This is a genomic window from Kitasatospora sp. NPDC048722 (genome assembly GCF_040650235.1).
GTDB lineage: Bacteria > Actinomycetota > Actinomycetes > Streptomycetales > Streptomycetaceae > Kitasatospora.
Genome location: NZ_JBEZGX010000048.1, coordinates 1 through 53,002 on the forward strand (window position 1 = coordinate 1; position 53,002 = coordinate 53,002).

The following is a 53,002-nucleotide window of genomic DNA, read 5'->3' on the forward strand; positions in this document are numbered from 1 at the left end:
GCCGGCGGCGACCCCGCCCGTGGAGACCGGCCGGACCCGCGGCGGCGGCTGCCGGCGCCGACGGGGGCGCCGGCAGCCGCTGCGGCTCCAGGAGCCCCGGGCGGCGCCGGGACCGGACGCGGGCGCGAAGCGGTCCGGTGCCCGTCAGAGTGCGTGCATCGAGGCGTAGGGCGGGATGATCCGCTCCTGCCGCGAGCCGAAGTCGACCAGGACCGCGGCATCCGGCCCGTCCTCCACGTCTATGACGCGGCCGAGACCGTACTTGTCGTGGGTGACGCGGTCACCCATGGCGAACCGCTTGGGTGGTGCGGTGGGCCGGGCTTTGAAGGGGCTGGTGGGCAAGGGGCGTCGGACTGCCGGTGGTTTTCTCATCGTGGTCAGTATGCTCCGAAAATCGGTGGGACGGGTCTTCCCGGAGAGTCCGAATCGGTGCCGTGCGCGCCGTGGCCGACACGCTCCCTGCCGGGCCCAAAATCAGGACCGGGCCGGACGGCGGCACGGACGGCTCCAACTGTACTGCGATGCGGGTCCGTTGCCGCCCGGGTCGGGACGGGGAAGTCGCGCCCGGGCGGGGCGGCCGAAAAATTCGCGTGGAATGTTCGCCGGGGAGGGCCGGGGCCTGCTACAGTCGAAGAAGTTGCAGTAGTGGTTCCCATGAACTTTGTGTGCGCCTGCTGATTGTCGCAGGCGCATTTTTCGTTTTTCCGGCTTTCGGAGGGTTCTCATCACGGCGACTCGAAAGTCCGTATCGTGCGGACTTCTGATGGTCTCTTGAAGGGGATTTCTCATGGCCACCGGTACCGTGAAGTGGTTCAACTCGGAAAAGGGCTTCGGCTTCATCGAGCAGGACGGCGGCGGCGCTGACGTCTTCGCCCACTACTCGAACATCAACGCCAACGGCTTCCGCGAGCTGCTCGAGGGCCAGAAGGTCGAGTTCGACGTCACGCAGGGCCAGAAGGGCCCGCAGGCGGAGAACATTCGCCCGCTGTAATTCCGGCCGGGCGTTCGTCCGGTAGTGAGGGCCCGTACCGCGCAGTGCGCGGTACGGGCCCTCCGCCATTCGCGCACCGGACGCTCGGTGCCGAGGGTCGTGCCGTCGGGCACCCGGGCAGGCGAGAGAGGCGCCGGGGTCAGTGTGCGGCGTCCGGCGTCGGGACGAGGTGGGTGCTGAACCAGCGGGCGGCCAGGTCTGCGGCTTGTTCGAGTGCCCCGGGTTCCTCGAACAGGTGGGTGGCGCCGGGGACGACGGCGAGCTGGTTCTCGCAGTTCAGCCGGGCCCGGGCCTGCTGGTTGAGGTCGAGGACCACGTGGTCGTCGCCGCCGACGATGAGCAGGGTGGGGGCGGTGACGGCCGTCAGGCGAGGGCCTGCGAGGTCGGGCCGTCCACCGCGGGAGACGACCGCCCGGACCGTCGAGTCCGGCTCCGCGGCCGCCCACAGTGCGGCGGCGGCTCCGGTGCTGGCCCCGAAGTAGCCGACCGCGAGCCCACCGGTGTCGTGCCGACCGCGCAGCCACCGTGTGGCACCGGTCAGGCGGCGGGCGAGCAGGGCGGTGTCGAAGACGTTCGCCCGGTCGAGCGCCTCCTCCTCGGTCAGCAGGTCGAAGAGCAGGGTGGCCAGGCCGGCCCGGTTCAGCTCGGCCGCGACGAACCGGTTGCGCGGGCTGTGCCGGCTGCTGCCGCTGCCGTGGGCGAACACCACGATCCCCGTCGCACCGTCGGGTACGGTCAGCTGCCCGACGAGCCGTACCGGCCCGGCGTCCACGACGACTTCCGGATCGTCGGCCCGAGCTGAGGCGGAGCGTGCGGGTCCGCGCGAAGCGGGGGCGGACGGCTCGCCGCCGCTCACCCGGGCGGCGGCTTCGTCCAGGCAGGCGACCACCTCGGCGTCGGTGGTCTGGGTGAAGTCCTCGTAGAACTGGCCGATCCCGTAGAAGTCCCCGGGTGTCGACAGCGCCACCAGCTCGTCCGCCGCGTCCGCCAGCCTGCGGGTCCAGTCCGACGGGGCGACGGGGACGGCGAGCACGACCCGGGCCGCGCCCTGGTTCCTGGCGATCAGGCATGCCGCGAGGGCGGTTGAACCGGTGGCGACCCCGTCGTCCACCACGACCGCGGTACGGCCGGCGAGCTCGGAGCGGGGCCGGTCACCCCGGTACCGCCGTGCCCTGCGGTCCAGCTCGACCCGTTCACGTGCCTCGACTGCGGCCAGTTCCTGCTCGGAGGTCCGCGTCGCCCGCATCACCGCCTCGTTGACGATGCGCACCCCGCCCTCGCCGATCGCGCCCATGCCCAGCTCCGGCTGGAAGGGCACGCCGAGCTTGCGCACCACGATCACGTCCAGCGGCGCGCGCAGCGCCTTCGCGACCTCGGCCGCCACCGGTACGCCACCTCGGGGAAGTCCGAGGACGACCACGTCCCCGCCCCCCAGGTGCCCGACCCGCTCGGCGAGGCGCCGCCCCGCGTCCGCACGATCGACGAAGTACATGACCGGCCCTCCTTCGGATCCGGGATCGCGGCCGAACCCGCGCTCGGCGCGGGGATCGCCGGCTCACTTCACACGATCCCCCTACTCCCGGGCGCGCGCGAACGACCGCGCGCCGTCGCCGTCCGTGGGCTCCGGTCCGGGTGCCCGTACCGGGACGAACGTGCTGCGGCGGCAGACGCGGGGGAGCATGAAAGGAGGCGGGCGGGCGGGAGATCGCACGCCGCCGGAGCGTCCGGATCTGCGGAGCCGGGCCGCCCGCACAGTCGAGGCGCGCGCATTGGAGGTCCCCGTGAGCAGCACTAACGCCCCGGGTCCTGCGGGACCGGTCGTCGTCGGCACGGATGGCTCGGAGCCCGCCCGCCGGGCGGTGCTCTTCGCTCTGCGGGAGGCGCAGGTGCGCGGCGTCGGCGTACGGGCCGTTCACGCCTACGGCTCCGGCCGGGCCGACCCGTCCGACCTGGGAACGCCCTCCTGGCCCCGCACGAGTGGCGCACTGCCGACCCACCTGCACGACGTCGTCGCCCGCGAGGTGACGGACACCGTCGAGGAACTGCGCCGACAGGTCGGCGAGCCGTTCGTCGAGGTGGAGGTCCACTGCGAGCGAGGCCGCCCCGCCAAGGTCCTGCTGGAGGCGAGCCAGGACGCGGGCCTGATCGTGGTCGGCACCCGTGGTGCCGGCGTCTGGGGCCGCCTCGCCCTCGGCTCCACCAGCACCGAGGTCGTCCACCACGCCCACGTTCCCGTCGTCGTCGTGCCGCCCGCCTGAACCGGGCGCGTGAGAGGCGGGCGGGCCACCCGGCCCGACCCCCGCCGGGGGCGAGAGCAATCGTCCGACGACGGGACGGCCACCGGGGTCGGACACGTCCGTCCGCCCGGAAACCCAGCCTCGGAGCCCCCTCTGTGCTCACCCCCAGTCGACCGTCAGCCGTCCGGCCCGCCGGCCCACCCCGGTACCGAGTTCGGCGCAGGCGGAGGTGAACCGCTCGCGGATCCACTCCCGCTCCTCGCCGCAGGCGAGGCGGGTGTGGCAGAAGTCCAGGAACAGCGGCACCGCCTCCAGCCGCACCGGTGCCAGGTGGGCACGGTCCGGGCCGTCCAGGGTCACCAGGAAGAGCAGGCCGAGGTCGTTGCGCAGCGCCGGGTGAACGGCGTAGTCGTCGATGAAGTCGCCCAGGTCGTAGAGGGTGCGGTCGGCGACGCCGTGGAACACGTGGGCGGAGTGTCCTGCGACGAGCGTCGCCCCGGCGGCCAGGAGTCGCGGGGCCGCCGTGCGCACGTGCGGCGGCGGGCGGGAGGTCATGTTGGGGCCCCAGTGCGGGGTGACCAACACCGCGTCGGCCTCCCGCGCGGCGCGGGCCACCAGCGCGGTGAGCCAGTCGGGTACACCTGTGCGGAGGTCGGCCCAGGCGACTCCGGGACGTCGGGCTCCGGCCGCGTAGTCCTTCGGATGGTCGGTGACGCCGAGGACCGCCAATCGAGTCCCGTGGGCCTCCAGCACGGCGAACTCCCGGGCCGCCGACTCGTCCCGCCCGGCGCCGACGGTACGGACGCCCGCCTGCTCCAGCAGGTCGCAGGTGTCGGTCAGGGCGTCGAACCCGTAGTCCAGCGCGTGGTTGTTCGCCAGGGTGACGCAGTCCACCCCGAGCTCGGCGAGGACCCCTGCGGTGGAGGGCGGGGCGCGGAAGAAGAACGGCTTGTCCGGGTCCGGCCAGCGCTCACCGCGGGCGGAGATGCAGCACTCCAGGTTGAGCACGACGAGATCGGCCCCCAGAAGCAGCTCCCGCACCTCGGCGGAGAGCAGCGCCGCCGGCGTCGGCGAGCGCCGCAGTTCCTCGGCGACACCACGCCCGAGCATCGTGTCGCCGGCCAGTGCCACCCTGAGCGCCATCGCGCAGCCCGCCTCCAGCCGTATTCTCGCGCGCGGCCTTTCCGTCCCTGCTCGCGCCCCGCCCCGCTCCTCCAGGCTCGGCCCATGCTCCGCCGCAGGCAACCCGCCGGTCCGGAATGCCGCTGGCGGAGACGACCCTGGCGACGAGGGCTTCCGCCCGTGAGGGCGGTGGGCGGCCGGGGCCGAACCGGATGAGCCGTCAGCGCATGGCCGTGCGGGGCAGCCGTAACGGGCCGAGCCGCAGGCGGGTGCCCTGGATGATGATGCGGCCCCGGCCTTCGGCTTTCACCTCATGCTCCTGGATGTCCGGGCCCGCCCTCGGGCGGCGCCGCAGGTGGGAGGGTGATGGTCCGGCCGGTGACGGTGGCGGGCGCGATCCCGATCCACACGTCGCGTTCGCCTCCGGCCCACGGGTCCGGGTCGCCCTGGCGCGTCAGCTGCTCGACAGGTACTTGATCGTCGACACGGACCGCCATGCCCGAGACCAGGACGCTCCAGCCGCCGCGCCGTGCCTCGTCGATGTGGTCCACTTCGAAGGCGACCCGGTGGCCGGCGGCGCTCGCGGGGGTGCTCCCGGTGCCGGTGCGGTAGACCACGGTGCCGTCGTGGATGCGGTAGTTGACGGGGAACACCACGGGACCGCTGTCGGTCGACAGGGCCACCCGGCCGATCCCGCCGGGCGCGAGTCTGGCCCAGCAGTCCTCTTCCGCCAGTTCCTCCAGGACGGCGTGCGGTGCCGAGGGGGCCCGCCTGGGTGGTGCGTCCTGTCCGCCGCCCAGCAGTTCCCGGGCGGAGGTGCCGAGTGCGGCGGCCAGCCGGGCGAGGGTGACGGTGTCGACGGCATCGGCCGACAACTCGACGTGCTCCACGTACTCCGGCGCCATGCCCGCCCGGTCGGCCACGTCCCGGCGGCTGAGGCCGAGCAACTGCCTGCGCCGGGCCAGACGGCGGCCGATGTCCCCGGGCTGGGGCTGGTTCGACCGGGGATGGGCGCCCTTCGGGTTTGTGCACTTCATGCACACGATTCCCTCCGCGAGGTCGGGTGCCGCTGCGACGGGCGGCCGGGCGGCTGTGCACGGGCCGGTGTATCGGTGATCAGCCGTACAGGGGCGGTCCGTCGGCAGGTGCGTCGGTCTCGCGGGAGCGGACCGACCGCTGCCCGAGGTCGATCAGGGCTCGTCCGGCGGTGGCCTCGTCACCGATCTCCGCCGCGGGAGGGCCGTGGGGGTGATGGGCGCCGGTGCGGCTCTCCGGTCGGTTGTCCCCGCTGCCGGGGCCGGTGTGCACCCGGGCTCGGAACGGGAACCACCATCGCGGCCATCCGGGTGGGGGCCGTTCGGCCCTGGTACCGGGTGGGGGAGAGAGTATCGTGAGAATCGGCCTGCAGGGCGAGCGAGGGAGTTCGACCGGATGGCCCCGGGCGATGGGCGGAGGCTCCGTGCGGGGCGTTCGTCGACGGTCGGGCTGAGAGGCTGGAAGGTCTGTGAGACCGGAAGGCGACCTCCACCACCTGATCCGGACAATGCCGGCGAAGGGAGCCCACCTTGCAGGTTTCCGTCTGCCCGCACGACACCGCCGCGGGACCGGCACTGTCGCGGGACCGGATTCGCGACGGGACGGCGACGGGGAACGGCGGAAGGTCCGACGGGCCTCGCCGAGCCGGGCGCACGCCGATCCGGTCACGGCCGGCCCGAGGGGAGCGGCGGACTCCCCGGCCACACCTCGAATGCCTGCGAGAAGCCCGCCGGTGGTCCAGCACGGAAACGAGCGCGTATCAACGCCTCGACCTTGACCGCGGCGTCGGCTCGACCGCTGAGTTCCACTTTCACCGGGTCGGCACCGGCGTCCGCGAAGGCCACGGGCCCGGCGGAGGCTTCTTCGACCGGCGCCGACGTGTCCACCTGCCAGCGAGTGCGGACGACCTGATCGGCGGGTGAGACGTAGTCCATCGCTGTGCCAGGACCAGGGACGGCGATCAGCCTGAAGGACCGCCCCACCGCGTCGGCGACCACGTTGGCCAGGGATGGCGCACCGGAGATCGACATGTGCGCCATGGCGCTCGGTTCCCGTGAGCCACTGGTACTGGTCATCGTTCTCCTCCGAGGTCGGCTCCTCTCCCAGGGTCTGCCGGAGCGAGGCCTCGCGCATCTGTTCCGCTGGGGAGCCCGCTCGTGTTCGCGGACGCCGGCGGTTCGACGCGACCGGGGCGCGTACCGGCGACACGACCACGCCGCGTCGTATCCGCGGGGCTCCCTGGCCGTGGGATCCCCTCAGGTGTAACGTTTTGATCAAGCAGTCGTGGTTCCGAAGTTCTCGCCCGCGGTCACATGCCGTGGGCGTTCTTGCTGTTCGACGCCTCTCCGGACCAAGGCGATCACCTCCGGGCCCGCATCCGTGGGACCGACCAGTTCCCACGAAGGAGAAGCGCATGGCTACCGGCACCGTGAAATGGTTCAACGCCGAAAAGGGTTTCGGCTTCATCGAGCAGGACGGCGGCGGCCCCGACGTGTTCGCCCACTACTCGAACATCGACGCCCAGGGCTTCCGTGAGCTCCAGGAGGGCCAGAAGGTGAGCTTCGACGTCGTTCAGGGCCAGAAGGGCCCGCAGGCCGAGCACATCCGCCCCGCCTGACCTTCCACATGAGCGGGCGCCCCGCACGCACCCGTGTGCGGGGCGCCCGCGTCTCCACCGGCCCAACGAGCCGCACCTTCCTCGTCGGCCCCACCGCGGACGACCGGATGCACGGAACGCCGGCCGGGGCCACCGTGGGGGTATGGATCTCGTCGCACTGCTGGAGCTGGACGGACCGGCGAACGTACGGCTCCTCACCGCCGAGGGGCTGCCCGCCACACCGCATGCACCTGTGGTCCGGGTCCACGCCGCCGCCCGCACGCCGACCCCGGCGGACGCCACCCTCTGCGGGTTGTCGACCCGCGGCATGCAACCCGGCTCACAGCACCCCGCACCGGGCGACCCCTGGTGTCCGCCGCGCTGGCATCGGCACGCCTGCCCGGTGTGTGAGACCACCGTCACCGGTCTCTCCGGAGACAGTCCTCCGGCCGGCACCTCCGACCTCGGCGCCGCATCGACGGCCGCCGGCACGAAGGAGGACGCCACCTGAGCCCCCGTCCGCTTGAGCCCCTGCCGACCCGGCCTTGTCGGGCGACCTCTGAGACCCACGCAAGGAGCGATCACTGTGGCCACGGACTACGACGCCCCGCGGCGCACCGAGGACGACAACGAGGAGAGCATCGAAGAACTCAAGTCCCGTCGTGAGGAGCGGCGGCCCGGCACGGCCGGCCTGGACGAGACCGAGGAGGCCGAGTCCGTGGAGCTTCCCGGCGCCGATCTCTCCGGGGAGGATCTGACCGTCAAGGTCCTGCCGGAGCAGGCGGACGAGTTCGTCTGCGCGACCTGTTTCATGGTCCACCACCGCAGCCGGCTCGCCCACACGGACGATCAGGGCAGGATGATTTGCCGCGACTGCGCGCCCTGACAGCAGTCGCCGCGCCCGCTGCGTGGACAGCGTCGGTCGTGACGAGTACCGCGGTCAGGACGGCGAACGGGACCGGACGTACGATCCGCGCCGAGTGGGTCGGTGAATCGCTGCATCGCCTCGGCCACCCCCCCGGCCGAGGCTTCCTCGTCGGCCGACCGGGCCGACGAGGAAGCCGTGGAGCGCACCCGGCCCGCAGGAGCCCGGCGCCGGCATCGACGAGTGCTCACCCGGGTCGGTGCCGCCTTCAGAGCCGGATGACGACGAGTGCGGTGTCGTCGGTGGCGCCGCCGGGTGGGATCAGTTCGGTGAGGACGGTGTCGGCGAGGGTGTCGGGGTCGGCGGAGCGGTGCGTGGTGAGGACGTGCGCGAGGCGGTCCAGGCCGGTGTCGATGTCCTCGCGGCGGCGTTCGACCAGGCCGTCGGTGTAGAAGGTGAGCGTGTCGCCCTCGGCGAACCGGGTGACGGCCTCGGGCCGTGTCTGGTGCTCGGGACGAGCACCGAGCGGAGGATCGGTGGCCTTGTCGAGGAATTCGACGGTGCCGTCGCCGCGCAGCAGTGCGGGCGGAGGATGGCCGGCGCTGCTGTAGGTGATGGTGTGGGCGCCGGAGTCGATGAAGGCGGTCGCGGCGGTGGTGGATTCGGCGCCCTCGACGGAACGGGCGTACAGGCCGAGCACTTCCAGGGCCTGGGCGGGGCCGGTGGCGACCCGGGAGGCGGCGCTGAGGGCACTGCGGAGCTGGCCCATGACACCGGCGGCGACCAGGCCGTGGCCGACCACGTCGCCCACGGCGACCGCGACACGGTCACCGGGCAGCTCGACGAGGTCGTACCAGTCCCCGCAGACATTGAGCGCTCCCACGGCGGGCCGGTAGCGGACCGCGGCGTGGTGGCGTTCGAGCGGTCTGGGGGCGGGCAGCATGGCCTCCTGGAGCGCGAGCGCGACCTCCCGTTCGTGGGCGTGGGCCTCGCGCAGGCGCTCGTTGACCTCCTGGAGCTCGCGGGCACGGGTGTAGAGCTCGGCCTCCAGGACGCGGGCGCGGTTGCCCTCGGGCAGGCCGTGGGCGCGGATGAGCTGGGTGATCTCCTCGACCCGGTGGACGAGCAGCACCGTACGGCCGTCGCCGTCGAGCACCGGGGCGTTGACCGGGCTCCAGTACCGCTCCTCCCACTCGCCGGGCCGGGTGGTCGACTCGACGTCGTAGCGCTGAAGAGCCATGGTGTCGCGCTCCCCGGACGCGAGGACCCTGTGCAGGGACGTCTCCAGGTTCCGGGCGCCGGTGGCGGCGGGGTCGTTCGGGTTGTCGGGGAAGACGTCGAACAGGTACCGGCCGATGAGCTGCTCGCGGGTGCGCCCGGACAGACTGACGAAGTCATCGTTGGCGTCGGCGTACAGCAGGTCGGGGGTGAGCAGGGCGACCATGCCGGGCAGGGCACGGAACACCGCCCGGTAGTCGATCGCCTCGCCGGTCACGGCTCCGACCGCGGTTGGGGCTCGGTGCCGCGTACGACGACGACCGGGCAGCGCGCGAGGTGGACGCAGTGCTGGCTGACCGAGCCCAGCAGGGCCTCGGTGAATCCGCCGTGCCCGCGGTTACCCACGACGAGCAGGTCCGCGCTGTCGGCGGCCTCGAGGAGCGCCGCGGCGGGGTGGCCCTGGACGACGTGCTGCCGGATCTCCACCTGCGGGGATCGTGCCGTGGCCGCCGCGACGGCACCGGCCAGGGTCTGACGCGCGTTGCCCGCTAAGTCGAAGTTCGGTACGGCCGCCGAGGGCGTTCCGTAGCCGACCGGGTACTGCCAGGCGATCACCGCATCCACGGCGGCACCGGTGAGCCCGGCCTGCCGGGCGGCCCACACCAGCGCGGCCCTGGACGTCGGGGAACCGTCCACTCCCACGACGATCCGAGCTGAGCGGCGGGGTTCCTCGCCCATCACATGCCTCCGAGAGTTGAGCCGTCTCCACCGCCACCATCGGCGATCCGTGGCCGCCGTGCCAGCCGGGGGCGGCTGCGCCGTGACGCGGAGGAAGCAGCTCCGGGCGGGAAACGCGGCGCTCGCGCGGGCGGGCCGCGACGCGGGACCCGCGCTCGAGGCGGAGTCAACCTGCCGGCGCTCTCGTCTGGACGATGACGAACTCGCCTTCGCCGACGGGTTCCTCGACGGCGGCGCAGCAGCGTTCGAGGGGCTCGTCGGGACGGTGACGCCGTTGGCCTCGTTGCGCCGGTCGCGGTGCGCCGGCGCCGAACGGGCAACGGACGTGCCGTACGCGCGTGTTCGGCCCGATCAGGGAGTCGTCGTGCCGGGTGTGCCGAGGACGCGTGCGGTGAAGGCCGCCAGCTGTGCCCGCAGGTCCTCGCGAGGGGTCTGCCGCTCGCCGGCCAGGTGTTCGACGAGGTCCGCGCGGGTGGCCGCGAGCAGGGCGTGGGCGGTGAAGCCGGGGTCGGCCAGGTCCGGGAGCCGGTGCAGCAGGTCGCGGAGGAGGGTGTGCCACTGCTCGTAGTGGTCCGTCCGGTACGGGCTGTCGGCGCCCGTGCCCTCCAGGGCCAGCGCGAGGTGGCGGTTGTCGAGCTTGAAGCACAGCAGTGCGTCGAGGAGGGCGGGGACGCGCTCCGCGGGCGGGGTGGCGGGGCCCAGGGGCGGCGGGCCGGATTCGACCGCGGCCGCGAGGGGTTCGAGGCGTGTGCCGTAGAGGGCCCGGATGAGGCCGGTGCGGTCGCCGAAGGCGCGGAAGAGCGTGCCCTTGCCGACGCCGGCCGCGTCCGCGATGTCGGCCATGGTGACGTCCTCGGGGCTCCGGGAGTCGGCGAAGAGGGTGTCGGCGGCGGCGAGGGCGGCGGCCCGGTTGCGGGTCGCGTCCTTGCGGGGCTTGCGCTCGGGCACGGTCGTCCTCCGGTGGGCAGGGGTGGGTTGCAAAGCGGACCGACGGTCCGTATCTTTCGATGAAGCGGACCGCTGGTCCGTATCGTACGCGATGGAGGGACGAGACCCATGCCCGCGAACACCCCGCCGGCGGAGCTGTACCGCCACGGCCTGCGCCTGCTGCTGGACAAGGACATCGACGCCTGGGTCGGCCTGTGGGCCGAGGGCGGCGTGATGGAGTTCCCCTTCGCGCCACCGGGCTGGCCGCGACGACTGGAGGGGAAGGGGGCCGTCGCGGACTACATGCGCGGCTACCCGGACCACATCGACCTGCACGGCTTCCCCGACCTGCGGATCCACGAGACCGCCGACCCCGGGACCATCGTCGTGGAGATGCGTGCCGTGGGCCGCGTCGTGCAGAGCGGCGATCCCTTCGAGATGGCGTACATCGCCGTCGTGACCGTCCGGGACGGGCGCTTGGTCGCCTACCGCGACTACTGGAACCCGCTCGCCCTGCGGCAGCCGGGCCTGGACTTCACGGGGAGCGTCGCCCGATGACCGCCACCACCCTCGTCACCGGCGCGACCGGCACCACCGGCAGTCGAACGATCGCGCGGTTGCTCGGCGCCGGACACCGCGTCAGGACCGCCTCCCGCCGCGCGACTCCGCTGCCCGGTGCGCAGCCGGTGCGCTTCGACTGGTACGAGCCCGCCACGTTCGAGGACGCGCTCGCCGGGGTGGACAACGTCTACCTCGTGCCGCCCGTCGGTGAGCCCGACCCGGCGTCCGTCATGCTGCCGTTCCTCCGCCGGGCCCGCGCCGCCGGTGTGCGGCGGGCCGTGCTGCTCGGCTCCTCCGCCGTCCCGGAAGGCGGCCCGGCGGTGGGGGAGGTGCACCGGGCGCTGCCCGGCCTGTTCGGGGAGTGGGCGGTGCTGCGGCCCTCGTGGTTCATGCAGAACTTCACGGGCGAGCACCTCCACGCCCGCAGCATCCGTGAGGACGGCGTCATCCGCACGGCGGCGGGGGACGGGCGGGTCGGGTTCGTCGACGCCGACGACATCGCCGCCGTGGCCGTCCACGCCCTCACCGACGACCGCGCGCCCGATGGCGACCTCGTCCTGACCGGCCCGGAGCCGCTGAGCTACGACGACGTCGCCGCGATCGTCGCCGAGGTCACCGGATGTCGGGTGGTCCACCACCACCTGACGCACGACGAGTTCCGGGATCGCCTGGCCGCCGGGATGCCCCGTGAGTTCGCCGAGCTGCTCGCCGGCATGGACCGCGCGATCGCCGGCGGAGCCGAGGATCGCATCACCGACACCGTGCAGCGCTTGACCGGCCGCCCGCCGAACGGCTTCCGGGTCGTCGCCGAACGGGAGTTGGTGCGAGGGGGCTGAGCCCGCCCCTCAGGCGCCCGTGGCGGGCTCCGTGAGCGCGAACGTGGCCCGGCGGGCGGCGGCGAGGATGTCGCCCGGGTCCGTGGCGGTGGGCTTGGCGGCGAGCAGGGCCGCGCCGGCGGTGTCGAAGGCCATCATCAGCAGGAGTCGGTCCTGGGGGCCGGCGTCCTCGGGGGCGAGGAGGTCGATGACGCGGTCGAACGCCGCGCGGACGCCCTCGCCCTTCTCGGCCAGGCGCCGCATCAGGGGCTGGTTGGCGTGCGCCAGGAGCATCGCCTGGAGGTGCTGCGGGGTGGTGCCGTCCAGCCAGCGCAGCGCGGCCCGCCGCGGGAGGTCGGGCGTGCGCGGCTGGGCGGTGATCCACTCGACGAGTTCGTCCAGGTCGCGCCGGCGCTCGGACATCAGGCTCGCGACGATGTCCTCCTTGCTGCGGAAGTGGTAGTACAGCGAAGACCGCGTGAGCCCGAGGGCCTCGGTCAGGTCCCGGGTGGTGGTGGCCTCGTAGCCCTTCTCGGTGAACAGCCGCAGCGCGACGCGCAGGATCTCGGCGCGCGTCTCGGCGCCGGAGCGCCGCTCGGTTCCGCTGGTGGGGGCCATCGTCTTCCTCTCCGTCGTCGCAGCGGTCTCATCCTATCCACTGACCGAGCGCCCGCTCGGCCCTTGCCTACCGAGCGCCCGCTCGGCTAGCGTCACTTACCGAGCGCCCGTTCAGTAAGTGGCTGACCGGGCGCGGTCCGCCATGAGCGAAGGAGATCCCGATGGAGACCACGAAGGCCGTGAAGGCGGCGCAGCGCACACCCCGCATCGCCGTCGTGGGGGCAGGGCCCGCCGGACTGACCTGTGCCCGGGTGCTGCAACTGCGCGGCATCGACGTCACGGTGTACGATGCCGACGCGTCCGTCGACGCCCGCGACCCCGGCGGCACCCTGGACCTGCACGCCGATTCCGGGCAGATCGCGCTGGAGGACGCCGGGTTGACGGAGGCGTTCGCCGAACTCGCCCGACCCGAGGGACAGGCCAAGCTCCGGCTCGACCACCGCGGCGCCGTGCTCGCCTCCTTCGTCCCCGACGAGGGGGATGCCGCGGCGCCCGAGATCGACCGCGGCGAGCTGCGCGCGATGCTCGCCGCCCACGTCGAGCCCGGGACCGTGCGGTGGGGCCACAAGCTCGTCGCGGCGGTGCCGCTGGGGGAGGGGCGGCACCGGCTGGAGTTCGCGGGCGGCGCCTGGGCCGAAGCGGACCTGGTGATCGGGGCCGACGGCGCGTGGTCCCGGGTGCGGCCGCTCGTCAGCGACGCCGTGCCCCGGTACAGCGGGGTGACGTTCTTCGAAGTCCGCTTCGACGACGTCGAGCGCCGTCACCCTCGGATCGCCGAACTCGTGGGCGACGGACACGTGTTCGCGAACAACGGCGACGGTCAGGCGATCATCGCCCAGCGCAACCGGGGCGACCGCATCCGCGGCTACGTCGGCATGCGAGCTCCCCTCGACTGGCACGTCGCCGCCGATGTCGACCCGGCCGACGCGGAGGCCGTCCGGGGCTTTCTCCGGGCGGAATTCAGCGGCTGGGCCGAGGAGTTGCTGTCCTTCGTGACGGACGGCGACGGTGGCTGTGTCAACCGGCCGCTCCACGCCCTGCCCGCCCCGCTCGCCTGGGAGCACGTCCCCGGCGTGACGCTCGTGGGCGACGCGGCCCACCTCATGTCGCCCTTCGGCGGCCACGGCGCGAACCTGGCCATGCTCGACGCGGCCGAACTGGCCCGCGCGATGGCCGAGGAGCCCACGCTCGACGCCGCCGTCATCCGGTACGAGACGGCCATGTTCGCCCGCTCCGGCCCGCTCGCCGTCGGCGCCAACGCGGCGCTGGAGCGGTTCTTCGCCTCCGGCTCCCACATCCCGGACCACGCCGCCGAGCACCAGGAGTACCAGCGTGCCGCGGCGGCGTACCGCGGCCGCCGGGCCGATTAACCGTCCGCTTCCCCGCCGAGGCGCCGGAGCAGGTCGAGCAGCGTCGCACGGTCCCCGGGCGGCAGGGGGGCGAAGCACTCGGCGAGCACCTCGTCGGCGACCCGGTGCCCGGCGGCGAGGACCTGCTCGCCGGCCGGGGTGAGGTGGTGCTCGATGCGCCGCCCGTGCCCCGGCCGGCGCTCCACCAGGCCCTGGGCCGTCAGTCGGCCGGCGAGCGTGCCGAAGGCCTGCTCGCTCTGGAAGGTCGCCGCGGCGAGTGCGCGGGCGGACGCCCCGGGCGAGCGGCCGATCGCCCGCAGGGCGTCCCACTGGGCCAGCGTCGTGCCGACGGCGGCGAGGGCGGTGTCGAGCGCCCGGTGCTGCCGGTACTGCGCCTGCTTGACCGCTCGTCCGAGAACCTGCAGCTCACCATGCATGGGGCGAGTCTAGGTCGGGTCCGCCCGATAGCCAAGCTAGCTTATATAAAGATATTTAGTTACTCTGAGGCCATGAACCTCTTCCACACCACCGTCATGTACGGCGACCTTCCCGTCACCTTCTCCGAAGCCGGAGAGGGCAGGCCGGTCCTGCTGCTGCACGGCGGCGGGGGCCCGCACACGGTCGCGGGCCTCGCCGAGCACCTCTCCCGCAGCGCGCACACCATCGCGCCGACTCACCCCGGCTGGAACGGCACGCCCCGCCCCGACTGGCTGGCCGGCGTCGACGACCTCGCCCTCTTCTACCTCCGCATGCTGCACGAGCGGGGCCTGGAGGACGTCCTGGTCATCGGCTCCTCGCTGGGCGGCTGGACGGCGGCCGAGATGGCCGCGTTCGACACCACCGGGATCGTCACCGGCGTCGTCCTGATCAACGCCGTCGGCGTGCGGATCGAGGGTGAGCCGATCACCGACTTCTTCGCCCTCGACGCCCGCGCCGCCGCCGAACACTCCTGGCACGACCCCGACCGCTTCTTCGTCGACCCGGCCGGCCTCTCCGCCGACCAGGTGGCCGCCCACCAGGCCAACATCGCCACCATGCGCGTCCTCGCGGCCGACCCCTACATGTACGATCCCAAGCTGCTCAACCGCCTCCCGCGCGTCGAGGTGCCCGCCCTCGTGCTGTGGGGCGAGAGCGACCGCATCGTCACCCCTGCCTACGGCGCGGCGTACGCGGACGCCTTCGGCGACGGGCGGTTCGAGCTCATCGCCGGGGCGGGCCACCTCCCGCAGATCGAACAGCCGGAGGCGACCTTCGCCCTGATCGACGCCCACCTGCACGGGAAGGGGTGACCTACGTCAACGCGCGGTCGAGGAGCGGGAGCAGGTGCTCCCAGTGGCGCTTCAGGCCCTCCGGATCGAAGGCCGAGGTGTCGGACATCGTGAAGCCGTGGACGGTACCGGGGTAGATCTCGGAGGTGTACCTGAGGCCGGCCGCGTCCAGGGCCCGGTCGAGGGCGGCGAGGGTCTCGGGGGACAGGTCGCTCGCGGCGTGGCCGAGGTGGACCTCGGCGGTGATGGCCGACAGGAGGCGGTGCAGGCCGTCGGGCCCCTCGGCGGCCACCGGGCCGTGGAACCCGGCGACGGCGGCGACCTGCCCGGGGTGGGCCGAGGCGGTGCGCAGCGCGAGGAGGCCGCCGAAGCAGTAGCCGGTCACGGCGACCGGTCCGGCGGCGACCTCGGGCCGGGCGGTGAGGAACCGGACGAAGGCGTCGGCGTCACGGAGCGTCAGGTCCGTGGTGTGTGCTCGGACCAGGGGCATCAACTGCCCGATGATTCCGACCCGGACGTCATCGTCGATGTACTCGGGGAGCTCGACGGGCGACGGGCCGTGCCGGTGGAAGAAGTTGGGCACGAGCACGTAGTAGCCGTGCCCGGCGAGCTCGCGGGCCATCTCCCGGATCACCGGGCGGATGCCGAAGGCGTCGGGGTACATGAGCACCCCGGGGTGCGGCCCGCCGTGGTCGGGGAAGACGGCGAAGGCGTCGGCCCGGCCGTCGGGGGTGGGGATCAGCAGTGTCGCGGTGCGGGTGGGCATGAAGTCTCCTGTCGTGGTCGGTGTGTCGAACCTGGGGTCGAACACGACGGAGGCGGGGCCCGCGCGCACGCGCCGGGCCTTCGATCGAACCGCGGGCCCGTACCGGCCCGTCCGGCGCTCAGCGGAGCGCCGGGGCAGCAATCCGTGTGTGGCGCAAGGCCGTCCCGGTGGTCATCGCGGCCCACCCTAGCCCGCCGGGCGCGACCGGGCCACCGATTCGACCCGCTCTGATCCGGCACGGATCGCCCGCGTGCGGCTGTTCAACCGCACCGTCACCGAACGCGTGGGCGTGCTCCACGACCACTACCTCGGCCGCGACCGGCCTGTACCGCTCGGCCGGTTTCGAGGAGGTCCCGGCCTTCAACGACGAGGTCTGCGCCCACCACGGGTTCGAGGAGCGGATCACCCGGCCACCGGCGGGCTGACCCCCGGAAGCCGCTCACCGGACGGGTCCCTCGTTCTCGCAGGACGGGCTGACGCGTTGGGCGGGCAAGCCACTGCGCTCGTTCTGGAGGTCCCACAACTCGCGGAAGCGGCCGCCCTTCTCGGCCACCAGCTCACTGAAGGTGCCCTCCTGGAGGACCCTGCCGTCCTCCAGGACGACGATGCGGTCGGCGACGGCCACGTTCGTGAGCCGGTGCGTGACGAGGACGACCGCCCGCTCCTGCGCGACGGCGCGCAGGTTGCGGAAGATGCGGTGCTCGGCGCGCGGGTCGAGGGCGGCGGTGGGCTCGTCGAGGACGAGGAGGCCGGCCTCGCGGTGGAAGGCGCGCGCGATGGCGAGGCGCTGCCACTGGCCGCCGGAGAGTTCCTCGCCGCCCATCCACTCGACGGCCAGGAGGGTGGACAGGCCCCGGCGGAGCTTGGCGACGACCTCGGCCGCGCCGGAGGCCTCGGCGGCGCGCAGCACGGCGGCGTCGCCGTCGGCGGCCGGCTGGCCGAGGGTGATGTTGTCGCGGCAGGTGAGCGGCCACCGGGCGTAGTCCTGGGGGACGACGGCGACCTGGTGCCACAGGGCGTGCGGGTCGAGGTCGCGGGTGTCGTGGCCGTCCCAGCGCACGGATCCGGCGGTGGGCAGGTAGAGGCCGGAGAGGAGTTTGGCGAGGGTGGTCTTGCCGGACCCGTTCTCGCCGACGAGGGCCAGGATCTCGCCGCGTTCGACGTGCAGGTTCACGCCGTCGAGGGCGGTGCGTTCGGAGGAGGGGTAGGCGTAGCGGAGGTCCTCGACGGCGATGCGGCGCGGGGGCTCGGGCACCCGGTCGCCGCGCTGGAGGCGGTGGCCGCCGGCGGTGTCGAGGAAGGTGGACCAGTCGTCGAGGTACATGCCGGTGCGGAACAGGTCGGCTCCGTAGCCGACGATGCCGTGCAGGCTGGTGCCGACCGCGCCGAGCGCGAACACCGCCGCGCCGCCCTGGGGGAGTCCCATGCGGCCGGTGCTGACGAGCCACAGCATCGCCGCCCACACGAGGGCGGTCCCGAGCCCGGTGGCGGCGGCGCCGAGCACCGAGACGCGGGCGCTCTGCAGTGCGGCCCGGCGGGACGTGGCGTCCAGGCGGCGGCCGACGTGCTCGTACTTCTCGAGCAGGAAGTCGCCCATGGTGTCGGAGCGGATCTGGTCGGCGTTGCGCTTGACGTGGATGTACCAGCGCAGATTGGCCATGATCCGGCGGTCGCCGATGGTGGCCCGGTTCGCGAGGAACTGGACCCGGGCGGCGCGCACCGACGCGAAGCCCTGCGGGAGCGCGGCGAGTACCAGCAGCGGGAGCAGGAGGGGGTGGAGGACGGTCAGGACGCCGGCGGCGCCGATGAGCGAGGCGACGGAGGCGATCAGGTTCTGCGCCTCGCCGACGATGTCGACGCACACGTCGGCGCCGCGGTCGGCGGCGTCCAGCTCGTCGTTGTAGCCGGCGGTGTCGTAGGCGGTGAGCTCGGCGGCGACGGTGGCGCGCAGGACGGCCGCCTCGGCCTCCCGGGAGATGCGCGGGGAGAGGTGGATGGTGATGGTGCGGATCGTGATGCCGAGCAGCGAGCGGGCGCCGGCCGCGGCCGCGATCACCAGGATCGACGGCGCGGCGTGCGCGAGCTTGTCGCCGACCCGGCCGGGGCCGAACAGGGCGGCGATGGTGCCGGTCGTGGCGAGCAGGCCGGTCGCGCCGAGCACGGCGGAGAGGACCTGGCAGGCGAGGAGCAGGGCGACGGAGAACCGGTCGATGCGCCAGCCGAGGCGGAAGGCGCGGACGACGAGCGTGGGCAGGCGGCGGGCCATCGCGCCGACGCTGATCGCCTCGATCGTCTCGATGCGGCGGCGGTCGGCCAGCCACGTGAGTTCCTCGTCGGCGTCGTCGGGCGCGTTGACGCCGTCGGCGGACTGCTGGGTCGGGGCGCTCATGCTCCCACCTCGCTTCGCTCGGCAGGGGCATTCGCCCATGCGCGCCATCTGATGATTCGCTCACTTCGTTCGCTCATGCGTCGGCCTCCTCGCGGGGGTCGCCGAACACCGGGGTAGGGGGATTCTCCACAGCTCCTCCAGGCGCGTGAACGGACGTGCAAAGCCGTCGCCGGGCAGCCCGTGTGTAGCCCAAATGGGCAAGAAGACACCGGAGTTGAGGCTGCGCGGCGGGCGGCGGAGGTCCGATGATGGTGCTGTTCGAGCCCGCCGTTCAAGCGATTTGCTCCCCGGGCGAGCCCGGGTCGAACGGGGTGTTTTCGAGCACCCGGCGGGAGGCCCGTGGAGCGGCGGGAAGCCGGGCGCGCAAGGCGCGGGGGCCCCGGCGGGGGAGGCCGGAGGGCACTGCGGAGCCGTCGCCGGATTCACTCGTTCGGCTGGTCGTGCGGCGTGCGGGGGTTCCCGGGCCCCCGAACGCCACCGGGCCTGCCGTCCGTGGACGACAGGCCCGGTGGTGCTTTCCGGTTGTTCAGCCGATGCCGAACCAGCCGAGGATGGTCTGGCCCAGCAGGATCGTCGACATGAGCGCGACGCCGACGACCGCGATGGTGGCCACGACGCGGTAGCGGGGGCTGTTGGCCGCGTCGCCGAGGACGGACCGGCGGTTGGTGAGCACCAGGAGATAGACCAGGACGATCGGGCTGATCAGGCCCTGGAGCACCTGGGTGCCGATCAGCAGCTGGATGAGGTCAACCGGGGTCAGCGCCACGATGGCACCGAGCGCGATCTGGGCGGTGAACAGCCCGAGGAACAGCGGCGCGTCGCGGAAGCTGCGCGACACGGAGCGCTCGACGCCCGCGGCCTCGCCGATCGCGTAGCTGGCGGAGAGCGGCACCACGGCGCCGGCCAGGGCGGAAGCGCCCATCAGGCCGAAGGCGAACAGCAGCTCGGCGCCGTGCCCGGCGACCGGCTTGAGCGCCTCGGCGGCCTCGGCGGCGGACTCCAGCGGGCCGGTGCCGCCGATGGCCGAGGCGGTCGCGATGATGATCGTCAGGCTGATCACGCACGCGAACACCGCGCCGAGCACGGCGTCCGCCCGGATCAGCTTGTAGTCGGCCGGCTTGGCACCGCGGTCGACGACGCCGGCCGCCGCGTAGAACTGCATGTACGGGCTGACGGTCGTGCCGATCAGCGCGACGGCCAGCAGGATGAAGTCCTTGCTGGGCTCCAGGTGCGGGATCACCAGGTGCTCGCCGACCTGCCCCCAGTCCGGGTGGCCCATGACCATGGCGACGGGGTAGGCGAAGAACGCCAGCGACATCACCAGGAAGATGCGCTCGGCCCACTTGTACGAGCCGAACAGCACCAGCGACCACAGCAGGACGGCGGCCGGCGGGATGACCGCCCACTTGGGCACCCCGAGCAGCTCGAAGGCGGCGCCGATCCCGGCGAACTCGCTGACGACCAGCCCGGTGTTGGCCAGCAGCAGGCAGAACACGGCGAGCGCGGTGAGCCGCAGGCTGAACTGCTCGCGGATGAGCGCGCCCAGGCCCTTGCCGGTGTGCGCGCCGAGCCGGACGGCCATCTCCTGCACCATCACCAGGGCGATGGTGACGAGCACCATGAAGAACAGCGTCCCGTAGGTGAACTGCGAGCCTGCGCTGGCGTAGGTGGCGATGCCCGCGGCGTCGTTGCCGGCGTTGGCCGCGACCAGCCCGGGACCGGCCACCATCGCGACGGCGGCGATCCGGCGGAAGCCCCTTCGGCGTCCGGGCGCGGGCGCGGACGACCGCGGCCCCGCCGGCGCGGCCGCGGACGCGTCGGCGTCGGGGCGGGTGTCGAGGTCGCGGGTCATTTCAGGAGCCTCCGGAAGTGCAGGCGCCCGCGCTCGGGGAGCAGCGAGTCGAGGATGTCGTCGGCCAGGACCCGGCCGAGGGGGCGGTCGGTGTCGTCGACCACGAGCAGGGAGGTGGCGCGGGCCGCGACCAGGTGGTGGGCGGCCTCGGCGAGACGGGTGTCGGGGCGGACGGTCACCGGCGGGCCGAACTGGGCCCGCCAGGCGACCAGGTCGGCGACCACGGTGGTGTCCTCGGCGACGGCGAGGTCGAACAGCGGGATGTCGCCGACCAGGACGCCGTCGTCGTCCAGGACGGTCACCGCGTCGATGTCGGTGCGGTGTTCGGCCTGGGCGGCGAGCTCGGCCCGCACCTCGCCGACGGTCCGGGCCGAGCGGGTGGTGACCAGCAGGGTGGTCATCGCGCCGCCGGCCGTGCCCTCGCGGTGGGTGAGCAGCGAGCGCAGCTCGGCGGCCTCGGGCTCGGGCATCCGGGCCAGCAGGTTCTCGCGCTCGCCCGGGTTCAGGTCGCGCAGGGCGTCGGCGGCCTCGTCCGGCTCCATCTCGTCGACCAGCCGGGCGGCGTGCTCGGGCGGCGCCTCGCGCAGGAGGTTCTCCAGCTCGGCGGGCTCCATCTCCTCCAGCGCGTCCGCCGCGTGCTCCGGCTCCAGCCAGCCGAGCAGCTGCTGGCGCTCGTGGCGGCCGAGGTCCTCCAGGATGTCGGCGAGGTCGGCCGGGCGCAGCCGGTGCAGCGCGGAGCGGGAGGCGCGCAGTCGCACCTCGGCGGGGCCGTGGGTGGCCTGTTCGCCGAAGGGGGCGACGGACTGCCAGTCCAGGACGCCGTCCGGGGTGGGGCGGATCTGCCAGCGGCGCGGCCCGAGGCGGCGCAGGAGGGTGGGCAGCGAGACGTCGACGCCGACCAGGACGGTGCGGGCGGCGAGCGGGGCGAGGTAGAGGTCGGCTGCGCGGGTGACCTGGACGCCGTCGACGTCGACGAGTTGGTGGTCCATCACGTCGCGGGCGAGCAACACCTCGCCGGGCCTGCGGTTGAAGTCGCGCAGGTCGACGCGGGAGGTGCGCAGGCGGACCCCGCTGGTGTGGATCCGCTCGACGGTGGTGGCCGCGATGAACGCGCGGCGGCGGCCTATGCGGATGATCAGGCCGGTGACGGGCGGGTAGGGCTCCGGTCCGTAGAGGCGGGCGACGACGTCGACGACGCGGCCCACCTCCTCGCCGGCCTGGTTGGTGACCGGGCCGCCGACCAGCCCGGCGAGCGAGACGAGCGACGATCGGACGGCCTTGGTGACGGTGGTGCGGCGCTCGGCTTCGACGGTGCGGTCGCGAAGGCGCGCCGTGGCGGACGAGAACAGTGTGGTGGTGGCCATGGAGAAACCCCCCTCGCCCCGGCAGGACGGGGCATCGGGCCGCCTGGTGGCATGCCACTGCCAACCCTGACCGCAGGGGTCACCGGGCGCACGCAGGGGCCTCCCGCGTCACACGGACGCGAGGGGGGAAGCGGAGCGGACCCGGCGGGTCAGGGAAGGAGGAGCCGCCTGGAGCGGCGGAAGAAGGACGGCGGGAACGAAACGGTGGAGGGCCGACTATGGCCAGGACTTCCGTCCATCACGCCCCCTCCCGATCTCGGCCGCGATCCGGTGCCGCGGCGGCATGGCAGGGTGGACGGACGTCACCGCCCGATGCACCCCAACTCGTCAGAGCTTTGGCACTCCACGGCGTGTCCCCGGCCGGTGCGGGCGGGGAAGCCACTTGGGGTCACCCCTTGGGCCGGGGAGACCTGTCCTGATCCGGAGCGTCTCTCGACGGGTGGGATCAGTGGCCTGTGTCCGTGAAGACGCCTCACCGAACGAGGTGTCTTTTCGAATCCTTGACAGGATAGGGCCTCGCCATCCCCCCGGCATAACCCTTGACCTGAGCTTGACCCCGCCCCGACCAGCGGGGGAGCCGCCGGGCGCGCGTCGGCGCGCGCGTGTGCGGAGGCGTACGCGGGTGTCCGGAAGGCGAGAGGACCCGGGAGCGTAGCCTGCTCCCGGGCCCCTGTGTGCCGCCCAATTGCTCACACCGGCACGTTTAAGGGCCGCGGATCAGATTGAAACCGACGCGTTCTGCCGTTGAACTACCGTGCCACGGAGCGGCACAGGCAGGACTTGAACCTGCATTCGTCGATGTTCGTCCGCACCCGGTCGATCCGGTGTTCGGCGGCGAATGCTGAGACTGGAGCGAGAGTCTGAGATTCACGGGGCCCGCCTCTGCCTGGCTTGGGCTACCCCGGCCGGTGGTGCCGGGGGGAGGATTCGAACCTCCACTGTGACCCCTGGTCAGCTTCAACATCAGTGTCAGCTTTTTCGCACCGCGCGAGCGCCCCCATCCGGTCTCCCGGAGAGTTCTCGGCGCCGTTCGGTGCACCCGCCCGGCTCCCCGGACGGGCGATCAGGCGGCTACCTGAACAGGTAGCCGAAGACGGCGTCGCCGACGCGCTGGTCGGTGACCTCCACGGCGTTGGCCTCCTCGCGGGCGAACTTGACCGCCTGCTGGAGCTTCTCCACCCGCTCGGCGAGCTCGTTCACGCGCCGGGCCGGCAGTGCGCCGGAGAACTTGACGGTCGTCCAGTAGCCGACCGGGACGTCCTCGTAGTAGACCTCGACCTGGGCCGGGTGCTTCTCGGTGGCCTCGGCCTTGACGTGGTTGCGCGGCACCTTCTTGGTCCGGATGGTGCGCACCGGCTCGGTCTTCCAGGAGTCGGTGGACGGGTCGAGGTTCCACGACTCGGAGGCGTCCAGCACCGGGAGCTTGCGCACGAAGGTGAACAGGTCGGTGAGCTGCTTCTCCAGGAAGAGCAGGTACGGGACGGGCACCTGGGCGAGCAGCACCTGGCCGTCCACCACCACGTCGGCGCGGGCGCCGAGGTTGGCCCAGTCCTTGGTGGCCGTCACGTCGAACAGCCGGGTGAGGGTCGTCGCGGTGGACCGCAGGATGTCCTCGGCCTTGAGCTGCACCCGGGTCGACTCCGGCGGCAGCTGCTCGCCCTCCTCGTCCTTGGGCTGGTAGGTGCGGGAGATCCCGGCCAGCAGCGCGGGCTTCTGCAGGTCCTGGTGGGCCTGGGTCAGCTCCTGGAAGGACTTGGACTTGACGCCTTTTTCGACGGCGATGATCTGGTTCAGCTTTGCCACGTCGAGGACGCTAGCAGTCCCGAACTGGTGCGCGGTACCCAATTTATGACCAAGCGGGCTCCCGGAACCGGACCGGGACCGGCCGGGGCGACGGGTCCGCACCGCGGCGTGTCCGGGGACGGGGGCGCGCCACTAGGGTATGGGTCCGTGACAGCATCGAACGGGGCAGTCGTCGGGGGCCGGTACCGCCTCCACGACCTCATCGGGCAGGGCGGCATGGGCCGCGTGTGGCGGGGGCGGGACGAGACCCTCGGGCGGGACGTCGCCGTGAAGGAGGTGCTCCTGCCGGCCGGCGTCGACGACGAGCACCGCGAGCAGCTCCTCCAGCGCACGCTGCGCGAGGCGCTCGCCGCCGCGCGGCTCAACCATCCGGGCATCATCACCGTGCACGACGTGGTGGAGCACGAGGGCGCGCCCGTGATCGTCATGGAGTACGTGACCGGTGCCTCGCTCGCCGCGCTGCTCGGCCGGGACGGCGCGCTGCCGGCGCGGCGGGTGGCCGAGATCGGCGTCGCGATGCTGAAGGCGCTCCAGCAGGCGCACGCGGCGGGGATCGTCCACCGCGATCTCAAGCCGGACAACGTCCTGTTGATGGACGAGCGCGTCATCCTCACCGACTTCGGCATCGCGCACATGGCCGACGCGACGACCGCGCTCACCCGTACCGGCGCCGTCATCGGCACTCCCGCCTACATGGCCCCCGAGCAGCTGGAGGGCAAGCCGCCGACGGCCGCCAACGACCTGTGGTCGCTCGGCGCGACGCTGTACGCGGCGGTGGAGGGCCAAGCGCCGTTCCACGCCGACACGTTCAGCGCGCTGTGCATCGCCGTCGTCACCCAGCCGCCGCGTCCGACCCAGCGGGCCGGTGCGCTCGCGCCGGTGCTCGCCGGGCTGCTCACCAAGGACCCGGCACAGCGGCTGACGGCCGAACAGGCCATCGCGGCGCTGGAGTCGGTGGTCCGGGGTGGGACGGCGCCGGTCGGCCCGCCGCCGACCCGGGTCGACGCGCCGCCGCTCCAGCCCGGCTTCGGGCCGCCCGTGGGCTACCCGCCGCCGCCGTCCGGGAAGCCGCTCCGGTCGGTGCTCGGCACGTTCCCGCACCAAACGCCGACCCCCGACGGCGGCTTCGCGCCGAACCAGCAGACGGCGCCCCATCCGCCGGGGGCCGACGGGCTCATCGCTGCTCCCCGGGGCAATGCGGCCGTCGCCCGGCTGGTGCGCTTCCTCGGCAGCATGGCGGTGCTCTGGGCCGTCGGTCTGTTGATGCCGTGGAACTACGTGCGACAGATGCCGCCCTCCTCCTACCTGTCCGTGCTCGTGGCCACGGTCGTGTTCTCGCTCGTGCACGCGTTGCCCCGGCCGCGCCTCCATCCCGGGCTGGTGTGGGCCCTCTTCCTCGTCGTCGACGTGGCGCTGTTCTCCGGGAACTTGTATATCCAGTACCAGGGGTGGCTGGGCATTCTCGGCTACGGCCGGGCGTCGGGCTCGGTCCTGTTGAACTCGCTGATCGTCGCCACCTGCGCCTGGCTCCTGTGGTGGAAGGTCCCGGGCAGCCGTCGCTCCTGATGCCGGGCCGGACCGGACGAAGATCATCCGGGCGTAGGCTCTTCGCGGACGACGAGGCAAGAGAGGCAGACATGGGCCAGAAGATCATCCGGTTCTCGGACCTGACCGGCGAGCACGTGGAGAACGACGACGACCTGGTGCGCATCGTGGTCCGCCGGCACCCCGACCTGGCGGACGGACCGGTCGAGATCGAGGCGCTCGCGGGTGAGCTGGCGGCGCTGGAGGAGCTGGCGCTCGACCTGGTGACGATCGAGCTGCACCACCCGGGCTCGGACGAGCCGCGGACGGTCGTGATGGAGGCCGGAGCGTTCGACCGGCTGGCCTCGGCGACGCCGATGACGGAGGTGCTGCGCAGCGCCAAGCCGGTCGCCCGGTCCGTCCCGAGCACGAGCCCGGCGTCGCTCGCCGCCAGGGAGAAGGTCAACTACGCGAGCCTGGACCACGCCGGCCGACCGCACAAGGGCCGCACGACCGACGCCGAGAAGCAGGTCGTCCAGCAGCACCTGGAGGAGATCAACGAGCGCCTCGCCACCGAGGGCGTCCGGACGATCGACCTGGCCAACTCGGAGCACGTCGCCCGCTACGGCCTGGAGGCCCTGGCGCGGGCGATCGGCGTGACCCAGGACTGAGGGTGGTGCGGAAGGGGCGCCGGGCGCTGGGGCGGCGTCCGGAGCCCCTGCCGTCGCGCTCCGTTCGGCCGAAGGGATGACGGGTGCGGTTCGGCTCGCGTCGCGTCGTCGGGGCCGCGCGGCCGCTCCCTAGCGTGACCGGTGATCGGGGGATCCACGGAGAGCGAGAGGTGCGGTTGATGCTGCGGAGGTGGGCAGTGACGGCGGTGGTGTGCGGTGCGGTGGCCGGGATGCTCGGTGCTGCGGGGCCGGTCGAGCGGCCGAGGGCCGGCGCGGACTCCGTCGTGGTGATCCAGGAGGACCCCGACCCGGTGCTGCCCGGCGAGGTGACAACGGTGCACGGGATCGTCGCCAACGAGACGCAGCGGGACGCGCCGGAGCTCGTCGTGAGGATCTCGCTGCCGGCAGAGGCCGTGCCGGAGGGCCGGTTCTACCCGAAGTCCTGCCGGAAGAGCGACGACGACAGGACCGTGACCTGCACGTTCCCGGCGGGTCTGCCGCCTGAGCGCACCGCGACGGCCCTGATCCCGGTGCGGGTCTCTCGCGACGTCGTGGGCTCCGCGATCAGCGGCACGGTGTCGGTCAGCAGTTCCACCGACCCGGGGGTGGACGACTCGCAGCCGTTCACCATCCAGGTCACCGGCTGACCGGCCGACCGGCCGGGCCTCGCCGGGCCCGGCCGGTCCAACGGCGCCGCTCAGCGGAACACGCGCACGTAGTCGGCGTCGAAGCTGATCGACGACGTGTCCGGATCCGGGTCGGGGTGGTAGTCGCCCGAGCAGATCGACAGGTTGAGGATCAGGTCCGCCCGGAAGTTCCGGCCCACGCCCTTGCCGTCGGCGAAGACCGGTTTGCCGTTGACGTACCAGACCGTCGACGTCGCGCCGTAGTACGTCCCGATGGTGACCCACTCGCCGGGCTTGACGGCGGTGCGGTCGCGCACGTACTTCTGGGTGCCGGCGATGTGGTTGGTCAGCTCCAGCAGGTCGCCGTTGTCCGGGTGGTACTCGAAGGAGTCGATCTCGTGGTCGCCCTCGCGCCACGACCACAGCGCCGGCCAGGCGCCGTACTCCTCGGGCAGTCGGACCCGGGTCTCGACGTAGTCGCCGGCCTTCACCTGGAAGTGCTCGCGGGTGCCCTCGGTGGTGATGAGGCCCGTCTCCCAGGCGGTGCGGCCGTTCGGCAGCCGGAAGGTGCCGGGGCGTGCGGTGAACGTGGCGACTCCGTCGGCGACCGTCACGCCGGCGGGGTCGATCAGGTCGAGCTTGTCGTCCTTCGGGTTGTAGTTGCCGTACTTGTAGGCGCTGCTCCTGGTGCTGTTCCAGCGGTCGGTGTTCAGCGGGCCGTCGAACTCGTCCGACCAGGCCAGCCTGGTGCCCGGGATCGGCGACGACGGCTGGGGCGGGGCGCCCGTGACGGTCAGGGTCTGCTCGGCGAGGTTGTGCCAGGCGCCGGCCTGGTCCTGGTAGAAGCCGAACATCCGGTACCGGCCCGCGGGGAAGGTGCGCGCCTGGGTGGTGAGGGCGACGCCGTCCGGGCAGATCTGCTGGTCGGTGAGGTTGCCGGGGAAGTCGAGGTTGTCGTCGTCGGCGTCGCGGACGCCCACGCCGAGCACGGCGACGGTCATGCAGGCGGTCGCGTGCACGGCCAGCTGCGCAGTGACCGGGGTGTCCGTGGTGGCGGTGGCGGGGGACAGCCGGTCCTGGACCACCCGGGGGGCCTCGACGGTCAGGGTGTGCTCGGTCAGGTTGTGCCAGGCGCCGGCCTGGTCCTGGTAGAAGCCGAACATCCGGTAGCGGCCGGCGTCGAAGCTGCGTGCCGCGCTGGTGAACGTGATTCCGCTCGGGCAGATCTGCTGGTCGGTGAGGTTGCCGGGGAAGTCGAGGTTGTTGTCGTCGGCGTCGCGGACGCCCACGCCGAGCACGGCCACGGTCATGCAGGCGGTCGAGCGCACGGTGAGCCGGGCGGCGAACGGCACGCCGGTGACCCCGGTGGCCGGCGTCAGGCTCACCTGGACGACCTGGGTGGCCCGGGCTTCCCGGGCTTCCCGGGTGGCGGCCTGCGCGGTGGCCGGGGCGGCGACGAGGGCGAGTGCACACGCGATCGCGCAGGCGCGTGCGGCGGCACGTAAGGATGTGAGCACGGGGACCTCCGGAGTGCGGCCGGACGCGGGTCGGCTGGAGCGGCCAGCGGATCGGCCGCGCAGCAGCCACGCTAAGCAGCGGGGGAGAGGGTCACCACCGGTGATCGGCCGAACGTACGCGCGGCCCTCAGGCCCTTCGAGCACTGCTTGAGGTCCGACCGGCGCGCGGCGATCGGCTAGCGTCGGCCCATGGACATGGAGACCCCGCACCAGTCGCTGCCCGAGCACGAGTTGGTGGCCACCAGCAGCACCGTCGTCTACCGGAACCGCTGGATGACCGTCCGGGAGGACAGGACCCTGCGGTACGACGGCGCCGAGGGTCTGTACGGCGTCGTGGAGAAGCCGGACTTCGCACTCGTCGTCCCGTACGCGGACGGCGGTTTCCACCTCGTCGAGCAGTACCGGTACACGGTGAAGGGCCGATACTGGGAGTTCCCGCAAGGCACTTGGGAGGACGAGCCGGACGCGGACCCGCTCGTCCTCGCCCGCGGTGAACTCGCCGAGGAGACGGGGCTGACGGCCGGCACCATGACGCCGCTGGGGTACCTGTACGAGGCCTACGGGTACTGCGACCAGGGCTTCCACGTCCTCCTGGCCACCGACCTCACCGCCGGGGTGGCGAACCCGGAGGAGACGGAGGCGGGGCTGGTCAGCCGCTGGTTCTCCGAGGCGGAGGTGTGGCAACTCATCGCCGAGGGTTCGTTGAAGGACGCTCCGTCCGTCGCCGCCCTTGCGTTGTTCCAGCGCCACCGCGGCGCGTGAGGTGCCGGGTCCGCGAACGGCAGGACCGTCCGCGGACCCTGGGGCGCGTCAGTTGACGGTGACCGCCGGGCTTCCGGCGGCGGTGGTGTCGGTGACGGGCCCGAAGGTGGCGGAGAAGTAGCCGTCGCCCGGGCAGAGGGAGGAGCCGTCGCTCTTGGCGAAGTGCTCGTTGGTGAAGGTGAGGCTGTGGGCGCCGTTGTCGGCGTTGCCCGTGAAGCCGCCGCTGAGCTGGTAGGTGCAGGTGATCGTGCCGAACCAGGTGTCGAGCACGGCGCTGGCCTGGATCGGCCCGGCCGCGCCGCCGACGAGGGTGAGCGGGAGGCCCGCGCCGTCGTCGACGGACAGCGTGAAGGGCAGGTTGCCGACGGTCAGGCTCTCGACGTTCGTGACGCCGGTGACGTTGGCCGTGCACGAGTCGAAGGTGAGCCCGGTGAGGGACTCCGTCGCCGTGCCGGGCGCGGCGGGGTTGGTCAGGACGGTGGCCGAGAGCCGGGACGTGGCGCAGGTGACGCCGGTGGTGCTGGTGGCGGTCGAGTAGAAGGTGGCGCTGGTGTTCGGGGCGAGCGGCGCGACGAGCGCGTCGCCCACGGCGACGGCGGTGGTACCGGCGCTGTCGGTGGTCAACACGGCTGCGGCGTCGGGCACTTGGTCCGCCACTTGGGCGGCGGAAGCGGGGACCGCGCCCAGGACGACCGCGGCGACGGCGGTGGTGGCGGCGGTGGTGGTGGCGGCGAGGTGGCGGCGAAGACGCATGGGAAAGCCTCTTCCTCGGTGAGGGGGATCGAGAAGACGAACTTTCGCTGCGCCCGGAGGGTGGGGATCCGGGCGGCTGCCTACGTTCTAGGCCTTTGGCCGTGCACCGTCAAGACAATGGGCAGCAGTTGCTGACTTTTCGTCAGCAAGAGCCGGTCGGCGGCGCCTTCCCGGCCCTTCGCCTTCGTTGGTCGAACCGGACGAGTGAGCCCGGGCGGCGGCCGGGCCCGGTCAGGATGCTCCGCCGCCGGTCGGTCGTCAGCCGGCGATCCGGGTCCCCTGTTCGCACGCCATGGGCGGGAGCGGCTGCCACCTGACGGGGGACCCCGCGCATGACGAGGGCGCAGTCGAGCGTCGTGCTGCCCGGCGGGAAGCGGTCCGGGTCGTCGAAGAAGGACGATGCGGCGGAGCGGACCCGGCCGGCGTCCACGTGCCAGGCGTCGGTTCTCAGTTCCATGCCGCCCAGGTGGTGGCCGGCGCTCGTGGCGGAGAAGCCCTTCGCGCCGAGCCGGAAGAAGTGGGAGGCTTCGGCGAGCTTTCTGCGGGCCGGCGGGCCGGCGGGCTGGCGGGCCGGTGGGAGCGGGCGGAGGCTGGAGGGGCGGGGGCCAGGGGCCGCAAGGAGCGAACGTGTCATGAGCGAGACCGACGTACTGGTCGCGGGAGCCGGCCCGGTCGGGCTGACGGTCGCCGCCGAACTGCGCCGCCGGGGCGTCGCGTGCCGGATCGTCGACCGTCTGGCGGCGCCGCAGCCGTACGCCAAGGCCGTCGGGATCCAGCCGCGCACGCTGGAGCTGTGGGACGCGACGGGGCTGCTCCCGCGCGTGCTCGACGAGGCCGTGCCGCTGCAGGGGCAGCTGACGTTCCTGAACGGCGAGCCCGGGCCGCGCATCGAGCTGCGCCTGCCGCCGGACGTGCCGTACGGGTTCGCCGCGCTGCCGCAGTACACGACGGAACGCCTGCTCACCGAGCACCTGGCCGGCTTCGGAGCTGCGGTCGAGCGGCGCTGCGAGCTGACGGGCCTGGTGCAGGAGGACGGGCGCGTCCGGGCCTCGCTGACGACTCCGGAGGGTGACGAGGAGGTGTCGGCGCAGTACGTCGTCGGCTGCGACGGCGCGCACAGCCGGGTGCGGAGGTTGCTCGGGATCGGCTTCGAGGGGGATGCCTTCCCCTCGCGCTACATGCTGGGCGACGTCGCCGTCGACTGGGACCTCCCTGAGGGCTGGGCCGTGCGGTCGATGCGGACCGGTGGCGACGTGCTGGTCTGCGTCCCGCTGCCCGGGGGCCGTTACCGCCTGTCGATGCTCGCGCCCGCCGAACCGTCGACAGGGGCGGACGGCGGCGTCGCGCACGGGCTGGAGGAGGGCTGGCGGCCCTCGCTCGCGGACCTCCAGGCGGTCGTCGACCGGCTGTCGCCGCGCCCGGCCACGGTCAGTGACCTGCGCTGGTCCTCCTCTTTCCGGATCAGCCACCGCCTCGCGGACCGCTACGCCGACGGCCGGGTCTTCCTCGCCGGCGACGCCGCCCACATCCACCCGCCGACCGGCGCCCAGGGCATGAACACCGGCATCCAGGACGCGTACAACCTGGCCTGGAAACTGGCCCTCGCCGTGCGTGGCCTGGCCGCCGACGGGCTCCTCGGCACGTACCACGCCGAGCGCCACCCGGTGGGCGAGGAGGTCGTGGGCCGCACCGTCCGGCACGCCCGGTCCGGCTTCACCGGGGAGGGGCTGGAGCTGCGGCGGGAGGCGCAGTTGCTGGTGAACTACCGGGGCGGGCCGCTGAGCGAGCCGGAGGGCTCGGAGGCACCCGCTCCCGGGGACCGGGCGCCGGACTGCGGGCAGGTGGAGCGCCCGCTGGTGTCGCACCCCGTGCGGCTCTTCGACCTGCTGCGCAGCCCGCACCACACGCTGCTGCTGTACGCGGGGCCGGAGACGGAGCTGCACAGCCTGCACGCCTGCGCCGAGGCGGCGGGGGCGGCGGCGCACGGGCTGTTGAACGCGTACGTCGTCTTCGCGCGCGGGGCCGAGCCGTCGGCCGGGCTGCTGCTCCCGGCCCTCCGGGACGCAGGCGGTGGCTTCCGGGAGGCGTACGCGGCGACGGACGGCGAGGCCTTCGTGATCCGGCCGGACGGCTACCTGGGCGCGCGCCTGCCCGTCGGCGACCCGGCGCGTGTGGTCGGGCACCTGCGGCGCACGTTCGCGGTGGGGTGAGCCCGGAGGTCGGCGCTCCGCCTCGCTCGGGCTAGTGGACGGGCCGGCCGCTGACGAACGGGTGGGTCGGGTCGAGGTCGCGCAGGGCCTCGGCGGGGGGTGACGAGATCTCCGCGATCTTCTTCCTCGACGGCACCGACGCCCGCACCGCCCTGCTGCTCCGCGACCTGCCCCGCCACGCGGGGCGCAGGCTGCCGTGTCGGGTCGAGTGGCACTCCGGATTCCGGCTCTCCGTCGAGGAGTTGCGGCGCCACCCGGGCTACCGCGGGCAGGAGTACGTCGACCTGGGGGCCGAGATCGCGGTCGACGGCCGGATCGATCCCAGGATCATCGGCGACGCCGTCCGGAGCGGGCGCTATGACCCGCAGGACCTGAAGAAGGTCTGGCACTGCCTTGCCCGTTTCGGCCCGTCGCTCCGCGTCGAGTCGCAGGCGGGGAACCGCCGGGCCGGGTTTCGCCGTCCGTGAGGGAGACGGGACCGCGGGTGATGGCGCACGGTCAGAACCGCTGGCCGCGCCCGGGATCGGCGGCTTGTGGACGGGGGAAAGATGGCTCGGCGTTTCATGCTGATCACGTCGCTGCTGCTGTTCGCGATGGGCGTGTGGGCGGTGTTTCACACGCAGTGGACGCCTGTGGCTGCTGCCGCCGATCAGACCGTCGCGGCGGTCACGGCTCCCGGTTCCGCCGCGGCTCCGAGCTCGCTCCAGCCGAGTGCGGCCTCCGCCACGCCCGCCGTGTGGACCCAGAGCAAGCTGCGCGACCACCTGGTGGCGGAGTTGAACGCCTCCGATCCCGCCCAGGCGCTCGGCGAGCTGGCCAAGATCACCGACAGCCAGCCGTACGTCAGCCGGATCTGCCACCCGGTCGCCCACGACCTCGGGCACGCGGCCCTGCAGAAGTACGGCGACGACTTCGCCAAGGCCGCGTCCTTCCGCAACGACGTCTGCGGCTCGGGCTACCTGCACGGCATCGTCGAGGAGAAGCTCTCCCAGAGCCCCGACCCCGCCGCGGCCGTGACGAAGCTCTGCGCGCCCGACGAGTCGGCCTCGTGCATCCACGGCATCGGCCACGGCGCGATGTTCGTGTCGCGGCTGAAGCTGCCCGACGCCGAGCAGCTGTGCCGGAAGTTCTCGCGGACGTACCAGGTGGTGGCCTGCTCGGAGGGCGTGTTCATGCAGCTCTTCGAGCCGGACGAGACCGATCCGGCCGCCACCGCCCAGCTCCCCGCGGACAAGCTGGCCGCCGACCCGCTGTATCCCTGCCCCGAGCAGCCGGACGTCTTCCAGGGCGCCTGCTACTTCTACGCGCCGGTCTACTTCCTCCAGAAGCACGACTACGCCGACCACCCCGAGAGCTTCGCCGAGGCCCTGCGCTGGTGTCTCGGCGCGCCCACGTCCGACGGCCGGCAGGCCTGCACCCGGGGGACCGGCTCCCGGCTGATGAAGTACAACATCGACCGCCCGGCGTGGGTCGGCGACCAGTGCGAGGCGGCCCCGGAGGCGTGGCAGCGGCCGCTGTGCGTCGGCGGCATGACCAGCTACTGGAACGTCAACTACCACGACAAGTCGGCCAAGGCCCGGCTGTGCCCGCAGCTGTCGCCCGCCGCGCGCAACGACTGCCGTTCCGCGACGGCCGGCAGCAGCTCGGCGGACTGAGCACCATGGGTGGTCCACTGACCGGAGGTGTCAGTGGACCACCCGTAGCCTGCGGCGCATGAGCCTGAACATCGTCGAATTCCGCCAGTACACCCTGCATCCCGGCACCCGTGAGACGCTGATCGAGCTGTTCGAGCGCGAGTTCGTGACCGGGCAGGAGGCCGTCGGCATCACCCTCGGCGGCCGGTTCCGCGACCTCGACGACCCGGACCGGTTCGTCTGGGTGCGCGCGTTCCCCGACATGGCGCACCGCCGGCGTGCGCTGGAGGCCTTCTACACGGGGCCGGTGTGGCGGGCGCACCGCGAGGCGGCCAACGCCACCATGATCGACAGCGACGACGTCCTGCTGCTGCGCGGACCGGGCTTCTCCCCGGAGCGGGGCGCCCGCGAGGTGGCCGCGACGATCTGCGAGCCGTCGGACGCGGCGGCCTTCGACGGGTACGCGGCCCGGCACTTGGGTCCGCACCACGCCCTGCACCGCACCGAGCACGCCGAGAACGACTACCCCGCCCTGCCCGTCCGCACCGGGCTCGACGTCCGGCTCTGGTTCGGCCCGGCCGAGCCGGCGCCCTGGCCGGTCCGGCGGCTGCGGCTGGAGTCCGTGGGGTGAATTGTCAGTGGGGTGAGGTGTAGTGGTGTCCTGTCCGATCCTCGTTGCGACCCGGAGGTGCCCGTGGCTCGCTTGAACGTCCGCTCCGGCCTGGGGCCCGGTGACCCGGAGGTGCCGGTCGCCGTGCTGGTCATCGACTCCGACGGCACGCTCGGTGAGCGCGCGCTGAGCAGGTACGGCGCGTTCGGCCACGAGGGTGACAGGGTGTTCCACCTGCTGCAGACCGATGGCTGGGCCGAGCACTCGTACACGGGGGACCGGCTGGCGGTCGACATCGTGCTCCACCCGGGCGGGCTGGAGAAGGTCGGAGTCGACCCGGCGGACTTCCCGGTCCGCTCGAGCTTCGACCCGCAGTACGTCCTGGTCCTGCACGCCGAGACGACCGTCGATCCGGCGGTGGCCGGCCAAGTCTGGTACGGCACCGCCGTTTTCACCTCGTCGGGAGAGGACTGGCCGCTCGTCCTGGCACCGCCGCCCGAGGAGCCCTACGGGGATGAGGAGGAGGACGGCCCGGTGAAGGAGTAGGCGGCACCTTCGTCACTCGCGACGCAGAAAGTCGGGCGCGCCGACTTCCCACGTGCCGCCCCGGGATGTGAAACCGTGCTCGGTATGTCGGAGTCGGGGGAAGAGCCGAGCGGCAAGGTGCGGTTGCTCGGGTTCTGGGCGATGCCCGGGGGAGACGGGATGCTGCCGGATCCCCACGACTTCGTCGATGTCGGATGGGACGAGTCGGAGCGGCTGTGGGTTGCGGACTATCTCGACCGGGGCCAGGTCGCCGGTGAGTGGATGGGGACCTCCCGGTGCAGGCTGTGCGGGTGCGCCAACGGTTCTCGGGATCTCACCGACGGCGTCTACCTCTGGCCGGAGGGGCTCGGCCACTACGTCGTCGACCACGCCGTGAGGCTGCCTGCCGAGTTCGTTGAGCACGTCGAGCGGCGGCTCGAAGTCCTCGACGGGCTGGAGCGGGATGGCTCGTGGTGGCGGCGGTACGGGCGAACCCAGTGATCGCGTGGACGCTGATCAGAGCGGGGCGAGCAGCATGAGGACCTCGTCGCGGGTCTCGGTGGGGGGAGAGACGGAGGGCGTTGGGCCAGCGGCCGGATTCGCGCCAGCCGAGGCGGGCGTAGAAGTCCTCCAACCCTCGCCGCCGCGGGCTGCGAGGTGGAGTTGTTCCAGGGAGAGTTCGTCGCGGGCGATCCTGCGGAGCTCGTTGGCGAGGGCGGATCCGATGCCCGGAGCGCCGCGCCGCCGCCACGAGGGGAGCGACGGCGCGGTGCCCCTCTCGTCAGCCCTGACCGGTGATCATCGACATCAGCAGTGCGTGCGTTTCGGCGTCCGCCGCCACGAGCAGCCCGCGGCCGCCCTGTCCGGTGCCGATCGGGGTGCCGTCGATGCCGGTGACCACGCAGTCGGCGGCGCGGCACAGCGCGATGCCCGCGGCGAAGTGGACGCTCCCGGACAGGTCGCCGCCGTCGGTGACGTACGCGGCGCGCTTGCCGGCGGCCACCCAGGCCAGCGCCAGCGACGTCGACACGACCCGCGGCCGGAAGCGTTCGACGAACCGCGCGTCGGCGAGCAGTTCCACGGCCCGGAATCCGGGGGCGCCCGGGAACGGCGGGTCGAGGTTGACGTCCACCAGCCGCGTGGCGGACGTGGGCGTCAGCTTCGCGTCGGCGCCGTCGCGGCGCACGCGGGCGGTCGTGCCGTCGGTGAAGAAGACCTCGCCCCCGAACGGGTCCGCCACCGCCGCGGCGCCGTCGCGGAGCGCGACGTTGACGGCCACCACCAGCGTGCCCGCGGCGTAGTTGAGCGTCCCGCACAGGGGATCCACCAGCCACTCGCGCCCGGCGCCGACGGCCCCCTGCCGCCCGCCCTCCTCGCCGAGCAGCGCGTCGTCCGGCCGGGCCGCGCGGATGACGTCGAGGATCGCCTGCTCCGCCGCCAGGTCGGCCGCGGTGGCGAAGTCCCCGGCGCCCTTGTCGATGCGGGCGAGGTCCTGCCCGTACATCGCGCGCACCACGTCGGCACCGGCGCGTGCGGCGGCGACGGCGACCTCGGAATCATCCATGTTCGTCAGGGAGTTGATCATGGCGAGCAGCATACGACCGCCCGGTACGCGCCGGGAGCCATGCCGTGGGCCCGTTTGAACGCGGCGGCGGAGGCGGACTCGGAGCCGTACCCGACCCGGGCGGCGACGACGCGAAGGGGTACGTCCGTCGTCCGGAGGTGGCGGGCAGCGATGGTCATCCGCGACCAGGCCAGGTAGCCGAGCGGCGGCCGGCCGACCGTCGAGGCGAAATGGCGGGCGAACGCGGCCCGGGAGAGGCCGGCCTCGGCGGCGAGTCCGCCGACGGTCCACGGCTCGGCCGGGGCGCTGTGCACGGCGTGGAGGGCGGCGGCGGGGTCGTCGAGCGCGGCGGCCCAGCCGGTCGTTGGGCCGTCGCCGGACGTCGGCCAGTGCGTGCCCGCTGCCGTGCGGCAGGAGCAGCACGTCACCCGCGCCCAGGTGGACGGTCGCGCCGGGTCCGCCCGGCGCCCCGGAGCCGCTGGGCGGAGGGTTCCGGGCGCACGAGAACAGCGGGCCGGAGCGGTCGCACTGGTGCCACGTCCTCCCGTGAGGGCACCGGTCCGGAAGCCCCGCGGGCGGCGCTGCCACCCGCAGGGGCGTGCCGGACGGGCGGGGCCTACCTCGCGCGGTGCTCGGCCACCGCGACGAGCGCCACCCTCGGAACCTCGGCGACGAAGCCGTCGAGCACCGGGCCGATCAGGGGGCGGGCGGGGGCGTTGAGGGGCGTGCAGAGGCCGGCGAGGTGGTCGGTGTGGTCGAAGGCGGCGACCAGGAGCTCCCAGGCCTCCTCGGGGCCGAGCGCGGCGAAGCGGCCCGTCAGGGCGTAGGTCTCGGCGAGGTGGTCGACCATGGCGGCCTTCGCCTCCTCCGGGGAGGCCGCGCGGACGGTGAACGGGTCGTAGACGTCGAGCAGGCGCACGGCGACGGGGTGCGGCGCGAACAGGTCGAGCAGCTCGGTGCGGGTGAAGTGCGGGTGGTCGTGGCGGACGGCGGCATGGGGGTCGACGACGGTCCGGAAGAAGGCGGCCGTCGGGCTGTGCGGCTCGAAGTCGTGCAGCACGACCCGGCCGCCCGGCCGCAGCACCCGCACGGCCTCGGCGACCACGGCGGGCCGGTCGTCGGACGGGATGTGGTGCGTGCCGTACGCCAGCAGTACCGCGTCCACCGTGCCGTCGGCGAGGAGCAGCCGGTCCGCGGACTGCCGGACGGCGGGCAGCCCGTGGGCCAGGGCGGCGGCCACCATGGGGCCGGAGAGGTCCCCGGTCAGCAGGGCCAGCCCGTCCGGCACCTGTCCGGGGCGGACGGCGGCGGCGCGCGCGAGCGGACCGTCGCCGCCGAGCACGTCCAGGACGAGTGCGTCGCTCGCGCCGCCGGTGGCCAGGCGGAGCAGTTGGCGGCCGCCGGTCCAGTGCACGAGCGGGTTCCTGAGGGCGCGCGAGGAACCGGCGCCGGCGGGGCTGAACTCGTCCGACGGCGAGAAGAGCCGGCGCATGGCCGCGGCGGACCCGAGCCGCCCCGGATCGAGTGCCCGGTGCCACTGCGGGTGCCGGGCGGAGAGGTGCCCGAGGTACTGGTCGAGGGTCATCGCGGGCAGGTACGACGGCGCGGACACGGGCGGCTCCTTCGGCAGGCTCGGCACACCATCAATGCCCACCCTGGTCACGGCCATTCACCTGATCCACGGGCGCACGGAGCAGCCGACCGGGCGCACGGCGCCCTCGGGGCCGTGGGATCCTGGGCGACGATCGTCGGCACGTGTGAACGGGGGAGAGTCCGGCATGGGGCATCCGGTGCGGGAATGGCTCGACGACGCGTGGGCGCGGACCCGGATCGTGCAGGTTATCGCGGGCGGGGAGGGGGAGGGTCGGCTCTCCGGGCGCGACGTGCTGGGGTGGATCGAGGGCCCCGACGAGCTCGCGCAGCTCCGGGCGCTCACGGCGGAGGGCCGCTTCACCGGGGACGTCTGCCGGTGCCCGGGCAGCGTGACGCTGAGCCTGCACGACGCCGATGGCGAGCCGGTGGGGTCCGGCACGGTCCACAGCACGGACGTCGCGTGGGAACGGGCCAGGTTCCGGGACAACCTGACGGTCGCGGACCCGGTCGGCCTGATGCTGTTCCTCGCCGGGCGCGGCGCGCCGGGGCTTCTCCTGCACCTCGTTCCGCGGCTGTCGTACGCCATGGGGCTCGGTGAGGGGGTGCATCGGACTCGGCAGGCCGGCCACGGGCCGTACGGGTCAGAGGAGTTGGCGCGTCGGCAGGTCCCGGCTTCGCTCCGCCCGGCGCTGGCGAAGATCTCCGGGCGAGCCGCCGGGCAGTTGCCGGAGGCCCAAGTGGACGCGTTCCGCGAGCAGTTGGCCGCCGACTACCCGGATCCCGCCGGCCGGGCAGTGGCGCTGCTGACGTGGCTGGGCGGCCTGCCGCATCCCACCGAGGCCGGGTTCGGCGAGGGCGTCCTGGTGCTGCGCCTGCTGGAGGGCCTGGATCCGGTGAGACGTGCGGCCGCGCTGCCGCAGCCGTTGCACGACAGGGTCGTGCTCGGTCTCCTGAGGTGGGCCTGGGAGCAACCGGCGGACGTGGATCTCGTCGGCCTCGTCGAGCCCACCGTCCGTGCCCTGCTGGGCTGATCGCTCAGGACGGCGCGTGTCCCCGCCACAGGTGCGGGTGGTCGCGCGTGGGCCGTGGGGAGGTGACGGGGTCGGCGGCGGGGGCGGGTTCCCCGGTGGGCACCAGGTGGCAGGAGCGGCGGGTCGTTCGGCTCCACTCCAGGTAGCCGCTCATCGCGGTGCGCATGCAGTCGGCGATCCGCAGGGCGGTGGCGGTGTCCCGCAGCCCGACGGCGCCCGGCAGGCGCTGCTCCAGGGAGAGGAACTCCTCGCACCAGGCGCTGATCATGCCCCGGATCTCGCGGAGGCTGTCGGCGCGGTCACAGCCGAGCTCGTCCTCGATGACGAGCACCAGGTTGTGGAGGTCACCGCGGGATTCCTTCTTCTCCACGGAGTGCACGTCGTCGAGGGCGTCGACGACGTCCGCCGTGATGTCGAGCATCCGGCGCACCACGGAGTCGGTGTGGAGCCGGCGCGGCAGTTCGAAGCCGTACGCCTTCTGGCTCAGGTCGATCATCGCGTAGACGAAACCGGACCGGCGGCGCAGCTCCGCGTACTCGGCGCGGGTCGGGACGCGGCGGCGGGCGCGGTTGTGCGCCTCCTGGGCGCGGGCGCCGAGGTGCCACTGCCAGTGCTGCCCGGTGCGCTCCAGCCAGGCGGGCGAGGCGCCGTCGGCGAGGCGGCGCCACACGTCGCCGAACGCCCCCATCAGCGGCCCGGCGCCTGCCGGAGGCCGCCCTCCCGTGCCGATGACGGTGGCGAAGTCCGTGCAGGCGGCGGCCACTCGGTCCGGCTGGTCGGCGAGCGGGCCGTGGACGTGGTCGTCCAGGAAGGTCGCCACCACGACCGCGTCGACGGTGAGGTCCAGCTGCTCACCGCTCGCCCGGGGGGTCCAGGCGGCCATGAGCCCGGCGATGTCCCGGCGCAGGAAGCGCAGTTCGTCGACCGGGTCGGCGATGAGCCCCTGCCGTCGGCACCAGAGGAGGCTGCGGTGTCGGGCCGCGTCGGCGTCCGGGCTGGTCACGGCCCCGAAGGGGAGGGTGAACGCGGTGTCCTGGGGCATGCTGGGGCCCTTTCGGGGAAGGGGGTTCGGGCCGTCGCTCGACCCAAGGGTCACCGCGGTGGTCCCCGGCCGCAAGGGGGCGATCCCGGCGTCACCCTCCGAATTTCGGTTGCGCGCGCTGACAGGATGGCCGGATGGAGCAGATCTTGCGCAGGGCGGGCGACGTGTTGGGCACCGGGCTGACGGACCCGGTCGACCTGGGCGGCAGCAGCCGCAGCGTCGTGCTGCGGTGCCGGACGGCCGCCGGCGGAAGCGTCATCGTGAAGGCGTTCAAGGGCGGGGACGAGGCGGTGCGCCACTTCGCCTCCGAGGCCGCCGGGCTCTCCCTCGGCCTGGGCGGGCCGGAGTTGCTCGCCGTCGACCCGATCGTGCCGCTGCTCGTGATGGCGGACCTGGGCGGCGCGCCGACGCTGGCGGACGTGCTGCTCGGGGACGATCCGAAGGCGGCTGAGGAGGGGCTGTCGGCCTGGGCGCGCGGGCTCGGGCGGCTGGGGGCCGGCTCCGTGCACCGGCGGGCCGAATTCGACCGGCTGGTGGCCGGGTCCACCCCGGGAGTGCCGCCGGCTGAGCCGTGGATCCGGCGGACCACCACCGAGCTGCCGGGTCAGCTCGAGCGAGCCGGAATCGGCGCACCGACCGAACTGGCCGGGGAGCTGGCGCGGATCGGCACGGCCGGCGGGGAGGAGTTTCCCGCGTTCACCCCGGGCGACACCTGCCCCGACAACAACCTGCTCACCCCGGACGGCCTGCGGCTGATCGACTTCGAGGCGGCCTGCTACCAGTCGGTCTTCCTGACGGCCGCCTACTGCCGGATGCCGTTCTCCACCTGCTGGTGCGTCTTCAGGCTGCCGCCCGGCCGGGCGCAGGCGATCGAGGAGGCCTACCGCAGCGAGATCGTCGCGGCTTATCCCGCACTCGCCGAGGACGCCGTGTGGCAGGCCGGGATGCAGCAGGCCATTGCGGCCTGGACGGTGTACACCACCGTCTGGCTGGTCCCGCGCACGACGGAGAACAAGCCCCTCCACCCCACCCGGCGGCCGTCGCCGACGGCGCGGCAAGTGCTGCGCCACCGCTGGGAGATGGCGCGCGGACTGACGGACTTCCCGGCCCTCGCGGAGACGGCGGGGCTGCTGCTGCGGCAGACCGCGGGCGAGTGGGACGACGAACCGCTGCCGGGGTACCCGGCGTTCGCGGGCGGCCGGGCGTCGTAGCAGGGTGCCTGCCCGATCGTTCCTCCCGTGAAGACGTCCCCGTCCTGACGGAGGAATCATGTCGAAGGTGCCTACCGCCTTCGCCGCCGCCGTGCTCGGGGCCGCCGTCGTGGCGCCCGCCGCTCCGGCCCACGCGGCGGCTGCCACGCCCGAGGCCCAGGTGAACACGTTCTTCCGGGAGTACCGCCGGGCCGTCCTCGACACGAAGGACGGGTCGCCCGCCGAGGTCCGGGCCCACTGTCTGACGGCGGACCTGAACAGGCGGCTCGACGCGTGGGCACGGGCGAACGACGCCGACCCGGTGTTCCGCGCCCAGAACGTGCCGCTCGACTGGTCCACCCGCTACGCGGGCAGCGGCACCGGGCACGCCACGATCGTGCTGACGGAGAACTGGGGCGGCGGCACGTCGCGGGACGTCTGGTACTCGGTGCGGCTGGACACCCTCGTCATCAGCGACCTGGAGGACCGCCGGCCCGTCGTGGGTGGCTGCCGTGAGGAGGGGCGGGGGCGTTCGCCTGCCCCTCCTGCGCGTCACGACCGGGTGATGGCCTGCTTCAGGAGGCCGTGGAGCACGCGCTGCGCCTCCGGGTCGAGGGCCGCCAACGGGGACCCGACGGCGAGGAGTTCGAGGAGACGGTCGCGCATCGCGGTGCCGTCGGGCGTGAGCACCAGGTGCTTGGCGCGGCGGTCGGTGGGGTGGGGGTGGCGCTCGATCAGGCCCTGCTTTTCGAGCTTGTCGACGACGAAGGTCGCGTTGGACGGCTCGCAGCTCATGCGCTCGGCGAGCTCGCGCATGGTCATCGGCCCGGTCATCTCGCGCAGCGCGGTCGCCTGGGCCTCGGTGAGGCCGAGGGCGGTGGCGTGCTCGCGCACGTGCTCGCCGATCCGCTGGGCGAGTCCGTTGACCATGCCGCACAGCTGTCGTTCGGCGATGGCCTGCGGTTCCTGGGCCCGGGACGTCGTCATGCCCCCACCCTAGCAAGTCCGTCAAGCCAGAATATTTCGAGCTTGAATGATTCGAACTTGATGCTTATGGTGATCACTGTCGCCGCGGGGAGCGCGGTGCCGGCCGGTGAACGGCCATCAGGGGAGAGGACTCACAGTGGACTTGAGCACGGAGCGGGACACTGCGCGGCTGAACCGGCCGTCGGACATCCGGTCGATACGGCTCGGTGACACGAAGGTGTCGTACGTGCCGGACGGCGACGTACGGCTCCGGCCGCTCGCGATGCTGCCGGACACCGCGGAGGACGTGTGGGCGGCGCACCCCGAGTACCTGGACTCCAGGGGCAACCTCGTCGGGAGCGTCGGCGCGCTGCTCGTCGAGCACGGCGGCCGGGCGCTGCTGATCGACACGGGCGTCGGCCCGAGGACGCTGGAGCTCCCGGAGGGCCCGCTCCACGCGATCCGGGGCGGCGCGCTCCTGGACAACCTGGCCCGGCTCGGCCGCGCGCCCGGGGACATCGAGACGGTGGCCTTCACCCACCTCCACGTCGACCACCTCGGCTGGGCCTGCGCCCCCGCTCCCGGCGGCGACCGGCCCGTGTTCGCCCGCGCTGACCACCTGATCTCCGGGCCGGAGTGGGAGGGGCGCGGGGACCTGACGGCCGAGCAGGCCGCTGCCCTCGCCCCGCACGTCCGGACGATCGCCGACGGCGAGGAAGTCTTCCCCGGCGTGCACGTGCGGATCACCCCGGGCCACACCGTCGGGCATGCCGAGTACGTCATCACCGGCGGCGGCCGGCGCCTGATCGCCTTCGGCGACGCCTTGCACTCGCCGATCCAGGTCGACCGCCCCGAGTGGTCCTCGGGCTTCGACCGCGACCTCGCCCGGACCGCCGAGAACCGCCACCGGCTGGTCGCCGAGCTGGCCGAGCCGGACACGATCGGCTTCGGCGTGCACTTCGCGGACGTCGTGTTCGGGCGCGTGGAAGCGGGGGCGGACGGCCCGGCGTGGCGGCCCGTGGACGCCTGATCCGCCCCGAAACGAAGGAGATCCCCGAGCGGTCGGCTCGGGGATCTCCGGGGTGCGCGGCCCGGTAGGAGGCATCAGTCGATGCAGAACTCGTTGCCCTCGACGTCCTGCATCGCGATGCACGAGTCGTGGCCGTCGTACAGCAGCTGCACGCGCACCGCACCGAGCGGGAGCAGTCGTGCGCACTCGGCTTCGAGCGCGGCGAGGCGCTCCTCGCCGACGAGTCCGGTGCCGACCCGCACGTCGAGGTGCACCCGGTTCTTGACGACCTTCCCCTCGGGAACGCGCTGGAAGTACAGCCGCGGGCCCACGCCCGTCGGATCGGTGCAGGCGAACCACGAACCCCGTTCCTCAGGAGACCGGGAGTTCTCGTAGTCGTCCCAAGTGGCGAACTCCTTCGGGGGATTCGCCGCCGCGTACCCCAGCACCTCGCACCAGAAGCGGCCGACGCGCTCGGGTTCCGCGCAGTCGAAGGTGACTTGGAACTGCTTGATCGATGACATGGGCGCACCCTAACAGGGGCTCGACCCCTCGTCCCCGGGGAGGAATCAGCACGTCGGCCCGGGGGCGGACCTACCGGAGCCGGGCCCACGCCTCGCGGGTGATCGCGTATTCGACGTCGCCGTGCTCGGCGCCCTCGATGTACTCGGGCCACTCCTCGAAGAACGTGCGGACGAGTGTCAGCCCGGTCTTCTCCATGACGCGGCGGGAGGCGGTGTTGACCGTCATCGTGGTGGCGGCGATCCGCTCGACGCCGAGTTCGGTGAAGGCGTGGTGGACGACCGCCCGCGCGCCCTCGGTGGCGTAGCCCCGGCCCCAGGTGGACGGCAGCATGCGGTAGCCGAGTTCGATGCCGCCGCCGGCCAGGCCGACGCTGCTCGCGGGGCGGAGCGAGACCCAGCCGAGGAAGCGCCCGGACGACGTCTCGACGGCGGCGAAACAGCCCATGCCGTCCGGGAGTTCGTCGTACTCGCGGAGGAGGGCCGGGAGGTGTGCTCGTTCGACGGCGGTCCGGGGTACGGGGCGGCCGTCGTCGATGTGGCGCATGACGTCGGGGTGACCGTGCAGGGCGGCGAGGTCGTCCAGGTCGGCGAGGGTGAAGCGGCGGAGGGTCATGCGGTCGGTGTGCAGGTAGGCGTTCACGACGGCGATTCGAGCAGGGGCCGCCGGCCCGCGGCAAGCGCTTTACCAAACGGCCCGGAAGTCCGCCGGAGACACCCGGGGCACTCTGGTGGCCCAGGAACAACTCTGACACTATCTCAGCCACGGTGAAGGAACCGTGTGCCAATCGTTCACTTCGGCCACATCGGCGTGGTCGTGGAACGTCGAGAAGAATCGAGGCCGGCCTTGACGTCCGTACGGAACCGCATACCTCATCTGGTGACGGTCGTGCTCATGCTCCTGGGCCTGGTGACCGCCGCGACCGCGCAAGTACAGGCGGCCCCGCAGCGGCTCGCCGGTAGCGCGACCGTCTGCTCCAACTCGCCGATTCCGGCCGGGTGGGTGATCACGAGCTCGTACCGCAGTGCCGGTTGTGCGGGCACCGGCGTCGCGTACACCATCGCCGACGTGAGCGGGCAGAGCGGCGCCACTGTCTGTTCGATGTCGCCGATTCCGGCGGGGTGGGTCATCACGAGCTCGTACAGCAGTGCCGGCTGTGCGGGTACCGGCGTCGCGTACTCGATCGCGAACACCGCCAACCGGACCGGCGCGACGGTGTGTTCGATGTCGCCGATTCCGGCCGGATGGGTGATCACGAGCTCGTACAGCAGTGCCGGCTGTGCGGGTACCGGCGTCGCGTACTCGATCGCGAACACCGCCAACCAGAAGTACGCCACCGTCTGTTCCATGTCGCCGATTCCGGCGGGCTGGGTCGTGACGAGCTCGTACAGCAGTGCCGGCTGCGCGGGCACCGGTGTCGCGTACTCGATCGCGAACACCGCCAACCAGAGCTACGCCACCGTGTGTTCCATGTCGCCGATTCCGGCGGGCTGGGTCGTGACGAGCTCGTACAGCAGTGCCGGCTGCGCGGGCACCGGTGTCGCGTACACCATCGCGAACACCGCCAACCAGAGCTACGCCACCGTCTGCTCCTTCTCCCCGATCCCGGCGGGCTGGGTCGTCACGAGCTCGCAGAGCACCGGCAGCTGCGTGGGCAGTGGCGTCGCGTACACCATCAGGAAGGTCTGACCACCCGGAACGGGTCGAGCGTGAGGCCCGGCCACGGGCGCGGCCCTCATGAGGCCGCGCCCACCTGCCTGTGACACCACCGCACGGCCACGGCCCACTACACGGACACGCGGGTGGCTCCCGATATGCTTCTCCATCTGGGAGGTGCCTCCGGCCGGAGTGGGCACAAGGGCCTCGACGATCCTCGTTCGTGCTGGTCGTAGGCCCTTTTGCGGTTACCTGACCACCTGTCGGACACCACACTTCATGACGTGACGATGGGGTGAACGCGATGCCTCTTGAGGGCGAGTACGAGCCGAGTCCGGCGCAGTGGGTGCGCGATCAGGTCGAGCTGTACGAGAGTTCGGGCGGCACGCAGGGAACGACGCTGGGGGACACGGGACTGCCCGTCGTCATCCTCACGACGCGCGGCGCGAAGAGCGGCAAGATCCGCAAGACCCCCTTGATGCGCGTGGAGCACGAGGGGCGGTACGCGGTGGTGGCCTCGAAGGGCGGCTTCCCGCGTCACCCGGTCTGGTACTTCAACGTCAAGTCCGACCCGCACGTGGAGCTCCAGGACGGGCCCGCGCGTCAGGACATGACGGCCCGTGAGGTGACCGGGGACGAGAAGGCGCAGTGGTGGGAGCGCGCGGTCGCCGCGTATCCGCCGTACGCCGAGTACCAGGAGAAGACCGACCGTGTGATCCCCGTCTTCGTGCTGGAGCCCGCGCGCGGGTAGGGCCGGACGCCAGCCGTACGGGTTGATCGCCCGGGAGCGGACGGTGTCGCCGCGACGGTCGAACCGCAGCCTGGTGGAGTGGTCGTCGTCGCGGTCGAGTTCGTGCGACCGGAACCGCTGCGGGCTCTCCGGTCCCTCGTCACCCGAAGCACGGCCCACCAGGCGGGTAGGACCGGCGGCCCCGCACCGATCCCGATCAGCTTCCTTCGCTCCAAGGCGATCCCCTCATGCCCGTCCCCGGAGCACCCTGTCCGGGCGCCTCTCGGCTCTCGGAGTGAAACGGCTGCCCGGACGACACCCGGGAACGGAAGAGGCGAGAAGAAACATTCTCCTCGCCACTATCAAGATATAACGCATCGGGGGGCTTGCCGCAAGGCCCCCGATGTGCCGCACAATCGTCGGTCTCAAGGTCATGACCTGCGGAAACGGGAGCCGGGAAATGCGCGTTCTGTTGACGAGCTGGGGATCACGCGGAGACGTCGAACCGCTGGCGGCGCTGGCGGTGGAATTGCAGGGGCTCGGGGCGGAGACGGCGGTCTGCGCGCCCGCGGACGACGACTTCGTCGCTCTGCTGGCGCGGGTCGGCGTGCCGCTCGTGCCGCTCGGGCCGACGGTGAAGTCGATCGTCGCCAACCCGAAGCCGCCGACGGGCGAGGACGCCTTCCGGCTGGCGCCGGCGCTGGTGGAGGCGCGGTTCGAGACGCTCGCCGCGGCGGCGCAGGACGGGTGCGACGCGATCCTCGCGACCGGGCTGATGCCGGCGGGGGCTCGGGACGTGGCGGAGAAGCTCGGCGTCCCCTACGTCTTCGCCTGCTTCCACATCGCCGGGATCCCGTCGCCGCACTTCCGGCCCGGTCGGCGCCCGGGGCCGCCGCTGTCCGAGGGGGAGACGGACCTCCGGGTGCTGTGGCGGGAGGACGGCGAGCGAGTGAACGGCCTGTACGGCGAGGCGCTCAACCGCGGGCGGGCCGGGATCGGGCTGCCGCCGGTGGAGAACGTCCGCGATCACGTCTTCGGGGAGCGGCCGTGGCTGGCGGCGGATGCCGTGCTGTGCCCGTCGGAGGGGATGACGGACCTGGAGCTGTTGCAGACCGGGGCGTGGATCCTGCCGGACGGGCGTCCGCTGCCGGAGGGGTTGGAGGCGTTCCTGGCGGCGGGCGATCCGCCGGTGTACGTGGGCTTCGGGAGCATGGCGTCGTACGCGCCGAAGGACGTGGCGGGGGCGGTCATCGAGGCGTGCCGCGCGTACGGGCGTCGGGTGGTCGTCGGGAGCGGGTGGGCCGGGCTGGGGGTGGTCGACGACGGCGACGACTGCTTCGTGGTCGGCGAGGTCAACCAGCAGGCGCTGTTCCAGCGGGTGGCGGCGGTCGTGCACCACGGCGGGGCGGGCACGACGACGACGGCCTCGCGGGCGGGCGCGCCGCAGGTCATCGTGCCGCTCATCGCGGACCAGCCGTACTGGGCGGCGCGGGTGGCCGAGTTGGGGATCGGCGTGGCGCACCAGGGGCCGACGCCGACGGCGGAGTCGCTGACGCAGGCGCTGGGGGTGGTGCTGAGTCCCGAGGTGCACGAGCGGGCCAAGGCCGTGGCGGGCACGATCCGGGCGGACGGGGCGACGGTGGCGGCGAAGCTGCTGCTGGAGGCGGCCGGCCGACCCGTACAGGACCCGACTGGCGGGTGACCGTCGGGCGCCGCCCGGAGCAGTGGTGCTCAGCCGACCGGTCCCGTCATCGCGTGCGGCCCTACCGCCGGTTCGAGCAGCGCCAGCGTCCGCTGCTGCGCGTCCAGGCCGACGCGGATGCCGACCGGCATCGGCAGGTTCGGGCCCGCGTGCCCGAAGTCGACGTTGCCCAGGACCGGGATGTCACGGTCGCCGAGGACGTCGAGGACGATCTCGGGCAGGGTCGGGGACACGCCGGGCTCCAGTCCGCCGATCTCGCGCGGAACGCCCACGACCATGCCCGAGATCCGATCGAGGATGCCGGAGTGCCGCATCACCTGCAGATAGCTCCACACGTGCGAGGCCAGGCCGCCCGTCTCCTCCCAGAACAGCACCGCGCCGTCGAACCGTTCGAGCGGGAGGGCGAAACGCGTCGCCTGCGCCAGCACGATGCGGTTGATCACCCCGCCGATCAGCCGGCCTTCGGCACGACCGGGACGCCAGCACTCCCATCTTCCGGGGCAACGGCTGGCTGGCCCAAGCCGTGAAAGACTCGGGGGACCATCCGGAAGTGCGCGCGAACGTGGTCTGCAAGGACTGAGCCGAACGGATCGATACGGAGTGGGAAGTCGGCGGATCCGATTTCTCACTCCGCCGTGGGCCCATGCCAACACGATCAGGCGGCAGTGGAACTGTCACCCGGCTCGGAACGCCCTCTCTCAGACCTCGGCGGTCGCGGCGAAGTCCACGAAGGCCTGCCAGGCGGTGGGGGAGAAGGTGAGGTGGGGGCCGAGCTTGTCCTTGGAGTCGCGGACGAGGACGGCGGTGGTCGTTTCGGCGACCTCGACGCAGTAGTAGTCCTCCTTGCCGCTGTACGTGCTCTTGCGCCAGGCGATCTCGACGCATTCGGCGCTGTAGTCGCCGCTGTGGCTGCTCTTGAACCAGGCTGGCCCGGTCATGTTCTGACGGTACGCCGACGGCCCATCGCTGCCTAGCGATGGGCCGTCAGGAGGCCGATTTCAGACCTCGGCGGTCGCGGCGAAGTCGACGAACGCCTTCCACGCGGCCGGCTCGAAGACCAGCTGCGGGCCGCTCTTGTCCTTGGAGTCGTGCACGTAGATGGCTTCGGGGGTCTCGGCGACCTCGACGCACTCGCCGCCCTCGTTGCTGCTGTGGCTGCTCTTGAACCAGGCCAGCTCGATGCTCATCGTTCTCCCAGGATCTTCTCGATCAAGGCCATGGATGCCTCAGGGCCGAGAGCTTGCGCCCTGAGGGTTCCGTATCGTGCGTTCATGATCCGGACTTCATCCGGGTCGGTGATCAGCCTACTGCTCGTCTGCACCTCGATGTAGGCGTGCTGAGGACGCCCTTTGGGGGTGATCAGGATGAACGGGCCACCCATGCCCGCGTGTTCTGTCCTGTCCAGCGGCAGCACCTGGATCACCATGCCTCGGGTCCGTCCGACCTCAAGGATGCGGTGTAGCTGGGCCGTGTGTACATCCCAGCCGCCCAGGGGTCTGCGCAGCACGCCCTCGTCGATCACCCAGCTGAACATCCCCCGAGGTCACCGGTTCGCTGGATGCGCCCGATGACGCTCAGGAGCTCGTCGGTGTCCCAGCCGGGCAGCGGGTCGGAGTGTTCGGTGGCCATGCCCTCGTGGGCGTGGGAGCCCTTGAGGACGAGGCCGACGACGTCCGGATCGGCGGTGGCCCGGTCGACGAACGCTTGGTATTCGAGCGGCAGGTGAGAGGACTCCCGGTCAGTCGAGCACGTCGTGCAGGTGGTCCGTGCCCCGGAGGAACGGCGGCAGGCGGTCGAGCGGGTGATCGGGGCGTCCGGAGCGTTCGGCCAACTGCCCATTGAATGAGCAGTGCTGATGGATCTTCGGCGAACGGGAGGGCAACCGTGAAGGTCACCCCGTCGGCCCGGCCCACGCGTCACACCTCGGTCCCGGGGGTGCGCGAGTCGCAGTGTCCATGGCCGTCACCATGCCGGCCGGCGAGGGGCCACCGCGACCGGATCCGCCGTCAGGCCGGCTGCAGGGCGCGGCCGTCGGCAGACCGCGGGTGCGGCCACCGTACCGTGAAGTGCCGCAGGCGTACGCATGTTCGCTGACCAGGTTCAATGAGAGAAATCCCCCACGGTTGCGGACACATGCAGGGGTGGCAAAAGGGGGGTCAGGCCTTGATAAGTTCACCCCCATGACCACCGAGGCCCTGCGGCGACTCAACGACTCCGAGCACGGCGAGATCTGGAACCGTTTCCAGGCCGCGTTCGACTTCCGACCCGACACGTCCGTCATTCCCGGCATCTCGGAGCCCGCGTCCTCGGTGACGTGGAGCCTCGACGCGCTGGACGACGACCCGGGGTACCGGAAGCTCGACCGGCTCGTCGGCGTGGTGCAGGACGGGCTCGCGCGATGTTGCCCGCCCGGCGAGGCGCTCTGGCTCCTCGACCAGCCGCACACGTCCTACCGGCTGCGCCCGGACCTCGTGCCGGACGGCGCGTCCACGCCGCGCGTCGTCGAGGGACGGCCGTGGCAGGGGTGGCCGCTGAGCCCGTACCCGGACGGGAACCACTCCGTGCAGCTCGCCGAGGACTTCCGCTTCGGCGTCTTCGGACACCCGTCGGAGAAGTCCATCTGCGTCTTCGGCGCCGATCTGCTCGACGCGATCGCCGACGAGGTCGCCGGGCTGCTCCCGCACGTCATCCGCCGGGACGGCGAGCCCGTCGGCTGACGGGTTCCGTTTCCCCAGGTGGGATACCCTGCCCGCCGGAATCCAGGGCGAACAGGGGAGCACCATGGGACAAGCGTCGACCGGCCACGCCTCGGACGGGCTCAGGCGGCGGCTCGGCACGTTCGACGCCGTCGTGATCGGCCTCGGCTCGATGATCGGGGCGGGCATCTTCGCCGCCCTCGCTCCGGCCGCCGGTGCGGCGGGGTCCGGACTGCTGCCCGGGCTCGCGCTCGCGGCCGTGGTGGCGTACTGCAACGCCACGTCGTCGGCGCGGCTGGCCGCCCGCTACCCGCAGTCCGGCGGGACGTACGTGTACGGGCGGGAGCGACTGGGCGAGTTCTGGGGCTACCTGGCCGGGTGGGGATTCGTCGTCGGCAAGACCGCGTCGTGCGCGGCGATGGCGCTGACGGTGGGCGGCTACGTCTGGCCGGGGCAGGAGCACGCCGTGGCAGTGGCGGCCGTCGTGGCGCTCACGGCGGTGAACTACGGCGGCGTGCAGAAGTCCGCGTGGTTCACCCGGGCGGTCGTCGCCGTGGTGCTCGCGGTGCTCGCGGCGGTCGTCGTGGCGACCCTGACATCGGGTGATGCGGATGCGGCCCGGCTCGGCCTCGGCGCGGACGCGTCGCTCCACGGGGTGGTGCAGGCCGCGGGCCTGCTGTTCTTCGCCTTCGCAGGCTACGCCCGGATCGCCACCCTCGGGGAGGAGGTCCGCGACCCCGCCCGCACGATCCCCCGGGCGATCCCGCTCGCCCTCGGCATCACGCTCGTCGTCTACGCGCTGGTCGCGGCCGCCGTCCTGGCGGTGCTCGGGCCCGAACGGCTGGCCGCCGCCGGTGCGCCGCTCTCGGAGGCGGTGCGGGCGGCCGGAGCCGCGTGGCTGGCCCCGGTGGTGCGGGCCGGTGCGGCAGTGGCGGCGCTCGGCTCGCTGCTGGCGCTGATCCTCGGGGTCTCCCGGACGACGCTCGCGATGGCCCGCGACCGCCACCTGCCGCACGCCCTGGCCGCGGTCCACCCGCGCTTCGGGGTGCCGCACCGGGCGGAGCTCGCGGTGGGGTCCGTGGTGGCGGTCTTCGCGGCGACGGCGGACCTGCGCGGGGCGATCGGCTTCTCGTCCTTCGGCGTGCTCGCCTACTACGCGATCGCGAACGCGTCCGCCTGGACGCTGACCAGGGCCGAAGGCCGCCCGCCGCGCGCCGTCCCGGTGCTCGGCCTCGCGGGCTGCCTGGTGCTGGCGTTCGCGCTGCCGCCGTCATCGGTGGCCGCCGGCGCCGCCGTCCTCGCGGTCGGCGCCGGGGCCTACGCCGTGGGGGCTACCCGACGGCGCCGGTGAGCACCTTGGCGAGGAAGGCGTCGAGGTTGCCCACCGTGCGGGCGATCTGCTCCTCCACCGGCAGCGACTCGTTGGGGCGCGTCACCAGCGTCGACTTCTTCAGCCCGCGCACGTACAGCGAGCAGGCCAGGTCGGCGCAGATGTAGCTGCCGACGGAGTTGCCCTCGCGCCCGGCGGCGCCGGCCCGGCGGGCGGCCAGCAGCGCGACGCCGGAACCGGCGTGGGCGGTGACGCACAACGAGCACACGTTGCTCTTGGTGAGGCTGCGGCGCACCGACGGCACCCGCAGGGTGACGCCGACGAGCTCGCCGCCGTGGTGGGCCACCAGGTAGGCGCGGTCGGGCGCGCCGGGATCCCGCCAGCCGAGGAAGTCCAGCTGCTCCCAAGGGAGTTCGGCCAGCCCCCGGGGGAGGTTGAGCCGGCGGGCCTCGCCCTTGGAACAGTTGACGAAGGATCCGCGGATCTCGTTCTCGTTCAGGGGGTGCATGAGGCGGAAGCTAACACCCGTACGCGCACGATGTCGCGGCAATTTCCGGTGCGCGGGCGTGGGGTGACCCGTTTCCCCTCCCGTTCCACGGTATACCGCACGGGGGATCTTGCCGCAAGGCCCCCATATCGGGCGAAGATGGACCTCCGCGTGACGGGACGCGGCGGACGGACGGGAAGTGACGAACATGCGGGTGCTGTTGTCCACGATCGGCTCGCGCGGCGAGGCGCAACCGGTGGTCGCTCTGGCGCTGCGGTTGCTGGAGCTGGGCCAGGAGGCCGTGGTGTGCGCGCCGCCCGACTTCGAGGAGTGGGCGCGGTCGCTGGGGATCGAGTACGTACCGGTGGGCCCGCTGCTCCACGGGACGGCGAAGCGGCCGGCCGGGTACGTGCCCACGCCCGAGCAACGGCGGCGGATGATCGAGAGCACGGTGGCGGACCAGTTCAAGGCCGTGGGCACGGCGGCCGACGGGTGCGACGTGATCGTGGGCGGCGGCGCGCTGGCCGTAGCGGCGCGCTCGGTCGCCGAACAGCGGGGCGCCGGCTACGTCTACGCCGCGTTCGCGCCCATCACGCTGCCGTCGCCGCACCACGCGCCGCCCGTCTTCGGGATGCTCGGCGAGAAGCCGGCGGACGGGAGCGTCGACAACCGGACGCTGTGGGACCGCGACGCCCAGCGGTGGAACGTCATGTGGGGTGCGGCGCTCAACGTCCAGCGGGAGGCCGTGGGCCTCGGCCCGGTCGGAGACGTCAGCCGGCACATCTTCACCGGCACCCCGTGGCTCGCCGCCGATCCGACGCTGGCGCCCTGGCCGGGGCGGTCGGAACTGGACGTCCGGCAGACCGGGGCGTGGACCCTGGCGGACGACCGCCCGCTCCCTGCCGACCTGACGGCGTTCCTCGGCGCGGGCGAGCCTCCCGTCTATGTCGGCTTCGGCAGCGTCCGCGCCCCCGAGGACGCCGCCCGGACCGTGCTCGCCGCCGCCCGTGTCCTCGGTCGCCGCGTGATCCTCGCCCGGGGCTGGGCGGACCTGGCCGCGGACGTGGCCTCGCCCGACTGCCTGGTGATCGGTGAGGTGAACCAGCAGGCGCTGTTCCGGCGGGTCGCCGCGGTCGT

At 72.8% G+C, this 53,002-nt stretch carries 57 protein-coding genes, 3 pseudogenes and 1 riboswitch (1 of these 61 cut by a window edge); of the genes and pseudogenes, 28 read left to right on the forward strand and 32 right to left on the reverse strand.

Annotated features, from left to right (window positions below; all coding sequences use genetic code 11):
* Positions 1-144 precede the first annotated feature (144 nt).
* Positions 145-372: a hypothetical protein gene (locus tag AB0C76_RS29705; RefSeq protein WP_359971491.1), complete on the reverse strand. Its 228-nt coding sequence runs from the start codon at positions 370-372 to the stop codon at positions 145-147.
* Positions 373-787: 415 nt separating this feature from the next.
* On the opposite strand from AB0C76_RS29705, the gene AB0C76_RS29710 reads away from it, so the two are divergent.
* Positions 788-991: a cold-shock protein gene (locus AB0C76_RS29710; RefSeq protein ID WP_359971493.1), complete on the forward strand. Its 204-nt coding sequence runs from the start codon at positions 788-790 to the stop codon at positions 989-991.
* A gap of 139 nt (positions 992-1,130) precedes the next feature.
* Here AB0C76_RS29710 and AB0C76_RS29715 read toward each other — a convergent pair whose 3' ends face one another.
* Positions 1,131-2,483, reverse strand: coding sequence for a phosphoribosyltransferase family protein (locus AB0C76_RS29715; protein WP_359971495.1), 1,353 nt, complete (start codon positions 2,481-2,483; stop codon positions 1,131-1,133).
* A 289-nt stretch (positions 2,484-2,772) separates the two neighbouring features.
* Between AB0C76_RS29715 and AB0C76_RS29720 the strand changes: the two genes are divergently transcribed.
* Positions 2,773-3,249, forward strand: a complete 477-nt coding sequence (locus tag AB0C76_RS29720; protein ID WP_359971497.1) for a universal stress protein — start codon at positions 2,773-2,775, stop codon at positions 3,247-3,249.
* 138 nt (positions 3,250-3,387) lie between these two features.
* Here the strand turns inward: AB0C76_RS29720 and AB0C76_RS29725 are convergent, their stop codons facing one another.
* From AB0C76_RS29725 to AB0C76_RS29735, 3 genes are all read right to left on the reverse strand, one after another.
* Positions 3,388-4,371 carry a CapA family protein gene (locus AB0C76_RS29725; RefSeq protein ID WP_359971499.1) on the reverse strand — a complete coding sequence of 328 codons (984 nt, stop codon included), beginning with the start codon at positions 4,369-4,371 and terminating at the stop codon, positions 3,388-3,390.
* Positions 4,372-4,661: 290 nt separating this feature from the next.
* On the reverse strand, positions 4,662-5,387 hold the full coding sequence (locus AB0C76_RS29730; RefSeq protein WP_359971500.1) for a pyridoxamine 5'-phosphate oxidase family protein: 726 nt from the start codon (positions 5,385-5,387) through the stop codon (positions 4,662-4,664).
* A 663-nt stretch (positions 5,388-6,050) separates the two neighbouring features.
* Positions 6,051-6,461 (reverse strand): hypothetical protein, encoded by a 411-nt coding sequence (locus AB0C76_RS29735; RefSeq protein ID WP_359971502.1) that lies wholly within the window; start codon positions 6,459-6,461, stop codon positions 6,051-6,053.
* Between the two features lie 338 nt (positions 6,462-6,799).
* Between AB0C76_RS29735 and AB0C76_RS29740 the strand changes: the two genes are divergently transcribed.
* The 3 genes from AB0C76_RS29740 to AB0C76_RS29750 all read left to right on the forward strand — a co-directional run bounded on the left by AB0C76_RS29740 (position 6,800) and on the right by AB0C76_RS29750 (position 7,868).
* A complete protein-coding gene (locus AB0C76_RS29740) occupies positions 6,800-7,003 on the forward strand; it encodes a cold-shock protein (protein ID WP_359971504.1) in 204 nt (67 codons plus the stop codon).
* A gap of 142 nt (positions 7,004-7,145) precedes the next feature.
* Complete coding sequence (locus AB0C76_RS29745) at positions 7,146-7,493, forward strand: hypothetical protein (RefSeq protein WP_359971506.1); 348 nt, start codon at positions 7,146-7,148, stop codon at positions 7,491-7,493.
* Between the two features lie 75 nt (positions 7,494-7,568).
* A complete protein-coding gene (locus AB0C76_RS29750) occupies positions 7,569-7,868 on the forward strand; it encodes a DUF4193 domain-containing protein (protein ID WP_359971508.1) in 300 nt (99 codons plus the stop codon).
* A 247-nt stretch (positions 7,869-8,115) separates the two neighbouring features.
* On the opposite strand, the gene AB0C76_RS29755 is transcribed toward AB0C76_RS29750, so the two are convergent.
* From AB0C76_RS29755 to AB0C76_RS29765, 3 genes are all read right to left on the reverse strand, one after another.
* Positions 8,116-9,342 (reverse strand): SpoIIE family protein phosphatase, encoded by a 1,227-nt coding sequence (locus AB0C76_RS29755; RefSeq protein WP_359971510.1) that lies wholly within the window; start codon positions 9,340-9,342, stop codon positions 8,116-8,118.
* A complete protein-coding gene (locus AB0C76_RS29760) occupies positions 9,339-9,803 on the reverse strand; it encodes a universal stress protein (RefSeq protein ID WP_359971512.1) in 465 nt (154 codons plus the stop codon). Before AB0C76_RS29760 ends, AB0C76_RS29755 begins: the two co-directional genes overlap by 4 nt.
* A 351-nt stretch (positions 9,804-10,154) precedes the next feature.
* A complete protein-coding gene (locus AB0C76_RS29765; RefSeq protein WP_359971514.1) occupies positions 10,155-10,751 on the reverse strand; it encodes a helix-turn-helix domain-containing protein in 597 nt (198 codons plus the stop codon).
* A 108-nt stretch (positions 10,752-10,859) separates the two neighbouring features.
* Here AB0C76_RS29765 and AB0C76_RS29770 point away from each other — a divergent pair, with 108 nt between their 5' ends.
* Positions 10,860-11,288, forward strand: coding sequence for a nuclear transport factor 2 family protein (locus tag AB0C76_RS29770; RefSeq protein WP_359971516.1), 429 nt, complete (start codon positions 10,860-10,862; stop codon positions 11,286-11,288).
* Complete coding sequence (locus tag AB0C76_RS29775; RefSeq protein WP_359971518.1) at positions 11,285-12,127, forward strand: NAD(P)H-binding protein; 843 nt, start codon at positions 11,285-11,287, stop codon at positions 12,125-12,127. The genes AB0C76_RS29770 and AB0C76_RS29775 overlap by 4 nt, the downstream gene beginning before the upstream one ends.
* Positions 12,128-12,136: 9 nt before the next feature.
* Here AB0C76_RS29775 and AB0C76_RS29780 read toward each other — a convergent pair whose 3' ends face one another.
* Positions 12,137-12,724, reverse strand: a complete 588-nt coding sequence (locus tag AB0C76_RS29780; RefSeq protein ID WP_359971520.1) for a helix-turn-helix domain-containing protein — start codon at positions 12,722-12,724, stop codon at positions 12,137-12,139.
* A gap of 161 nt (positions 12,725-12,885) precedes the next feature.
* Here AB0C76_RS29780 and AB0C76_RS29785 point away from each other — a divergent pair, with 161 nt between their 5' ends.
* On the forward strand, positions 12,886-14,094 hold the full coding sequence (locus tag AB0C76_RS29785; RefSeq protein ID WP_359971522.1) for an NAD(P)/FAD-dependent oxidoreductase: 1,209 nt from the start codon (positions 12,886-12,888) through the stop codon (positions 14,092-14,094).
* On the opposite strand, the gene AB0C76_RS29790 is transcribed toward AB0C76_RS29785, so the two are convergent.
* Entirely contained in the window at positions 14,091-14,510 is a 420-nt protein-coding gene (locus AB0C76_RS29790) for a MarR family winged helix-turn-helix transcriptional regulator (protein WP_359971524.1), read from the reverse strand. The genes AB0C76_RS29785 and AB0C76_RS29790 overlap by 4 nt on opposite strands.
* A gap of 72 nt (positions 14,511-14,582) precedes the next feature.
* On the opposite strand from AB0C76_RS29790, the gene AB0C76_RS29795 reads away from it, so the two are divergent.
* Complete coding sequence (locus AB0C76_RS29795; protein WP_359971526.1) at positions 14,583-15,362, forward strand: alpha/beta fold hydrolase; 780 nt, start codon at positions 14,583-14,585, stop codon at positions 15,360-15,362.
* A gap of 1 nt (position 15,363) precedes the next feature.
* On the opposite strand, the gene AB0C76_RS29800 is transcribed toward AB0C76_RS29795, so the two are convergent.
* The 5 genes from AB0C76_RS29800 to AB0C76_RS29820 form a co-directional block, all read right to left on the reverse strand.
* The gene (locus tag AB0C76_RS29800) at positions 15,364-16,107 is read right to left on the reverse strand and encodes a dienelactone hydrolase family protein (protein WP_359971527.1); all 744 of its coding nucleotides are present in this window, start codon (positions 16,105-16,107) and stop codon (positions 15,364-15,366) included.
* A gap of 439 nt (positions 16,108-16,546) precedes the next feature.
* A complete protein-coding gene (locus AB0C76_RS29805) occupies positions 16,547-18,496 on the reverse strand; it encodes an ABC transporter ATP-binding protein (protein ID WP_359971529.1) in 1,950 nt (649 codons plus the stop codon).
* A gap of 526 nt (positions 18,497-19,022) precedes the next feature.
* Positions 19,023-20,348 (reverse strand): divalent metal cation transporter, encoded by a 1,326-nt coding sequence (locus AB0C76_RS29810; RefSeq protein WP_359971531.1) that lies wholly within the window; start codon positions 20,346-20,348, stop codon positions 19,023-19,025.
* Positions 20,345-21,712 carry a CBS domain-containing protein gene (locus tag AB0C76_RS29815; RefSeq protein WP_359971533.1) on the reverse strand — a complete coding sequence of 456 codons (1,368 nt, stop codon included), beginning with the start codon at positions 21,710-21,712 and terminating at the stop codon, positions 20,345-20,347. Before AB0C76_RS29815 ends, AB0C76_RS29810 begins: the two co-directional genes overlap by 4 nt.
* 311 nt (positions 21,713-22,023) lie before the next feature.
* A riboswitch (M-box (ykoK) riboswitch) is annotated at positions 22,024-22,203 on the reverse strand.
* Between the two features lie 580 nt (positions 22,204-22,783).
* Positions 22,784-23,515, reverse strand: coding sequence for a hypothetical protein (locus AB0C76_RS29820; RefSeq protein WP_359971534.1), 732 nt, complete (start codon positions 23,513-23,515; stop codon positions 22,784-22,786).
* Positions 23,516-23,662: 147 nt separating this feature from the next.
* Between AB0C76_RS29820 and AB0C76_RS29825 the strand changes: the two genes are divergently transcribed.
* From AB0C76_RS29825 to AB0C76_RS29835, 3 genes are all read left to right on the forward strand, one after another.
* On the forward strand, positions 23,663-25,081 hold the full coding sequence (locus AB0C76_RS29825) for a serine/threonine-protein kinase (RefSeq protein ID WP_359971536.1): 1,419 nt from the start codon (positions 23,663-23,665) through the stop codon (positions 25,079-25,081).
* 71 nt (positions 25,082-25,152) lie between these two features.
* Entirely contained in the window at positions 25,153-25,710 is a 558-nt protein-coding gene (locus AB0C76_RS29830) for a hypothetical protein (protein ID WP_359971538.1), read from the forward strand.
* Between the two features lie 179 nt (positions 25,711-25,889).
* Positions 25,890-26,357 carry a hypothetical protein gene (locus AB0C76_RS29835; RefSeq protein ID WP_359971540.1) on the forward strand — a complete coding sequence of 156 codons (468 nt, stop codon included), beginning with the start codon at positions 25,890-25,892 and terminating at the stop codon, positions 26,355-26,357.
* A 50-nt stretch (positions 26,358-26,407) separates the two neighbouring features.
* Here the strand turns inward: AB0C76_RS29835 and AB0C76_RS29840 are convergent, their stop codons facing one another.
* On the reverse strand, positions 26,408-27,853 hold the full coding sequence (locus AB0C76_RS29840; protein WP_359971541.1) for a hypothetical protein: 1,446 nt from the start codon (positions 27,851-27,853) through the stop codon (positions 26,408-26,410).
* A 189-nt stretch (positions 27,854-28,042) separates the two neighbouring features.
* Between AB0C76_RS29840 and AB0C76_RS29845 the strand changes: the two genes are divergently transcribed.
* Complete coding sequence (locus tag AB0C76_RS29845) at positions 28,043-28,615, forward strand: NUDIX hydrolase (protein ID WP_359971543.1); 573 nt, start codon at positions 28,043-28,045, stop codon at positions 28,613-28,615.
* 48 nt (positions 28,616-28,663) lie between these two features.
* Here AB0C76_RS29845 and AB0C76_RS29850 read toward each other — a convergent pair whose 3' ends face one another.
* Complete coding sequence (locus AB0C76_RS29850; protein ID WP_359971545.1) at positions 28,664-29,368, reverse strand: Tat pathway signal sequence domain protein; 705 nt, start codon at positions 29,366-29,368, stop codon at positions 28,664-28,666.
* Positions 29,369-30,000: 632 nt separating this feature from the next.
* Between AB0C76_RS29850 and AB0C76_RS29855 the strand changes: the two genes are divergently transcribed.
* The 6 genes and pseudogenes from AB0C76_RS29855 (at position 30,001) to AB0C76_RS29880 (ending at position 34,848) form a co-directional block, all read left to right on the forward strand.
* Positions 30,001-31,578, forward strand: coding sequence for an FAD-dependent monooxygenase (locus AB0C76_RS29855; RefSeq protein WP_359971547.1), 1,578 nt, complete (start codon positions 30,001-30,003; stop codon positions 31,576-31,578).
* Positions 31,579-31,763: 185 nt separating this feature from the next.
* Positions 31,764-32,045 (forward strand): annotated as a pseudogene (locus tag AB0C76_RS29860) (DUF3626 domain-containing protein); the annotation flags it as partial.
* 96 nt (positions 32,046-32,141) lie between these two features.
* On the forward strand, positions 32,142-33,233 hold the full coding sequence (locus AB0C76_RS29865) for a hypothetical protein (RefSeq protein ID WP_359971549.1): 1,092 nt from the start codon (positions 32,142-32,144) through the stop codon (positions 33,231-33,233).
* Between the two features lie 58 nt (positions 33,234-33,291).
* On the forward strand, positions 33,292-33,843 hold the full coding sequence (locus AB0C76_RS29870) for an NIPSNAP family protein (RefSeq protein ID WP_359971551.1): 552 nt from the start codon (positions 33,292-33,294) through the stop codon (positions 33,841-33,843).
* Positions 33,844-33,906: 63 nt separating this feature from the next.
* Positions 33,907-34,368 carry a hypothetical protein gene (locus AB0C76_RS29875; RefSeq protein WP_359971552.1) on the forward strand — a complete coding sequence of 154 codons (462 nt, stop codon included), beginning with the start codon at positions 33,907-33,909 and terminating at the stop codon, positions 34,366-34,368.
* Between the two features lie 84 nt (positions 34,369-34,452).
* Entirely contained in the window at positions 34,453-34,848 is a 396-nt protein-coding gene (locus AB0C76_RS29880) for a hypothetical protein (RefSeq protein ID WP_359971554.1), read from the forward strand.
* Between the two features lie 15 nt (positions 34,849-34,863).
* Here the strand turns inward: AB0C76_RS29880 and AB0C76_RS29885 are convergent.
* From AB0C76_RS29885 to AB0C76_RS29900, 4 genes and pseudogenes are all read right to left on the reverse strand, one after another.
* Positions 34,864-35,076: pseudogene (locus tag AB0C76_RS29885) on the reverse strand (GNAT family N-acetyltransferase); the annotation flags it as partial.
* Positions 35,077-35,128: 52 nt separating this feature from the next.
* Positions 35,129-35,932 carry an inositol monophosphatase family protein gene (locus AB0C76_RS29890; protein ID WP_359971556.1) on the reverse strand — a complete coding sequence of 268 codons (804 nt, stop codon included), beginning with the start codon at positions 35,930-35,932 and terminating at the stop codon, positions 35,129-35,131.
* Positions 35,929-36,273, reverse strand: a pseudogene (locus AB0C76_RS29895) (helix-turn-helix transcriptional regulator); the annotation flags it as partial. The gene AB0C76_RS29890 and the pseudogene AB0C76_RS29895, both read right to left, overlap by 4 nt.
* Positions 36,274-36,527: 254 nt before the next feature.
* The gene (locus AB0C76_RS29900) at positions 36,528-37,523 is read right to left on the reverse strand and encodes a class I SAM-dependent methyltransferase (RefSeq protein WP_359971558.1); all 996 of its coding nucleotides are present in this window, start codon (positions 37,521-37,523) and stop codon (positions 36,528-36,530) included.
* A 166-nt stretch (positions 37,524-37,689) separates the two neighbouring features.
* On the opposite strand from AB0C76_RS29900, the gene AB0C76_RS29905 reads away from it, so the two are divergent.
* Positions 37,690-38,535, forward strand: coding sequence for a hypothetical protein (locus AB0C76_RS29905; protein WP_359971560.1), 846 nt, complete (start codon positions 37,690-37,692; stop codon positions 38,533-38,535).
* Between the two features lie 4 nt (positions 38,536-38,539).
* Here AB0C76_RS29905 and AB0C76_RS29910 read toward each other — a convergent pair whose 3' ends face one another.
* Complete coding sequence (locus AB0C76_RS29910; RefSeq protein ID WP_359971561.1) at positions 38,540-39,577, reverse strand: hypothetical protein; 1,038 nt, start codon at positions 39,575-39,577, stop codon at positions 38,540-38,542.
* 134 nt (positions 39,578-39,711) lie between these two features.
* On the opposite strand from AB0C76_RS29910, the gene AB0C76_RS29915 reads away from it, so the two are divergent.
* Positions 39,712-40,788, forward strand: coding sequence for a hypothetical protein (locus tag AB0C76_RS29915; protein WP_359971563.1), 1,077 nt, complete (start codon positions 39,712-39,714; stop codon positions 40,786-40,788).
* Positions 40,789-41,319: 531 nt separating this feature from the next.
* Here AB0C76_RS29915 and AB0C76_RS29920 read toward each other — a convergent pair.
* Positions 41,320-41,754 carry a MarR family transcriptional regulator gene (locus tag AB0C76_RS29920; protein ID WP_359971565.1) on the reverse strand — a complete coding sequence of 145 codons (435 nt, stop codon included), beginning with the start codon at positions 41,752-41,754 and terminating at the stop codon, positions 41,320-41,322.
* Between the two features lie 136 nt (positions 41,755-41,890).
* On the opposite strand from AB0C76_RS29920, the gene AB0C76_RS29925 reads away from it, so the two are divergent.
* The gene (locus AB0C76_RS29925; RefSeq protein WP_359971567.1) at positions 41,891-42,763 is read left to right on the forward strand and encodes an MBL fold metallo-hydrolase; all 873 of its coding nucleotides are present in this window, start codon (positions 41,891-41,893) and stop codon (positions 42,761-42,763) included.
* A gap of 74 nt (positions 42,764-42,837) precedes the next feature.
* Here the strand turns inward: AB0C76_RS29925 and AB0C76_RS29930 are convergent, their stop codons facing one another.
* The 3 genes from AB0C76_RS29930 to AB0C76_RS29940 all read right to left on the reverse strand — a co-directional run bounded on the left by AB0C76_RS29930 (position 42,838) and on the right by AB0C76_RS29940 (position 44,613).
* Complete coding sequence (locus AB0C76_RS29930; RefSeq protein ID WP_359971569.1) at positions 42,838-43,266, reverse strand: VOC family protein; 429 nt, start codon at positions 43,264-43,266, stop codon at positions 42,838-42,840.
* Positions 43,267-43,336: 70 nt separating this feature from the next.
* Complete coding sequence (locus AB0C76_RS29935) at positions 43,337-43,906, reverse strand: GNAT family N-acetyltransferase (protein WP_359971571.1); 570 nt, start codon at positions 43,904-43,906, stop codon at positions 43,337-43,339.
* Between the two features lie 230 nt (positions 43,907-44,136).
* Positions 44,137-44,613 carry a hypothetical protein gene (locus AB0C76_RS29940; RefSeq protein WP_359971573.1) on the reverse strand — a complete coding sequence of 159 codons (477 nt, stop codon included), beginning with the start codon at positions 44,611-44,613 and terminating at the stop codon, positions 44,137-44,139.
* Between AB0C76_RS29940 and AB0C76_RS29945 the strand changes: the two genes are divergently transcribed.
* The 3 genes from AB0C76_RS29945 (at position 44,612) to AB0C76_RS29955 (ending at position 47,352) form a co-directional block, all read left to right on the forward strand.
* Positions 44,612-44,953, forward strand: a complete 342-nt coding sequence (locus AB0C76_RS29945; RefSeq protein WP_359971575.1) for a hypothetical protein — start codon at positions 44,612-44,614, stop codon at positions 44,951-44,953. The genes AB0C76_RS29940 and AB0C76_RS29945 overlap by 2 nt on opposite strands.
* A gap of 271 nt (positions 44,954-45,224) precedes the next feature.
* Positions 45,225-45,671: a nitroreductase family deazaflavin-dependent oxidoreductase gene (locus tag AB0C76_RS29950; protein WP_359971577.1), complete on the forward strand. Its 447-nt coding sequence runs from the start codon at positions 45,225-45,227 to the stop codon at positions 45,669-45,671.
* A 439-nt stretch (positions 45,672-46,110) separates the two neighbouring features.
* Positions 46,111-47,352 carry a glycosyltransferase gene (locus AB0C76_RS29955; protein WP_359971579.1) on the forward strand — a complete coding sequence of 414 codons (1,242 nt, stop codon included), beginning with the start codon at positions 46,111-46,113 and terminating at the stop codon, positions 47,350-47,352.
* A 29-nt stretch (positions 47,353-47,381) separates the two neighbouring features.
* Here the strand turns inward: AB0C76_RS29955 and AB0C76_RS29960 are convergent, their stop codons facing one another.
* Genes AB0C76_RS29960 through AB0C76_RS29980 form a run of 5 tightly spaced genes read right to left on the reverse strand, consistent with a single transcriptional unit; the run spans position 47,382 to position 49,191 of the window.
* A complete protein-coding gene (locus AB0C76_RS29960) occupies positions 47,382-48,005 on the reverse strand; it encodes a hypothetical protein (RefSeq protein WP_359971580.1) in 624 nt (207 codons plus the stop codon).
* Between the two features lie 45 nt (positions 48,006-48,050).
* Entirely contained in the window at positions 48,051-48,290 is a 240-nt protein-coding gene (locus AB0C76_RS29965) for a DUF397 domain-containing protein (RefSeq protein WP_359971582.1), read from the reverse strand.
* A 60-nt stretch (positions 48,291-48,350) separates the two neighbouring features.
* On the reverse strand, positions 48,351-48,539 hold the full coding sequence (locus AB0C76_RS29970; RefSeq protein WP_359971584.1) for a DUF397 domain-containing protein: 189 nt from the start codon (positions 48,537-48,539) through the stop codon (positions 48,351-48,353).
* Positions 48,536-48,874 carry a DUF5753 domain-containing protein gene (locus AB0C76_RS29975; RefSeq protein WP_359971586.1) on the reverse strand — a complete coding sequence of 113 codons (339 nt, stop codon included), beginning with the start codon at positions 48,872-48,874 and terminating at the stop codon, positions 48,536-48,538. Before AB0C76_RS29975 ends, AB0C76_RS29970 begins: the two co-directional genes overlap by 4 nt.
* Entirely contained in the window at positions 48,871-49,191 is a 321-nt protein-coding gene (locus AB0C76_RS29980; protein ID WP_359971624.1) for a hypothetical protein, read from the reverse strand. Before AB0C76_RS29980 ends, AB0C76_RS29975 begins: the two co-directional genes overlap by 4 nt.
* 341 nt (positions 49,192-49,532) lie before the next feature.
* Here AB0C76_RS29980 and AB0C76_RS29985 point away from each other — a divergent pair, with 341 nt between their 5' ends.
* Positions 49,533-50,069: a DUF2716 domain-containing protein gene (locus AB0C76_RS29985; protein WP_359971588.1), complete on the forward strand. Its 537-nt coding sequence runs from the start codon at positions 49,533-49,535 to the stop codon at positions 50,067-50,069.
* A gap of 64 nt (positions 50,070-50,133) precedes the next feature.
* Positions 50,134-51,399, forward strand: coding sequence for an APC family permease (locus tag AB0C76_RS29990; protein WP_359971590.1), 1,266 nt, complete (start codon positions 50,134-50,136; stop codon positions 51,397-51,399).
* Here the strand turns inward: AB0C76_RS29990 and AB0C76_RS29995 are convergent.
* Complete coding sequence (locus tag AB0C76_RS29995) at positions 51,380-51,886, reverse strand: FBP domain-containing protein (RefSeq protein ID WP_359971592.1); 507 nt, start codon at positions 51,884-51,886, stop codon at positions 51,380-51,382. The two genes, AB0C76_RS29990 and AB0C76_RS29995, sit on opposite strands and share 20 nt — an antisense overlap.
* 187 nt (positions 51,887-52,073) lie before the next feature.
* Here AB0C76_RS29995 and AB0C76_RS30000 point away from each other — a divergent pair, with 187 nt between their 5' ends.
* On the forward strand, positions 52,074-53,002 hold the 5' portion of the coding sequence (locus AB0C76_RS30000; RefSeq protein ID WP_359971622.1) for a glycosyltransferase. It continues 283 nt past the right edge of the window; only the first 929 of its 1,212 coding nucleotides appear in the window; the start codon lies at positions 52,074-52,076; the stop codon falls past the right edge of the window.

What these genes read in the sequence shown, in the direction of transcription:
- AB0C76_RS29705 (WP_359971491.1), bottom strand. Translation starts at nt 372, where the DNA reads ATGAGAAAACCACCGGCAGTCCGACGCCCCTTGCCCACCAGCCCCTTC.
- AB0C76_RS29710 (WP_359971493.1), top strand. Translation starts at nt 788, where the DNA reads ATGGCCACCGGTACCGTGAAGTGGTTCAACTCGGAAAAGGGCTTCGGC.
- AB0C76_RS29715 (WP_359971495.1), bottom strand. Translation starts at nt 2,483, where the DNA reads ATGTACTTCGTCGATCGTGCGGACGCGGGGCGGCGCCTCGCCGAGCGG.
- AB0C76_RS29725 (WP_359971499.1), bottom strand. Translation starts at nt 4,371, where the DNA reads ATGGCGCTCAGGGTGGCACTGGCCGGCGACACGATGCTCGGGCGTGGT.
- AB0C76_RS29730 (WP_359971500.1), bottom strand. Translation starts at nt 5,387, where the DNA reads ATGAAGTGCACAAACCCGAAGGGCGCCCATCCCCGGTCGAACCAGCCC.
- AB0C76_RS29735 (WP_359971502.1), bottom strand. Translation starts at nt 6,461, where the DNA reads ATGACCAGTACCAGTGGCTCACGGGAACCGAGCGCCATGGCGCACATG.
- AB0C76_RS29740 (WP_359971504.1), top strand. Translation starts at nt 6,800, where the DNA reads ATGGCTACCGGCACCGTGAAATGGTTCAACGCCGAAAAGGGTTTCGGC.
- AB0C76_RS29745 (WP_359971506.1), top strand. Translation starts at nt 7,146, where the DNA reads ATGGATCTCGTCGCACTGCTGGAGCTGGACGGACCGGCGAACGTACGG.
- AB0C76_RS29760 (WP_359971512.1), bottom strand. Translation starts at nt 9,803, where the DNA reads ATGGGCGAGGAACCCCGCCGCTCAGCTCGGATCGTCGTGGGAGTGGAC.
- AB0C76_RS29770 (WP_359971516.1), top strand. Translation starts at nt 10,860, where the DNA reads ATGCCCGCGAACACCCCGCCGGCGGAGCTGTACCGCCACGGCCTGCGC.
- AB0C76_RS29775 (WP_359971518.1), top strand. Translation starts at nt 11,285, where the DNA reads ATGACCGCCACCACCCTCGTCACCGGCGCGACCGGCACCACCGGCAGT.
- AB0C76_RS29780 (WP_359971520.1), bottom strand. Translation starts at nt 12,724, where the DNA reads ATGGCCCCCACCAGCGGAACCGAGCGGCGCTCCGGCGCCGAGACGCGC.
- AB0C76_RS29785 (WP_359971522.1), top strand. Translation starts at nt 12,886, where the DNA reads ATGGAGACCACGAAGGCCGTGAAGGCGGCGCAGCGCACACCCCGCATC.
- AB0C76_RS29790 (WP_359971524.1), bottom strand. Translation starts at nt 14,510, where the DNA reads ATGCATGGTGAGCTGCAGGTTCTCGGACGAGCGGTCAAGCAGGCGCAG.
- AB0C76_RS29795 (WP_359971526.1), top strand. Translation starts at nt 14,583, where the DNA reads ATGAACCTCTTCCACACCACCGTCATGTACGGCGACCTTCCCGTCACC.
- AB0C76_RS29800 (WP_359971527.1), bottom strand. Translation starts at nt 16,107, where the DNA reads ATGCCCACCCGCACCGCGACACTGCTGATCCCCACCCCCGACGGCCGG.
- AB0C76_RS29805 (WP_359971529.1), bottom strand. Translation starts at nt 18,496, where the DNA reads ATGAGCGCCCCGACCCAGCAGTCCGCCGACGGCGTCAACGCGCCCGAC.
- AB0C76_RS29810 (WP_359971531.1), bottom strand. Translation starts at nt 20,348, where the DNA reads ATGACCCGCGACCTCGACACCCGCCCCGACGCCGACGCGTCCGCGGCC.
- AB0C76_RS29815 (WP_359971533.1), bottom strand. Translation starts at nt 21,712, where the DNA reads ATGGCCACCACCACACTGTTCTCGTCCGCCACGGCGCGCCTTCGCGAC.
- AB0C76_RS29830 (WP_359971538.1), top strand. Translation starts at nt 25,153, where the DNA reads ATGGGCCAGAAGATCATCCGGTTCTCGGACCTGACCGGCGAGCACGTG.
- AB0C76_RS29835 (WP_359971540.1), top strand. Translation starts at nt 25,890, where the DNA reads ATGCTGCGGAGGTGGGCAGTGACGGCGGTGGTGTGCGGTGCGGTGGCC.
- AB0C76_RS29845 (WP_359971543.1), top strand. Translation starts at nt 28,043, where the DNA reads ATGGACATGGAGACCCCGCACCAGTCGCTGCCCGAGCACGAGTTGGTG.
- AB0C76_RS29850 (WP_359971545.1), bottom strand. Translation starts at nt 29,368, where the DNA reads ATGCGTCTTCGCCGCCACCTCGCCGCCACCACCACCGCCGCCACCACC.
- AB0C76_RS29855 (WP_359971547.1), top strand. Translation starts at nt 30,001, where the DNA reads ATGAGCGAGACCGACGTACTGGTCGCGGGAGCCGGCCCGGTCGGGCTG.
- AB0C76_RS29865 (WP_359971549.1), top strand. Translation starts at nt 32,142, where the DNA reads ATGCTGATCACGTCGCTGCTGCTGTTCGCGATGGGCGTGTGGGCGGTG.
- AB0C76_RS29870 (WP_359971551.1), top strand. Translation starts at nt 33,292, where the DNA reads ATGAGCCTGAACATCGTCGAATTCCGCCAGTACACCCTGCATCCCGGC.
- AB0C76_RS29880 (WP_359971554.1), top strand. Translation starts at nt 34,453, where the DNA reads ATGTCGGAGTCGGGGGAAGAGCCGAGCGGCAAGGTGCGGTTGCTCGGG.
- AB0C76_RS29890 (WP_359971556.1), bottom strand. Translation starts at nt 35,932, where the DNA reads ATGATCAACTCCCTGACGAACATGGATGATTCCGAGGTCGCCGTCGCC.
- AB0C76_RS29905 (WP_359971560.1), top strand. Translation starts at nt 37,690, where the DNA reads ATGGGGCATCCGGTGCGGGAATGGCTCGACGACGCGTGGGCGCGGACC.
- AB0C76_RS29910 (WP_359971561.1), bottom strand. Translation starts at nt 39,577, where the DNA reads ATGCCCCAGGACACCGCGTTCACCCTCCCCTTCGGGGCCGTGACCAGC.
- AB0C76_RS29915 (WP_359971563.1), top strand. Translation starts at nt 39,712, where the DNA reads ATGGAGCAGATCTTGCGCAGGGCGGGCGACGTGTTGGGCACCGGGCTG.
- AB0C76_RS29920 (WP_359971565.1), bottom strand. Translation starts at nt 41,754, where the DNA reads ATGACGACGTCCCGGGCCCAGGAACCGCAGGCCATCGCCGAACGACAG.
- AB0C76_RS29930 (WP_359971569.1), bottom strand. Translation starts at nt 43,266, where the DNA reads ATGTCATCGATCAAGCAGTTCCAAGTCACCTTCGACTGCGCGGAACCC.
- AB0C76_RS29945 (WP_359971575.1), top strand. Translation starts at nt 44,612, where the DNA reads ATGTCGCCGATTCCGGCGGGCTGGGTCGTGACGAGCTCGTACAGCAGT.
- AB0C76_RS29940 (WP_359971573.1), bottom strand. Translation starts at nt 44,613, where the DNA reads ATGGAACAGACGGTGGCGTACTTCTGGTTGGCGGTGTTCGCGATCGAG.
- AB0C76_RS29950 (WP_359971577.1), top strand. Translation starts at nt 45,225, where the DNA reads ATGCCTCTTGAGGGCGAGTACGAGCCGAGTCCGGCGCAGTGGGTGCGC.
- AB0C76_RS29955 (WP_359971579.1), top strand. Translation starts at nt 46,111, where the DNA reads ATGCGCGTTCTGTTGACGAGCTGGGGATCACGCGGAGACGTCGAACCG.
- AB0C76_RS29965 (WP_359971582.1), bottom strand. Translation starts at nt 48,290, where the DNA reads ATGACCGGGCCAGCCTGGTTCAAGAGCAGCCACAGCGGCGACTACAGC.
- AB0C76_RS29970 (WP_359971584.1), bottom strand. Translation starts at nt 48,539, where the DNA reads ATGAGCATCGAGCTGGCCTGGTTCAAGAGCAGCCACAGCAGCAACGAG.
- AB0C76_RS29980 (WP_359971624.1), bottom strand. Translation starts at nt 49,191, where the DNA reads ATGGGCAGTTGGCCGAACGCTCCGGACGCCCCGATCACCCGCTCGACC.
- AB0C76_RS29985 (WP_359971588.1), top strand. Translation starts at nt 49,533, where the DNA reads ATGACCACCGAGGCCCTGCGGCGACTCAACGACTCCGAGCACGGCGAG.
- AB0C76_RS29990 (WP_359971590.1), top strand. Translation starts at nt 50,134, where the DNA reads ATGGGACAAGCGTCGACCGGCCACGCCTCGGACGGGCTCAGGCGGCGG.
- AB0C76_RS29995 (WP_359971592.1), bottom strand. Translation starts at nt 51,886, where the DNA reads ATGCACCCCCTGAACGAGAACGAGATCCGCGGATCCTTCGTCAACTGT.